The organism is Clostridia bacterium (assembly GCA_035628995.1).
Taxonomy (GTDB): Bacteria; Bacillota; Clostridia; order Lutisporales; family Lutisporaceae; genus BRH-c25.
In genome coordinates this window covers 1-46,270 of the sequence record DASPIR010000001.1, presented here as the reverse complement: position 1 = coordinate 46,270, position 46,270 = coordinate 1, and the positions used below count along the sequence as shown (strand labels likewise).

The following is a 46,270-nucleotide window of genomic DNA, read 5'->3' as shown; positions in this document are numbered from 1 at the left end:
CTTTTCTTCCGGTGCCTTGTCTATTTCATCATACTTTGTAGCTGTTGCACCGCCGAACTTTGAAAGTACTGTTGTTATTGCTGCTGTAAGTGTTGTCTTGCCGTGGTCAACGTGACCTATTGTCCCTATGTTTACATGGGGTTTGGTCCTTTCGTATTTTGCCTTTGCCATTTTACTTTTCCTCCTTTAAAAATCAGATAATCTAATATTTTAGGAAATTGCATGCTCCATTATGGACCCATGCAATCTCCTGATTTTTAATTATTTGTCGCCTAATAACTTCTCAGCTATGCCTTTGGGAACTTCTTCAAAATGATCCATCTCCATGGAGTATACTGCACGACCCTGTGTCGCTGAACGCAGGTCCGTCGAATATCCGAACATTTCAGAAAGCGGTACGAAGCTCCTTATAACCTGAGCTCCACTTCTTGCTTCCATGCCCTCAATTCTTCCTCTTCTGGAGTTAATGTCACCAAGAACATCTCCCATATACTCTTCAGGTACTGTTACTTCAACCTTCATTATTGGCTCGAGAAGTGCAGGATCTGCTTTCTTACAACCATCTTTAAAGGCCATTGAACCTGCGATCTTAAATGCCATTTCAGAGGAGTCAACCTCATGGTATGACCCATCAAAAAGTGTAACCTTTAAGTCGAGAACCGGGTATCCACCCAGTACACCATTCAGAGTTGCTTCTTCTACACCACGCTGTACAGCTGGTATATATTCTCTAGGTATTGCTCCACCTACAATTTTGTTTACAAATTCAAAACCTTCTCCAGGGGCTTTAGGTTCCAGTTCAAGCCAAACATGACCGTACTGTCCTTTACCGCCTGACTGTCTGACAAACTTACCTTCAATCTGCGTTTTCCTTCTAATGGTTTCTTTATAAGCAACCTGCGGCTTGCCGACATTTGCTTCAACCTTGTATTCACGCATCATTCTGTCAACGATTATCTCCAGATGCAGTTCTCCCATACCTGCGATAATTGTCTGACCTGTGTCAACATCAGTATATGTCCTGAAGGTAGGGTCTTCTTCAGCCAGCTTCTGAAGGGCAATGCCCATCTTATCCTGGCCTGCCTTTGTTTTAGGCTCTATAGCAACATTGATAACAGGCTCTGGGAACACCATTGATTCAAGGATTACAGCATTGTCCTCATCGCAGAGGGTGTCTCCTGTAGTTGTATCCTTGAGACCCACAGCGGCCGCGATATCGCCTGTGTAAACCTCTTTGATTTCTTCTCTGTGGTTAGCATGCATCTGTACTATTCTGCTTATTCTCTCCCTCTTGCCTTTTGTGGAGTTAAAAACATAAGAGCCAGCCTCAGCTACTCCGGAGTAAACTCTGAAGAAAGCCAGCTTACCCACATAGGGGTCAACCATAATCTTGAATGCAAGAGCTGAAAAAGGCTCTGAGTCATCTGAATGCCTTACTACCTTCTCTACTCCATCTAAGGAAGTACCGTCGATTGGAGGTATGTCGAGTGGAGATGGCATATAGTTGATAACTGCATCCAGCATAAGCTGTACACCCTTATTTTTGTATGAAGATCCACATATAACCGGATTCAGCTTAACTGCGATGGTACCTATTCTGAGAGCTGTCATTATTTCTTCTTCCGTCGGTTCTATGCCCTCCAAATACTTCATCATCAGTTCCTCATTGACTTCAGATACCTTTTCAATGAGGTTCTCTCTGAACTCTTTTGCTTTATCCATCATATCTGCGGGTATTTCTTCTATTACCATTTCTTTGCCGAGATCATCCTTATAGATGTGGGCTTTCATATCTATCAAGTCCACTATACCTATAAATCTTTCCTCACTGCCTATTGGGAGCTGAATCGGAACAGCATTAGCTCCGAGTCTGTCTTTCATCATTTGGACTACTCTATAAAAATCTGCTCCCATTATGTCCATTTTATTTACATACGCAAGTCGTGGAACGTTATATTTATCAGCCTGTCTCCAAACGGTTTCAGACTGAGGCTCAACTCCACCCTTGGCACAGAAAACCGCTACAGCACCATCTAATACACGCAGTGACCTTTCTACTTCAACAGTAAAGTCCACGTGCCCTGGCGTATCTATGATGTTTATTCTATGTCCCTTCCACTCGGCTGTTGTAGCTGCAGAAGTAATTGTTATTCCTCTTTCCTGCTCCTGCTCCATCCAGTCCATTGTGGCAGTTCCTTCATGAACTTCGCCTATTTTATATGTTTTCCCAGTATAATACAACACTCTTTCAGTAGTTGTTGTCTTTCCTGCGTCAATATGAGCCATTATTCCTATATTTCTTGTTTTTTCTAACGAAAATTGCCTAGGCACAGTTATCCTCCTTTCTGTTGTAAGTTTCACTGTTATAATTCCCTAAAAACTTATTATTTAGCATTATATAATCTATATTCATATTGTTCACTACAAACCTCGATCCGAAATTACCACCTGTAATGTGCAAATGCCTTGTTAGCTTCTGCCATCTTATGAGTGTCTTCTCTCTTCTTTACACTGTTTCCAGTATTATTCGCTGCATCTAAGAGCTCTCCGGCTAATCTTTCACCCATTGTCTTTTCTCCTCTTTTTCTGGAGAAATCGATCAACCATCTCATTCCTAATGCTTGCCTTCTTTCAGGCCTTACTTCTATAGGAACCTGATAAGTGGCTCCACCGATTCTTCTAGCCTTAACTTCCAGAACAGGCATGATGTTGGCCATTGCTGTTTCAAATAATTCGATGGGTTCCTTACCTGTCTTTTCCCTCATTATTTCGAAAGCACCATAAACTATTTTCTGTCCGGCGCTCTTCTTTCCATCATACATTATATTGTTGATAAGCTTAGTAACAATCTTATCATTGTACAATGGATCCGGTAATACGTCTCTTTTCGATATATGTCCTCTTCTTGGCACTATACTTCCCTCCTTAATATTAATTTTAATATCATCGGTACTCGGCAGCATCAAGTTAATCAACTGCCGTTGTGCGCAAATATATTTTAAACATAGGCAAAATTCAGCCTAATGTTAAATAACTCGCACAATATTATTTCTTTGGTCTCTTCGCGCCGTATTTTGATCTACTTTGCTTTCTGTTGGCAACGCCAGCGGCATCAAGAGTACCTCTTACAATGTGGTACCTTACGCCAGGAAGGTCCTTTACTCTGCCGCCTCTGATAAGAACAACTGAGTGTTCCTGCAGGTTGTGGCCGATTCCAGGGATGTAGCCTGTAACTTCAATACCATTTGTCAATCTAACTCTGGCAATTTTTCTTAATGCGGAGTTAGGCTTCTTTGGTGTTGTAGTCTTTACAACAGTACATACTCCCCTTTTCTGTGGGCTTTCCTTCAACGCTGGTGCAGTTGATTTGTACTCAACCTTCTCTCTGCCTTTCCTTACTAACTGGCTAATTGTAGGCATTAAATGCACCTCCTTGTTTTATTTATCATACACAGGCTTAACATTAGCTAAGCTCTGTAATACGCTCTGGATATACTTTTTGCGATAAAAAACGCCTTCATATGAAGGCGTTTTATTGATATGCATCTTAATCTTCGACAATTGCCGCCGTTGAAGCGCCAATATCTATACCACATGCATCTCCCAGTTCCTTCATATTGCTGACATATATGATTTGTAAATTTTTATCGCTACATGCATCAAGTACCGACTGTTTTATAAAATCGTCGGAATCCTTAGCTACATATACCTTTTTTGCAGTTCCATTTTTCACTGCCTTTACTGTCTGCTTTAACCCCACTATTCTTCTGTGTGAAGCTTTTAGTTCCTGCATTTAAATCACCTCTTGTGGATTTTTGCATGGCAACCATCGGTAATGTCGAGTCTGAAAAGAATTGTGGCACTCCTGGAAAATCTATTGTTAAGGAGTTATCAGTTAAAACGTGCATAAGAGAACCATTATAATGGTTCTCTATAACGCACTAAATAATTTTAGCATTTGTTATATTTTGTGTCAATAGTTTTTACTCTATTGTGTCAGCTGGCCTTATTGATATATCCATATATTTCTTCATGCCGGTACCTGCAGGAATAAGTTTTCCAATTATGACATTTTCCTTTAGTCCGACAAGTGGATCTATCTTGCCCTTTATTGCTGCCTCAGTAAGAACCCTTGTTGTTTCCTGGAAGGATGCAGCTGACAAGAAGGAATCTGTTGCCAAGGATGCTTTGGTTATACCAAGAAGCACTCTCTTTCCGGCAGCCATTTCTCCACCTTCAGCACTGACCCTTGCATTCTCATCTTCATATTTGAATATGTCGAAGAGTCCGCCCGGAAGCAGTTCTGTATCTCCAGACTCATCTATCTTGACCTTCCTGAGCATCTGTCTGACAATAACTTCTATATGCTTATCCGCGATATCAACACCCTGCAGCCTGTAAACTCTCTGCACTTCCATGAGCAGGTAAGTCTGTACTCCTGCCACACCTTTGATTTTCAATATATCATGCGGATTTACGGAACCTTCTGTTATCTCATCCCCTGCTTCTATTGCCTCGCCCTCAGTAACCCTGAGCCTTGAGCCGTAAGGGATAGTGTAAGTTCTGGTATCGCCATCCTCTGCAAGTATCACAACATCCTTCTTCTTTCTCTGGTCTATAATTTTAACAGTACCGGAGATTTCGGATATTATTGCAAGTCCTTTAGGCTTTCTAGCTTCGAAAAGTTCTTCAACTCTAGGAAGACCCTGAGTAATGTCATCACCGGCAACACCGCCCGTGTGGAAGGTTCTCATAGTAAGCTGCGTACCAGGCTCACCTATTGATTGAGCTGCAATTATACCAACTGCCTCTCCTATATGCACAGGTTCACCGGATGCAAGGTTTACTCCGTAGCATTTAGTACATACGCCTTGTTTTGCATGACAGGTCAGTATTGTTCTTATCGGAACTTTCTTGATGCCAAGCTTCACAATAGTACCAGCCATTTTTTCAGATATCAGTTCGCCCTTTTTCACAAGTATTTCACCTGTTTCCGGGTTTACTACGTCTCCGTTGGTATATCTTCCCATGAGTCTGTCTTTAAGCTTTTCGATTACTTCATTGCCGTCTTTGATCTCGCTCATGATCAAGCCTTCTTCTGTACCACAGTCCTCTTCCCTGATTATTACGTCCTGACTTACGTCAACAAGACGTCTTGTCAGATAACCTGAGTCAGCAGTACGCAGTGCTGTATCAGCAAGACCTTTTCTAGCACCGTGAGTGGAAGTAAAGAACTCCAAAACGTCAAGACCTTCACGGAAGTTAGCTTTTATAGGAATTTCTATTATTCTACCTGAGGTATCAGCCATAAGACCTCTCATACCACACAGCTGCTTAATCTGATTAACACTACCTCTGGCTCCTGAATTAGCCATCATATACACTGAATTGAGCCTATCCAGATTATCCATCAATGCTTTTGTAACATCATCTGTGGCTGTTTTCCAGGTATCTATTACCTGCTCATATCTTTCTTCATTGGATATTAAGCCTCTTCTATACATCTTTTCAATTTTGTCTACTCTCTCATCTGCCTTTGAAAGAATCTCTTTCTTTGCGCTCGGAATATCCATATCCGATATGCTTATTGTAACTGCGCCCTTTGTCGAGTAATGGAAGCCCAGTCTCTTTATTTCGTCCAGCATAATTGCAGTATTTGTATTTCCATGCATTCTGAAGCACTTATCGACTATTTTTCCTAACAGCGACTTGTCTACAGGCACTATATTTCCATCCCTGTCCTTAGGATCAAGCTCTAACAGGAACATATCATCTTCGGTATTTCTTTCAACAAAGCCAAGTGTCTGGGGAATTGACTCATTGAAAATAAATCTTCCGACAGTGTTTTCAACTATTTTGGTCTTTTCTTGACCGTTAATTACCTTTGTTATTCTTACCCTTACCTTTGCATGCAGAGATACTTCACCCAACTGATAGGCCATTATCATTTCATCCAAGTTTGTGAATACCTTGCCTTCACCCTTTTCACCGGGCACATGTATAGTAAGGTAATATATACCCATAACCATGTCCTGTGTTGGGCTTACAACCGGTCTTCCATCCTTTGGAGCCAAAATGTTATTGGCAGACAGCATCAGGAATCTAGCTTCCGATTGCGCTTCTACAGATAAAGGTACATGTACAGCCATCTGGTCACCATCGAAGTCAGCGTTGTATGCAGTACATACCAGTGGATGAATCTTCAGTGCTCTGCCCTGTACAAGTATCGGCTCGAAAGCCTGGATACCAAGTCTATGCAGTGTTGGAGCACGGTTTAACAGCACTGGATGCTCGCTGATAACTTCTTCAAGTATATCCCAGACCTCTGGTTTAACTCTTTCAACCATTCTCTTAGCGCTCTTTATATTATGTGCAAGTCCGTCATTTACAAGCTTTTTCATTACAAAAGGCTTAAAGAGCTCAAGGGCCATCTCATTTGGCAGACCGCATTGGAAAAGCTTCAGTTCCGGACCTACAACTATAACTGAACGTCCTGAATAGTCAACACGTTTTCCGAGTAGGTTCTGTCTGAATCTTCCCTGCTTTCCTTTAAGCATGTCACTCAAGGACTTTAATGGTCTGTTGCCAGGACCCGTTACCGGTCTTCCTCTTCTGCCGTTGTCTATAAGAGCATCTACTGCTTCCTGGAGCATTCTCTTTTCATTTCTAACGATGATGTCCGGTGCTCCCAGGTCAAGCAGTCTCTTAAGTCTGTTATTTCTGTTTATTACTCTTCTATAGAGGTCGTTAAGGTCAGAGGTGGCAAATCTTCCGCCATCCAACTGCACCATTGGCCTCAAATCCGGCGGTATTACCGGTATAGTCTCAAGAATCATCCATTCAGGCTTATTGCCGGAATTCTTAAAGGCCTCAACAACCTCCAGCCTTCTGACTGACCTAAGCCTTTTCTGTCCGGTACTGTCTTTAAGGTCTATCCTAAGTTCTTTTGCCAGCTTTTCCAGGTCAAGATCCTTAAGGAGTTCTTTAACTGCTTCAGCACCCATTCCTGCCCTGAACCTGCTGCCGAATTTTTCTATGCTCTCCCTATATTCCTTCTCACTTAAGAGCTGCTTCTTTGAAAGGGTCGTATCGCCATTATCGACTACTATGTAGGAGGCAAAGTACAGAACCTTTTCCAAGGCTCTTGGAGACATATCAAGTATAAGACCCATTCTGCTGGGTATTCCTTTGAAATACCAGATATGTGATACTGGAGCAGCAAGCTCGATATGGCCCATTCTCTCTCTTCTAACCTTTGCTTTGGTTATTTCAACACCGCAACGGTCGCAAACTATTCCCTTGTACCTGATCCTCTTGTATTTTCCGCAGTGGCATTCCCAGTCCTTTGTAGGACCAAAAATTTTCTCGCAAAAAAGACCTTCCTTTTCAGGTTTCAATGTTCTATAGTTTATTGTCTCCGGCTTCTTTACCTCTCCCCTTGACCATTCCCTTATTTTCTCCGGGGATGCCAAACCTATTTTGATTGCTTCAAAGTTATTTAATTCAAACAAGGAGGTATCTCTCCCTTCTAATAATTAGTACCGAATTTGGCTATGCCAATTTCTGGTTCGGGGTTCGTGGTTCGGGGTTCGTGGCTTTAGTTAGCTCTTCGGAGCATTTGCTAAATCCTCGCACCTCGCACCTCGCACCAATGCTTTATAGGAATACCCTTTAGTTTTAAAACTCTTCGTCATCCTCTTCAACTTCTTCCTCGTTCAAAAGGAGCTCATCGAAGTCCATCTCGACTTCGAATTCTTCTGTCACTTCAGCATCTCCTTCGTAATCTTCATAGAGATCTTCTGAAGCAATGGTTTCTCCTTTAAATGGGAGACTTGTGAAATCCATGTCTTCGCGTACTTCCATATCAGCTCCGAGGTCTTCAACTTCCTCGTCAACTGACTCCCTGATAGTTATCTCTTGATTCTCTTCAGTCAAAACCTTTACATCAAGAGCCAAGCTCTGAAGCTCCTTAATAAGAACCTTAAAGGACTCGGGGACTCCAGGTTCCGGAATATTTTCACCCTTAACAATGGATTCATATGTCTTTACTCTTCCTACTACGTCGTCAGACTTCACAGTAAGTATTTCCTGCAGGGTATGGGCTGCGCCGTAGGCTTCCAGCGCCCAAACTTCCATTTCCCCGAACCTCTGGCCTCCGAACTGGGCTTTACCGCCAAGTGGCTGCTGTGTTACGAGTGAGTAAGGACCTGTAGATCTTGCATGAATCTTATCATCTACTAGGTGCAATAGTTTGAGTATATACATGTAACCTACCGTAACGGAATTGTCAAAGTAATCTCCAGTACGTCCATCCCTAAGCTGCACTTTTCCTGTATGATTCAGTTCAATCCCATCGATAGGAGTTTCACCAAAGACCTTTAGTATCTTCTCGACTGCTTTCAGTTCTGAAAGCTCCGAGGATTTTATCAATTCTTTTATAGCGGTCAACTTGCTGTCAATATCAAATATTTCATTATTCAAGAGCTCGTGAACTATTTGAACGTTTTCTTTTATTTCGCCTTTGATATCCGGCACTTCTATAATAGGCTGCCCTTCTTCAACTTCAGCATCTCTCAGCCTGTTGTTTGCAAGTATCTTTTCTTTTATTATCCTAAGGTTTTTCTTTGTCTGTATAACCTTGTTGGCACATTCGATGGTTTCAAGTATAGTGTCTTCTCGTGCACCATCAAATACCGGAGTGGCAATTTTCCAACCCAATGCCTTTGCTGCAAGTGCCAGATGAACCTCAAGCACCTGCCCGATATTCATACGTGAAGGTACCCCAAGAGGGTTCAATACTATCTCAAGCGGTGTCCCATTAGGCATATATGGCATATCCTCTTCCGGAAGCACTCTTGAAATAACACCCTTGTTTCCATGGCGTCCTGCCATCTTGTCACCAACGGATATCTTTCTCTTCTGAGCTATATAGCATCTTACCAGCTGGTTAACTCCAGGAGGAAGCTCATCTCCGTTTTCTCTTGTAAACACTTTTACATCTACGATTATACCGGATTCACCATGAGGAACTCTGAGAGAAGTATCTCTTACTTCACGTGCTTTCTCTCCGAATATTGCCCTTAAGAGTCTTTCCTCTGCAGTAAGCTCAGTCTCTCCTTTTGGAGTTACTTTACCTACCATGATGTCACCAGATCTTACCTCGGCACCTATTCTGATTATGCCTCTTTCATCAAGATCCTTCAAAGCTTCTTCCCCAACATTGGGTATGTCCCTTGTTATCTCTTCGGGACCAAGCTTAGTGTCTCTCGCCTCTGATTCATACTCCTCTATGTGTATGGAGGTGAAAACATCCTCTTTAACAAGCTTTTCACTTATAAGTATAGCGTCCTCGTAATTATAACCTTCCCAAGTCATGAACCCGATAAGTATATTTCTGCCCAAGGCTATTTCTCCCATATCGGTAGAAGGTCCGTCGGCTATTATATCGCCTTTTTTGAGTATCTCACCTTTTTTTGCCACAGGTTTCTGATTTATGCAGGTTCCCTGGTTGGAACGCAAGAACTTTAAGAGCTTGTATCTCTCTCTTTCACCTGCTGTGGTTTTATACACTATTTCTTTGGCGCTTACACTTTCAACTACGCAATCGCCCTTGACAAGTCCTATAACTCCTGAGTCCCTTGCAGACTTATGCTCCATTCCGGTACCTATTATAGGCGAATCCGGCTTTATTATCGGAACAGCCTGACGTTGCATGTTAGAACCCATTAGAGCTCTATTCGCGTCATCGTTCTCAAGGAAGGGTATCATTGCCGTAGCAACTGATACTACCTGCTTTGGAGATACGTCCATAAATTCAACTTCTGTATTCGGCACTATTACTACTTCATGTCTTGCCCTTGCAGTAACCCTTCTGTCGATGAATTTTCCTTCTTCGTCAAGGGGTTCATTAGCCTGGGCTATTACAAACTCGTCCTCAATATCGGCAGTAATATAGACAATTTCTTCAGTTACATACTTTTCCCCATTATCGTCAGTTTTAACAAGTCTGTAAGGTGCTTCGATAAACCCGTATTCGTCCACTCTCGCATAGGTACTCAATGAGCCTATAAGACCTATGTTCGGTCCTTCAGGAGTTTCTATCGGGCACATTCTGCCGTAGTGGGAATGGTGAACGTCTCTTACTTCGAAGCCAGCTCTTTCTCTGGACAAACCTCCAGGTCCGAGAGCAGATAATCTTCTCTTATGAGTAAGCTCAGCAAGTGGATTTGTCTGATCCATGAACTGCGAGAGCTGGGAGCTTCCGAAGAATTCCTTGATCGCTGCCGCCACTGGCCTGATATTAACCAACTGCTGTGGTGTAACCACGTCAATATCCTGGATGGTCATTCTTTCCTTGACTACTCTCTCCATCCTTGACAAACCTATTCTGAACTGGTTCTGAAGGAGCTCTCCTACAGATCTCAGTCTTCTGTTGCCCAGATGGTCGATATCGTCTACGTTTCCGATTGTCTGAGCCAGGTTTATATTATAGTTAATTGAAGCAACTATATCGTCTATTAAGATGTGCTTAGGTATGAGATCCTTAATCCTGTTCTTGATTTCTTCCTTTATCTCATCCTCTGTACTGAACTTCTGCAATATTCCCTTAAGTACAGAAAGATTGACAAGTTCCTTTATATTCAAGTCAGATACGTCAAAGTTCAAATATTTGTTTATATCAACAATATTGCTTCCCAGTATTTTAACTGTTCTGCCCTCAATTGCCACATAAACTTCATTTATTCCGGCATTCTGAATTTTTTGAGCCTTATCTCTTGTGACCTTTTCTCCGGCTTCTGCAAGTATCTCCCCTGTTCTTGGGTCAACTACTTCCTTCTCCAATTTCTGTCCGGAAAGTCTCTGACTAAGGCATAGCTTCTTATTAAACTTATACCTGCCGAACTTTGCAAGATCATATCTCTTTGCATCAAAGAAAAGCACATCAATCAGCGACCTGGCGCTCTCAACTGTTGGAGGCTCTCCCGGTCTTAAACGCTTGTAAACCTCAATTAGACCTTCTTCATGAGACTTTGTTCCGTCCTTCTGAAGAGTGGCTTTTATACTTTCATCTTCCCCCATGATACTTTCAATCTGTTCATCTGTACCGAACCCTAAAGCCCTTAAAAGTACGGTTACCGGGATTTTTCGCGTTCTGTCAATTCTTACCCATAGGATGTCGTTAGAATCCGTCTCGTATTCCAGCCAAGCTCCTCTGTTAGGAATTACAGTGCTTGAATAAAGCGGTTTTCCAGATTTATCAATGGTCTCGACATAATAAACCCCTGGTGATCTTACCAGCTGACTTACTATAACTCTTTCTGCACCATTGATTATAAAAGTACCTGAGTCTGTCATCAAAGGAAAATCGCCCATGAATACTTCCTGCTCTTTAACCTCGTTAGTTTCCTTGTTGATAAGTCTGATTTTGACTTTTAAAGGAGCAGAATATGTAACATCTCTTTCCTTGCATTCTTCAACTGAATATTTTGGCTTTCCGTCCAACGAATAATCGACGAATTCCAGTATTAGATTGCCTGTGTAGTCCTGAATTGGTGAAACATCATTGAAAACCTCTCTAAGACCTTCCTCAAGGAACCAGTTATAGGAGTTTTTCTGCACTTCAATCAGGTTAGGCATATCCATTACTTCGTCAATTTTGGAGTAACTCATCCTTTGATTTCTTCCCGCAGAGATTGGATGTACCAGCATAAAGTCCTTCACCCCTTAAATTTAAATAAATTAAAATAGCCAAAAGCAAAAAAAATCTCAAAAAGTATCGCTTTTGGTTGGCCGAATAGTTAAAGCATACCTATTTTAATATTACCTTTTTTAATTATCCTTATACAAATACTAGAATAATATTATGAAATTACTTACTACAATGCAATATATAATGTTAACATACCAATATATTACTGTCAAGCATTTACTGCTAAAATTGGTATGCATTTTGCTTCTATTTCTATTTGTTGATTTGTCAACAAATATTTTCTTACTTGAAATAGGAATAAACAGCAAAAACCCTTCACTCGCCAACTAATTATCAAATGAAAGGTTTTTGCTGCTTATTTTACTCCGTATATATCCCTGTACTTTGATCCATGAATGGCCTTTTTACAGCTGCTGCAGTACCTATTTTCAATTATTTGCCCCAGCTTTTTCTCCATAAATTCAAAATACTCCCTTGGCGCAAAGTATTCTCCACACTTTTCACATCTTAACATTTCAAAGGTTTTACCCCATATCGTCCTGGTACCGTCCTTTTCTTCTATACCAACAGCTCCCGTCGGACATACGGCCGCGCAGGAGCCACATCCAACACAAGCAAGGGAAGGCTCATCATAAGGAGTGGAGATCTTTTTCCCCGTTCCTCGACATACCGTAGAAATGGCGTTTGCACCCAACTCTTCGCATGCCTTCACACAAAGGCCGCATAATATTCAGTCAGACCCTTTATCAGTCAATCCAAGCAGCCTAACCGGCTGCAGTCCATACTGTAGAGCCAAACTGTTCAGGTGTTCATTTTCTGGAGCGCGAGAAAGCAGAAGCTTCATTATGGTTTTTCTTATTCTGAAAATCCTGCTGCTGTCGGTTCTAATTTCTAATTCACGGGTTATCGGATATATGCATGAAGCTACTATCTTTGTTTTTTCCGCTTCCACAAGCTCCACTACGCATAGCCGGCAAGTACCGAGCCCATCCAAAGCATCGCTGTGGCATAAGGTAGGAATATCGATTCCATTTCGCTTTGCTACAGCTAATATGTATTCCCCGTATTCAGCTTCGCAGGTCCTGCCGTCAATCAGAACTTTCATTTCGCCACCCCCTTGGCTGAAAGTATTGCTTTGAAGCTGCACATATCAATGCAGCTGCCGCATTTTATGCATTTTGAACTATCTATTGTATGGAAGGTTTCCAGTTCACCTTGTATGGCACCGACCGGACAGGATTTTTTACAGATGCCGCAGCCTTTGCACTTATCCTCTGATATCTTAAACTCAGTCAATTCTTTGCATACCCCTGCACGACAGCTCTTGTTCACTATATGCTCCAAATATTCATCTGTAAAATACCTGATAGTGGTTATTACAGGATTCGGGGCAGTTTTGCCCAATCCGCACAGAGATGCCTCACTCATCATCTCTGCCAATTCCATGAGGAGATTGATGTCTCTCAGATTACCCTTCCCACTAGTAATGCCCTCAAGGATTTCAAGCATACGCCTTAAACCCTCTCTGCACGGAATACACTTCCCACAGGACTCTTCAGAAAGGAACCTGATATAATATTTGGCTATTTCCACCATACAGGTCCTGTCATCCATTACTATCATACCGCCAGAGCCCATCATAGACCCCACGTCTTCGAGAGAATGAAAATCCACTTCCAGGTCCAAGTGCCCTACGGGAATACATCCTCCAGACGGTCCTCCCGTCTGTACAGCCTTGAATCTCCTATTTCCTATTATTCCTCCACCGATATCGTAAATCAGCTCTCTTAGGGTTGTGCCCAGCGGGACTTCCACAAGCCCTGTATTCTTTACCTTTCCTACCAGTGAGAAGACCTTAGTGCCTTTCCCGCTCTCAGTACCTATGGATTTGAACCACTCCTGCCCTTTGTTGATAATCTCAGGGATATTAGCCCATGTTTCCACATTATTCAGCACCGAAGGCTTTCCCCATAATCCTTTTTCTGTTGAATGTATGTACTTAGCCCTTGGCTCTCCTACCCTTCCCTCAACAGAGGCCATAAGCGCAGTGGATTCACCACATACAAAAGCGCCGCCGCCCCTTACTATATTTATTCTGAAGCTCATTCCGCTCCCTAATATATCCTCTCCCAAGAAACCATGCCTTTCAGCCTCTTCAATTGCTTTGGACATGTTCCTGAGTGCAAGCTCATACTCATCTCTGATATAAATGAACCCCTCTGAAGCTCCAATAGCATATGCACAGATGATCATACCCTCGATTATACTGTTTGGGTCACCCTCCATTATGCTTCTATCCATAAAAGCCCCTGGGTCTCCTTCGTCACCGTTGCAGACTACATACCTGAGAATGCCCTCTGAGTTTTTGCATTCCTCCCACTTTCTGCCTGTTGGGAATCCGGCACCTCCCCTGCCTCTGAGCCCTGCTTTCTTGATGGTATCAATGATTTCCTCCGGCCACATTTGGAAAAGGGCTTTTTTTAGGGCTGTATACCCACCTCGCTCAATATAGTCTTCTATGTTTGCCGGATCAATTTCCCCTATATTTCTCAAAGCAATTTTATACTGTCCTTTATAAAAATCTGTTTCCTTATGGGATCTGAAGCTCTTGCCTGATACCTTATCATGATAGAGCAGCCTCTCGACTACCTCACAACCGAGTATTGATTTTTCAACTATCTCAGCTGCATCATCCGCACTGACCTTGTAATATGATATATCATCAGGCTGTATCTTAACTATCGGCCCTCTTTCGCATAATCCATTGCAGCCCGTAGACTTGACTATGGTCTTCACCTCGAACAAGCCGTTCAGCAGCTCAAGCTGCTTCTTAAATTCCTCTAATACTTTCATACTGCCACTGGCAATACAACCCGTGCCACAGCAAACCAATATCTTCTTTTTTTCAGCAGAAGAATTACTCATTGCTTGTACCTCCGCAGTTGTCAAAAATATCCCGCAGCTTTGCAGGAGTTACCTTACCATAATAGACTTCATTAATAACCATTACAGGAGCTATTGCACAGGAGCCAAGACAATTGACCGTTTCCAGAGTAAACTCCCCATCCTTAGTTGTCTCTCCAGGCTTTATCTTCAGAACCCTCTCAATTTCATCTATCAGCAGTGGTGAAGACCTTATATGGCAGGCTGTCCCATCGCATACCCTTATCAAATTTCTTCCTCTTGGTTTTAGACTCAACGCTTTATAGAAGGTAGCCATGCTATAAAGCTTGCAAAGCGGCACATTCAGCTGCTCTGATAATATCTCCATGGCTTCCCTCGATATGTAGCCGAAGCTCTTTTGTATATCCTGGAGCATGGCGAGAGTATTCTTCTTGTCCTTGCCATACTTTTTTACTATATCAATATAAGAATCATTCATTCCATCCTTCACCCCCATCAACCCAAAATATCTTCTAACCCCCTGCAATTTTAGGGAATATGCTGATTTCATCATTTTCCTCAAGGTGGGTGTCTATGCCGTTTAAATGCTCTATATGCCTTCCATTTACCATTATTATGATATCCTCGCTCAGCCTCTCTCCGGCAAAAAGCTTCTCCCTGAACCTCTTTCCATATCTGCTGCATAGCTTATCCAGAAGTTCTCTCAAAGTAGAGCAGCTTTCTATGCATATTTCCTTTGAACCGGTATAATCCCGGATAAATGCGAAATATTTTACTTTCATAAATATCTCCTATAAAGTTATAAGGAGGGCAGTCTTTCCGATTGCCCTCCTAGACTTATACTAGCCTAAAGGGAGAGTTCCTCAAGCTTCTCAGCTGTTGGCACACCGCTTTCATCCCAGCCTCTTACTTCATAATACTCATTAAGCATAGCATCAAGTTGTGCGACCATTCCTTTTCCAGGACCTTTAGGCAACGGCTCCTTTAGAAGCCTCTCTGGCAAGGTGTCATCTGCCTTGGTAAAACCAGCCTTCAAATTGAACTGCCTTTCAAGGTTCCATATCCTTTCCCCTGTCTTCAGAAATTCTTCATCGCTGCAGGTCATCCCTGTAGCACAACGAAGCATCTCCGCTATCTCCGGAAGCCCTAAGCCGAAGGTAGTGAACAAGCATACCCCGACAGAGTCAATTACTGCTGTGAGATCCTGGAAGGTCTTTAACCAGCTTGCCTTGTCTGTAGTTACCAGAGGGTCAAGCTTTACCGGTACACCTAATATTTCAGGAGATGTAAGATATCCCCTTACATGGCACGCGCCTCTATTGGAGGTAGCATATTCAAGTGCCATCCCTTGCACTCCCCTGCCGTCATATGCAGGCATTTCCTGTTTCTTTACCGACATTGAGAGTTCAGGATGTCCAAAGCTATCCGCCAGCCTATAGGAGCCTTGCGCCAGCTTATCTCCAAAGCCTTCCCTCAATCCAGTCATTCTGGTAAGCTCAACTATACCATCAGCATCACCAAAATTCAGGCTTCTTCCAAGTTCTTCTTTTGTGAGAATACCCTTCTCATACATTTCCATTGCACAGGCTATGGTTGAGCCCATTGTAATCGGGTCTTGCCCCAGCTCATTGCATATGTAGTTGGCCTTGCATATTGCAGCAAGATCCCTTACCCCGCAATCTGCTCCGTAGGACCAGGCACTTTCATACTCCGGACCTTCACCGGAACCCTTGTATTTGCCATCCGGCACCCTTGTTATTCTGCCGCAGCCAATGGAACATCCAAAGCAGCCTTTGTTCTTTACAAGATATTTGTCCTTTAGGGACTCCCCGCCAGTCTCATCAGCATGCTCGTAGTATCCTCCGTCTCTCCAGTTCCTTGTAGGGAGAGCACCCGACTGGTTCAGTATATTTACCAGCACCCCAGTTCCATAGGTTGGCAGACCTGCACCTGCAACAGGATGTGCCTTCAGCTTATTTCTTGCATCTATGCAGCTTTCAAGGAATTCTTCAGGCTTAGCCACTTCTATGGATTTTGCTCCTCTTACAACAACAGCCTTAAGCCTCTTGGACCCCATCACCGCTCCCAGTCCTGAGCGTCCGGCCGCCCTGTGCTTGTCATTCATTACAGTTGCAAAGAGTACCAAACGCTCTCCTGCGGGCCCTATGCACGCTACCCTCGCATCCTCTGCGGTCTCCTTAAGCAGCTCATCAGTGACATCAAATACTGTCTTTCCCCATAAATGCTCTGCAGACCTCAGTTGTACATCATCGTCGTTAATGTATAAATAAACCGGCTTATCCGATTTTCCCTCAAATATTATCCCGTCATATCCGGCATATTTAAGCTCAGGGCCAAAATGCCCTCCTGAATTGGAAGCACCGATAGTTCCGGTCAAAGGTGCTTTGGCAATAACTTCATACCTGCCTGCGCTGCTTGCAAAGGTCCCAGTTAATGGTCCCGCCATGAATATAAGTTTGTTTTCAGAACTGAAGGGTTCAACACTTGGATCGACCTCATCCGTTAATATCTTTGATCCAAGCCCTCTTCCTCCAAGGTAATTCTTTGCATCCTCAATATTCAGATCTTCTTTGCTTATTATTCCATCATTCAGATTAACTCTTAATAATTTCCCAGCCCAGCCAAACATCATTCATTCACCTCCCCAAAAAGCTCTTTGAATTTTCCTGCCAGCTTCTTCTTTTTACCGAGGTTTGTTGATGTCGCTTCCACATAATTGATAGCCCCCGATGGACAGAACTCGGCACATTTGGGCTCCCCGCCGCAAAGGTCACATTTAACAATCTGCTTCTGTTTGGCATTGTAGCTAATGTTTCCTACCGGACATGCACTGATGCACATTTTACAGCCTATGCACCTGCTGCTGTCTAATAATACATTCCCATCCATCGATTTGGAAATGGCTGATGTAGGACAAACCTTCATGCAGGAAGGCTCCTCGCATTGCATACACATTATTGGTACCGACAGTGCTGCTTCATCATAGGCAAATACAGAAACCGCAGCATTCCTGGGATTGAACTCCTTTTGCTTTCCAAAGGAGCAAATCAATTCACAGCTTCTGCAGCCTATGCATTTCTCGGGTGAGATCATAAGAATCTTACTCAATTTTCTTCTGGCCACGGTAATCTACCAGTGCCAGTTCCACCTCCTTTAATTGGTAATAAAAAAGCCCAGCTATACTGCGGCATGATTTTACCGCATGTACAGCTGAACTCCTTTGCTGAAAGGCAGGCATGGGAATTACTCCCCATACCCTAACGCCCGGGAAAGCCTTTTCAGGTTTTCAGGGGTCGGAGTCAGAATAAATGTACATGTCTTAATGTACTCACTAATATCTATTAAGGGGGGTACAAGATTATTCATATTTAAGAACAAAAAAATAACCATCCTGCATATCAGACTCAGGATGGTTATTTAATTTTAGCTGCACTTCTCCTTCTTTTGAAGTCCAAAGCAATCATAAATATTGCTAATATCAACAATACAAATACTGCATTTACTATTTTAATATCCACAAGAATTCCGTCTATTCCATTCTCCAAACGAGTCAGATATCTTCTATACAGCAATCCAACTGCATTTATATAGCTAGATGGTGAAAACAGGTTATCCGGTATCATGGATGGTAAAATATATAGATTGGATATCAGCTTATAAATTGCATACGCCATTGTCAGTACAATTATGCAAAGCCCTGCAGCAGCCGCCAGGTCACCTGCTTTATTCAGCAAATATGTACTCAGCTCATAAACCCTGAAATTCTCAAGATACCCCTTCTCCAGCTTTGTTAATCCGGCTTTGATTCTTCTTGCAAGAATAAACAAGTAATATGCCAGGATATATGAAGCTGCAAGAATTGCAATATTCTTATATGAGTTCAGCTCTTCCCTGTAGATAACTACATCAAGTATTTCAACTCCAAAAGCTTCAAGCTGGTTTTGAAGTTTTTCCAGCTGTAAATAGAAGTGCTTTTTATCGCTTATGCTGCATCTGATTATTCTCTTTTGCCACGAAAGGCTGCTAAGCTTATCAGAATACGGAATATATACTTCATTGCTTCCTTTAATGATACCTTTTACTTTATACTCTTCTCCATATACATTTATGAGTTGTCCTATTACACTGGAGCTCCTGAAATATTTTCCGGCAGCCATATCTCCTATTACCGCTTCCTTCATATTCATATCCGCTAAGAAGCTGCCTTTACACAATCTCAAATCTTTCGTAAGATAATCCAAGCCCGTAGTAATAATCAGCTTGTTGCCCTGGTGCCTCATAATATAATTCATACTGAAAAAAACATCTCTGTTGTTCTCTCTTATTTTCTCATAGTCCTTGCCGGGAATATTCTCACTGAAATGAAACTCAACAGTATCGGGATTATACTTGCCTATCATATATGAGTAGGACCCAAGGGCAAATACTATTATTGCTGCAATAGCTGCAAGCCTTCTCATTCCCATAGGAATACCTTCGTCCCGTCATTTAGCTTATAGGAAGGATTAGTGACCACCTTGGGATTCTCATAGCTTTCAAGGCCTGATACTATTACCTCCTCATCTCCAACTGCCAATATCTTTACTTCCGCCTGCTTCGCCCCATACTCCTTCCCCAGAATCCCTTCCTTTTCTTCAAGGAGATATACTGCTCCGCTCTTACCCTCACCAAATCCGTCAAAAGCAATCAATGAAGCTTTAGGTACAGTATAGAAGCCCCTATTGGTATACCTTTTTGATATTATTCCCTTCAGCTCTTGTCCGATCAAGAACTCACCGGTATCTCCGCCGACAAATTCCCCCTTTATAGCTATTCCTCCATCCTCAACAATCCTGCTCAGGCTTGTGATTCTAACCCTGCCTGGCGAACTGCCGCTGTCAGGCCTGATCTCTATTTCACCAACGCTTTTTATAAAATCATACTCAGTGCCAAGAGCTTCAGCTGAGAACAGCAGCTGTCTGCTGCCGCCCACCTCCGATATTTCAGCCAGCGTATCCTCCTTTGACAATATTACACCGGAAGTATTGGTATTTAACACAATACCTTTTACCCTTGAATAGCATATGCCCTCCTCATCCGGCTTTGAATAGAACTGCTGCTGCCTCTTCGCCTCCAAAAGCTCAGCCTGCAGCTCCTTTACCCTGACTTCCGCTTCTTTGACTGACATTATATTCTCTCTTTTCTTGCTCAAAAGCTCCAACCTGCTCTTTTCCAGGTTCATTTCCTGTTCGAATATATCCTCTCTTAAGTCTGAAAGCTCGGTTTCCGCTATGGCTCCCGCCTTATAAAGCTCTTCGTATTTCAAAAGCTCAGCCCTGCTCTTATTAAGCTTCCCCGTAAGTATCTCAATATCTGCTTCATCCACTTTAAATCCTTCATTTTGATACTCTTCCAATCTCAAAATTTCACTTTCCAGCCGCAGTTCAAGAGCTTCAACACTAGTATTATTAGCACCAATATATTCCCGATTTACTCTGAATAACTGATCCCCAATATTCACCATATCTCCGGACTTTGCATAATATTCATCCACCACAGCTTCTCCACCAAGCTTCACTTTTACTATACTCCCCGGCTCTATTGTACCTTCCAGAACAAGTGTCCTTTCCACCGGCATTTCAACGGCTGATGTTACCTGTACCTTCGGCAGGAACAGGTTTATTACGGACTTTGAGAAGAAGCCCATAACAAATACTAAAATTAAAAATCCCAACACTGTATTCTGAAATATCTTCAATGCTCTATTTATCATTGCTCAAGCCCCCCATTGCAAGGCCTTCTCTCAGGTACCTTTCCCCCTTCTGCATAATTATTAAAGCCGGTACCACGTAAAGGACCGCACCTGCATAGAATACTCCATAGTCTTCATAATAGATGTTTTCCAGGAATACCGACAGGGGCAGCTTTGCCTGCGTATCCAGAAAAATAACAGCCTGCTCAATCAGGTTCCAGTTGTCAATAAAGGTTAGTATGACAAGGGCATAGACTGCCGGTTTCACTATTGGAAGTATAATTCTGAAAAGTATCTTGAAATACCCTGCCCCATCCATCCTTGCGCTTTCTATTACCTCATTGGGTATACCCCTGATGAACTGCCTCAGCAGAAATACTCCGAAGGAAGAAAATATTCCCGGCAGCATGATTGCCCAGTGGGTATCCAGAAGCTTGATGCCAAGCAGCCCGTCCACCTTATCAAACAGCAGGTAGTTCGGCACCAGCGTAACCTGAAAGGGCAGCAGAACAGCAAGCACATATATGCCAAATAACAGCTCACTGCCCCGGAACTTCATTTTTGCAAAAGCAAAAGCAGCAAGCAGCCCTATTGCAAGCTGGCCTGCAATAACTATAACGGTAAGCTTGACTGATGTTGCAAAGAATTTGAAGTACTCCCCCTTATACAGAGAGATGGTATAATACTGCTGGAGATTGAACTCTTCGGGTATTAACTGTACGTATTGGGTTTTAACCTGGCTTTCAGCCATGAAGGAATTTGTAAAAGTATAAACTATAGGGAACACATATAAAAGAGCTGTGATAATCATGATAATAAGTACTATCCTTCGCATATCAGCTCTCACCCACCTTCCTTGAATAACTTCTGTCCATGCGGAATAAAAGAAATGCGCCTATAAATATTATTGCTGCAAACAGATATGCCGCCGATGTGAGTTTTTCATACTGCAAATCCTTAAACTTATTATTCATAAAGTGCTGCAGCATGTATATTTGTGGATTTGGATAGCTGCCCTGCAAAATATACACATCCTTGAATACCTTGAAGGAGTTGATGATTGTAACAATCCCTACCAGTGCTGTTACCGGCGTACACATCGGTATGATGATATGCCGCAGCCTTTGCAAATATCCGGCGCCATCTATCTTGGAAGCCTCAATTACTGTACCATCCAGCTGCATCAACCCTGCAAGATATATAATCAAGTTATAACCGGTATTCTTCCATATAAATATTAGAATCACGCCCAGCATTGCAAAATCTGAATTCATCAGGCTAAAAGCACCGCTTCCAATAAGCTTTCTGAAAAAGCCTACCACTGTAGCAGATGGTACTGCAATAGGCAGCACTATAAAGAGATATACCCATTTGGGCGGCTTAAACTCATATACTGCCAGCGCCAGAAAAAATGATAGTGTCATGATAAGCGGTATTGCAATTGACATGAATATTGCCGAATTTTTTAACGCTAATCTGAATGCACCGCTTAATAGAACACTTTCATAATTTTTTAACCCCACAAAGGTATTGTCAAAGCCGCTCAAGCTTACTGAGTACCTTATACCCCATATGAAGGGTATAAGGTATAGGATTGAAAAGCCTGTTAAGCTCGGTAAAACAAAAAGGTATGCCTTAAGCGCTCTTATCCTGTACATTATAGAAGCCCCCTAAATACTAAAGCTTTACATTTACTCGTTCAGCCAGATATTATATTTATCCTCCAAGCTCTTAAGCTCATTGGAAAGCTCTTGATCTGTATAATCCTTGTCCGCAAAAATGTATTTTGAAAGATCCTTCACAAGCTTCCATAACAATTCCGACTCTTCAACCTTGCTACTGTCTGTCCAAAGCTTGCATTTGCCGCTTTTTATCTGGTCAAGCACGTGCTCCTTCAAGACCACCGCCCTATCATCAAGCTTCGCCTGTGCTTCAATGCCTCTTATGGTGCCCTCAAGCTCCTTGTTTACCGGGTACAGACCATCATTATCTTCATATATCTGCATCTGTACCTCTTTGCTCAATAAGCCGTTAATGAACTCACAAGCCAGTTCATTATTTTTGCCTTTCCTGTTTACTAAAAAGCCATGATAAGCAAGCCACGAGTTTTCGTCACTAAAATGAGGCATAAAAACAGCCTCTCCGCTTTCTATCCTATAGCTGGTATGCTTAGGCTTTAAAGGAGTGATGGTAGCTTCATAAATTTTATTCCTAAGCCCTTGGCTGCTATAGGCTTTGGAATGTCTTTGCTCAGCATCTTCCTCATATTCATCGGATAAGTATTCATACAGCATATTGTAGTAATTCTCATATTTATAATTGCTTTTCAGCTTGTACTTGCCCGAGAATATCTCAGCTCTTATTTTTTTGATGCAGTCTTTCATTTCCAGTGTATTTATAGCTGCTCTTTTTTTCTCCCCATTGACAATATCCAGATTATGTAAATACTTGTTTATAATATCGTTATACTCGTAGTAGTCAAAAGCCACTTCTCTTTTATCCAGCCACTTTCCCTTAATATCGTAATAGCTTTCCTTATCCCATCCAGGCTCCGGTTCCCTTATACCCAGCTCCTCCAGAATCTTGCGGTTAAATACTATTGACTTATATGAAATTGCGATCGGGACACAATAAAGCTCATTGCCTGCTAATGAAGGATAAATGCTGTCAACATTTCTTATCTTATCTCTTACATCAATAACCGCCTTCTGTTTGATCAAAGCACTAAAGTCAAAACCTCCATTATAGTATATTAGCTCTGGCCCATCCTTCAGATGCAGCTTTGCAGCAAGCTCCTTGCGGAAGCTTTCAATATTCTCATCAGTAGGTATCGCACCACCGATTTTTATATAGTTCACCTTTACCCCGTACTGCTTTTCAAAGCTTTTCTTAAATTCTTTGAATGGCTCCAATTCAGTGAAGCCTGCATTCGCGACTTCAAAGATTATATTCAGCTCCAGCTTGGTATCCTCAGGCCTTATGACTTGCCCTGCAGCCTTGGCCTTTTCAGGAAAAGCACTGCAGGCCCACAAAGCAAAACCAGTTATAATTATTAACAACATAATCCATAGTTTCTTCAGCATTTCTGCACCCCCTTGCCACCCATCATACTCCTCATTCATTGAGCCAGATGTTGTATTTACCCTCCAGCTTCTGCAGTTCTTTAGCCAGCTCCTCCTCAGTATATGTCTTGTCTGCAAAAAAACATTTGGCGAGATCCTTCACAAGCTTCCAAAACAATTCCGACTCTTCAACTTTGCTGCTGTCTGTCCAAAGCTTACAACTGCCGCTTTTTATCTTGTCAAGCACATAATCTTTCAAAACAACCGCCCTATCATCAAGCTTCGCCTGTGCTTCAATGTCTCTTATAGCTCCCTCAAGTTCCTTGTTCACCGGATATGAATCATCCGTGTCTTCATATATCTGCATCTGAACCTCTTTGCTCAATAACCCGTTTATGAACTCACAGGCCAGTTCAGTATTCTTACCGTTTCTGTTAATTAAAAAGCCGGCGTATGCAAGTCCTGAAGTCTCATCGCTAAATTGGGGCAAAACCACTGCCCCTCCACGTGCTATTTTATAACTGGTATCCTTGGCCTTTAAGGGATTGGTGGTATACTCATATCTTCGATTCCTCAGGACTTGGCTATTATAGGCTTCAGAACGTCTCAGCTCAGAATCCTCCTTATACTCATCAGATAAGTATTCATACATCATATTATAATAGTTCTCAAATTTATAATTGCTTTTCAGATTATACTTGCCCGAGAATATTTCAGCTCTTATTTTTTTAATGCAGTCTTTCATTTGCGGTGTATTTATATTCGCCCTTTTTTCCCTCACATTGAAAATATCCAGATCGCGTAGATACTTGTTTATAATATCGTTATACTCGTAGTAGCTGAAGGTTGTTTCGGATTTATCCAGCCATTTCTCCTTTATATCGTAATAGCTTTCTTTATCCCAGCCAAGCTCCGGTTCCTTTATATCCAGTGCTTCCAAAGCCTTGTGGTTCAAAACGATAGCCCTGTATGAAATTGTGACCGGAACGCAGTAAAGCTCGTTACCCACCAATGCAGCATAAATACTGTCGATATTATCGATCTTGTTTCTTACATCAAGAACCGCCTTCTGTTTAACCAGTCCATCGAAGCTGTAGCCTTCGCTATAGAATATAAGCTCTGGTCCATCTTCTACCAGAAGTTTTACAGCAAGTTCCTTGCATAAATTATCAAAATATTCCTCGGTGGGTATCGCATCACCGATTGCAATGCAGTTTACCTTTACCCCGTACTGCTTTTGAAACCTTTTCTTATAATTCTCAAAAGGCTCCCATTTACTGAAACCTATATCCATAGCATCAAATATTATACTAATCTCCTGCGCAGCTTCCTCAGGCCTTATGACTTGCCCTACAGCCTTGGCCTTTTCAGGAAAAGCACTGCAGGCCCACAAAGCAAAACCAGTTATAATTATTAACAACATAATCCATAGTTTCTTCAGCATTTCTGCACCCCCTTGCCACCCTTCATACTCCTCATTCATTGAGCCAGATGTTGTACTTGCCCTCCAAGCTCTCAAGCTCCTTGGAAAGCTCCTCATCAGAATATTTCTTATCTGCAAATATATATTTGCTTATATCCTTCAGAACCAGCGAGAACATCTCACGTTCTTTTCCGTTTATATAGAAGTCCATACTGAACTCACCCGCTTTAACCTTATTCAAAGCATACTCCCTCAATTCTATAGCACCCTTGCCAAGCTGCTTTTTGTTTTCCATACCACTTATTTCACCTTCGACAGCCTTGCTCACCGGATAATAGCAGAATTCTCCTGTAGGCTTATCCAGCATTTGCATCTGTACTTCATCACTTAAAAGGCCGTTTATAAATTCATAAGCAAGCTCCAACTCTTTACCATACTTGTTTACAAGAAATCCCCATGTGCTTAAGTTGGGCTTGTAAGGGTTCCCGTCTTTAAACCTGGGCAGTACAGCAAGATTATCCCATTTAAGCATATAATCGTTATTCTCCGACACAAGTATATTGCAGAAATACTCCTTCTCCATATTTCTCAGACTACTGTTCAAGTATTCATCAGACAGCAGCAATGCGGTTCCATCCTGGTATTCCTTAGACTGCTCATCAAATAACAGGTTATAGTAATTTTCATATGAATAATCCCTTTTTAATAAATATTTACCTGAATATATCTCATCCCTTATGCTTTTTATAAATCCTTTCATTTCCTGCGTATTTATGTTTGCTTTTTTGTTATCCCTGTCAAAAATATTCAAGCTGCTTATATACTTGTCAATGGTATCGTAAAATTCAATTCTGGTAAAAGGCCTTCCTGCTTCAGCCAGCCATCTTTCCCTGATTGTATAGTAGTCCTGATTTGTCCAATCCAACTCCGGCTCCCCTATGTTCAATTCACCCAGGACTTTCTTGTTAAGGGCGGTACCCATATATGCCATACCAACAGGTACATAGTATGTTTCATTACCTAATAAAGCATCATATACCTTCTCAAGGTTTGGTATCTTACCTTTTACATTAACCACTGCTCTTTGTTCAATTAATGCACTTAAGTTATTTGGACCATAGAGAACAAGCTCCGGCGCATTCTCCATATGCAGCCTCGCAGTGAGCTTTCCATAATAATCAACTATACCGCTCTCTCCCGATACATATCCGATTACATGGTAATTTACCTTCACTCCATATTCTTTTTCAAACCTTTTTCTGTAGGCTGTAAAAAAGTCGCTGTCCCTCATAGGGTCGTTGCCTGCTATAAAGATAGTAAGGCGAGGCTTATCTTTACCGGGTTGAGGAATTACCACTTCCCCTGATGTGCTCTTTTTAACAGCAGTATCGCTGCATGCCGATATCTGCATTGATATTATTGCTATTAACAAAACAAAGCTTAGTTTTCTTCCCATTCTCCAACCTCCTTCAAGCAATGGTTAAGAGTCTCATTCATTAAGCCAAAGATTGTACTTGTTTTCCAGCTTCTTGAGCTCTACGCCCAATTCTTCATTGGAATATTGCTTATCTGCGAAAATATACCTGCAGAGGTCCTTTAAAAGCATATCAACGAGTTTCAATTCCCTTTCGTCTATATTGCTCCATATTTTACATTTACCATCCCTGATTTGCTCCAGTACATACTTTTTTAGCTCAACTGCCCTTTTCCCAGGGTTTTTTTGCGCCTCAAGCTCTTCTATAATCTTTTCAATTTTCATATTAACCGGATAAAATTTATATAAGTCAGTTTTATAAAGCTCCAGTTGAGTTTCGTTATTCAGAAGACCATTTATGTATTCGCAGGCGAGTTCTATATTCTTGCTTCTCTTATTCACCATGAAACCGTATGTATCAAGATATTGAGTATAATCGTTGTACTGAGGCACAGCAACAACATCATTGCCTTGCATTTCAGAGCTGCTCATATCTGCCCTAAGAAGGCTCATTAACCCGGTCTTTATATGGTTATTCTTGTTTTGCTGGTACAACTCAAGGTCCCAAATCATTTCCTCCGATAAGTTTTCATAAAGCTTGCTATAGTAGTCATTGAAGGTGTAGCCCTTCTCCAGCTTGTATTTCCCGTAGAAAATCTCATTCCTGATATCTGAGACCCACTTTTTTACCTCCGGTGTATTAATATTTACGCGCTTATTCAGGCTGTCGAATATATTCAGATCTTTTTCAAAGCCAAATATAATATCACCAAATTCAGCCAGAGTAAAGTATATATTGCTCTTATTCTCAGTAAGCCACCTATCTCTAATCTCAAGATAATCCTTTCTGGTCCAGTTCAAATCCGGCTCTCCAAACCCCAAGCTCTTCAGAGTGCTTCTTTTCATTCCATACGAATAATAATTCATGGCTATCGGAACATAGTATACTTCATCTCCTAAAAGGCCGTCATATACCTTATCAAGGTTGGGGATCCGGTCTCCAACCTCAGCTACTGCCTTTTGACTTATCAGCCCATTCATATGTATGCCGTCAGTAAATATCAAATCCGGAGCAGCTTCTGCAACAAGCTTGACAGCAAACTTTGCCTCAATTTTTTCCATATCCCTTAAGTCAATGTTATCCCCTACCATGAGACTCTCCGGGGCAAACTCCACATCAACCCCGTAGCTTCTCTCAAATGTGGTATTGTAGCTTTCGATATACATATTCTCTGTAAGAGAATGAGCATTTTCTTTATGGTAGAGAATAGTCAACTTTTGTTTTTCATTGGCAGACGCAGGAGTGACTATATCCTGTGAAGCACTGCCTGTTTTATAACCGCTCGCACATGAGACAAGTTGAAATGCCATGACCAGTATAAATACGGTAGCAAGTATTCTTTTCACCATATTGGCCTCCCCTCCTCTTCAAAGCATATTATATCTTACAGGTGTAAATATCTTCTAAAAAAGTGTAAAAAAAGATTAAAGATTAATTTAGCGGCATTAAAATGCCGCTAATCACTAAACTCAATTAGAAACTCAGTGCCTGCCTTCGCTTCGCTCTTGACACTTATGCTCCAGCCATGGAGCTCAATGATTTTCCTGACTATATACAAACCGATGCCGCTGCCGCCGGTATCACGTCTTCTGGACTTGTCAGCCCTGTAGAATACATCGAATACATAAGGCAAATCCTTCTCATCTATCCCTATGCCATTGTCACTTACTTTCAAGTATGCTTTTTCTGCCTTACCGCAGTTTACTATTATATTTCCATTGTACTTTCCGTATTTAATGGCGTTATCTATGATATTTATTAAAACCTCCCTAAACATGCCTCTATCCGCGAAAATAGTTACTTCCTCAGCACAGATAACTTCCAGGTTAATATCCTTTTGCTTTAATAGAGGAGTAAAAAGCTTTGTTATGGATTCTACTTCAGCACAGATACTTACCGGTTCCCTCTTAAGCTCCAGTTCTTCCAATCTTGTCACAGTAAGAAGTGACTTGACCAGGAGAGAAAGCCTGTCCATTTCTCCATTGATATCTCCCAGATACTCTTTGTAAACTGATATTTCATTATTTCCATCTATCAATGATTCAATCAACGCTTTAATGGAAGTAAGGGGTGTTTTCAGTTCGTGGGATACATCACTGATGAATCTTCTTCTGTTTGTATCAATCTTGTACAATTCCTCACTCATTTTATTGAAGGTTTCAGCCAATTTGCCTATTTCATCCGCCCGCTGTATGTCTACCTTCGTATCAAGCTTCCCATTCAGTATGTCTTCCGAAGCCTTTGTCAGCTTTTCAACCGGTCCTGATATCCTTTTTCCGAAAACGTAGGACAGAACAATTGCCAATATAGCTGCCAGAATTGATATAATCGCAGCTTGATTCCTCAGCTCCCTTATATCCTCAAACAACCAGTCAACATAGGTTGAAATCAACACAAGGCTTCTGCTGCCCCTGTTTTGTACAATAGGAACTACAGCAGTCATAATATGTCGGTTGTCCTCAATATAATACCCTATGGCCTTTTGCTCTTTTGCCAGAACCTTTATTATTTCAGTGTTTGAAACATACTTGCCGATGTAGTATGTATAATTATCTGCCAGTACCTTGCCTTCACCGGTCAATACGAGCACCCTTCCTTCAATTCCCCTGCTGTTCTCCCTTATGATGCCGTTCAGGGTCATGGTGTCCTCCAGCTCATCCTTTGCGATATTAGCTATTATTTTTGCATACTGCACATACTTGTCTTCGTTCTTAGCTATCTGGTTCTCTTGATATGTATATACAAGAATCACATTGAGCAGAGCAATTGTTACAATGATTATCAATCCATATGTAAAAGCCATTATCAGACTTATTTTCCTGAACATCATAAGCTTTCCCTTCTGAAGTAATACCCTGCCCCCCATTTGGTTCTTATATACCGGGGATTTGAAGGATCATCCTCAATTTTCTCCCGCAAATTGCTTATATGCACATCTACAGTTCTTGTATCACATATGAATTCATTCCATACGATTTCAAACAATTTCTCCCTTGTAAATATCCTTCCCGGACTTCTGATTAGTGCACAAAGCAAATCAAACTCCTTAGCTGTAAGCGGAACTTCTATATCTCTTTTATATAATGACCTGCATGAAATATTCAGTTTGAGGTCATTTGCCTCAACTCTTTCATCATTATTTCTCTTGGTGCCATAGCGCCTGTAAACTGCATTAATCCTTGCAATTAACTCCCTTGTATTAAAGGGCTTGGTCACATAATCATCTGCTCCGAACTCCAGCCCTAATATCTTGTCAATGTAGTCATCCTTTGCAGTGAGCATTATTATGGGTATATCCATAGTCTGACGAATTCTCTTGCATAGAGTCATTCCATCAATTTCCGGCAGCATCAAATCCAGCACTATGAGTTCGACATTCTCACTGTTTATGACCTCTAATGCTTGTCTCCCGTCATAAGCTGCATATACTTTGAAACCGTTTTGCTCCAGGCTGTGCTTCAAGCCTTTTACTATCATTTTTTCATCATCTACTATAAGAATATTCAATTTTGGGCTCCCCCCTCACATTAGCAAATGTATAACTATATATTCCACAAAATGGAACAATTTCCTTTTTAGGACACATCTATTTAATCAATTACTATTGTATACTCTAAATGTAAAGAATCTGTAAAAAGTTATTAAAATAGTAAAAGGATGTGGATCTAATAATCCACACCCTTTATTACTTAACTATTTTCAGCTTTACCTCATGCTGCTCAACTACTGATTTGAGGTTTTCAACATCTCTGCGCAGCTCATAAATAGCCTCTGTATTCTGTTTATATCCATCAATAAGTGCATCAAATTTACTTTCTGCCTTATTCTCGAATTTGAATAATGCAGCTTCAATCCTTCTAATGTCATCACTTGTTGCTATTTCTTTCAGGTCTTCCTTAGTTACCATGCCTTTCAGGTCTTCCTTCGTTGCTATTCCTTCAATGTCCATCTTGGTTGCCATTCCTAAAAGGTCTTCCTTCGTTGTTATATTGACTTTCATATCTTTAATTTCGTTAAGCATTTGAGATAGTAATTCGAATACCTTTTCCTCCATACTCCTCACCCCTATCAATATTATATCGGAATACACTTTAGATTAGACATATTCATAATCAATATAATATTTATATATATAATTATTATATTGATAGTAACAAAAGTTGCTAAAACTAATGGAGTCAGATAGTTTGGATAATGGAAATAACCTCACAAATGTAACGATGAAAGATAGTTCGCAATTATTATCTTTCATCGTGCATTAGGTTTTATGCTTTTATTTCGTAATAACTGTAATAATCAGCAAAAAATTGAATGCCTTAGTTCGAAAGAAGGAAAAATCGAATTAAAAGATAAAGCTCAAGCTATAATTCATAATGAACGCAAACATCGTCTCGGCTATCAGTAAATTACTCTGGACCTGCGTAATCTAGGCATGTGCATCAATCATAAGACAGTGCAACGTCTCACGAGAGGACTTGGTCTGTTTTGCCACGTGAGAACGAAAAATATAAATCCCTAACCTTCCTGCCTCAACACTTATGCTTATACTTTGTAAGCGTTTCAATGTCAGATATAAGGCCCTTCAGATCCTTCTGCTTTTTCTCAACCATTTTCTGCCGATAATCATAAAACAAAGCAATGGTCAGAATGACTGACTGTACTGCAATAAAAATAAGTCCCTCTTTAATGCTGCTGAATCTAAAAAAACTGTGCATGCCCTATACCTCCTTGCCCCACAAGTTGAATGCAATTAGAAGCTTTTATCATATATTTCCCCCCCCTTATCTTCTTTAGGAGGGGAAATTGAAAAAGTGCATATACAGGTTTTATCCCACACATGCACTTTATGCTATCATACAGAATCCCCCCGAATCCATTCACATTACAATGCAAACACATTGTAACACCAATGCAACGGAGTCCTTCTTGAAATTACTGTAAAAATGGACTATAATAACATAAGGTTGCTGTGGCAGCGAAAGCTGCGTTTGTGGGTGGTGATTCACCTGCATGAGCCTGTAAGTGCGCCAACGCTTACAGGTCATGGCGACCTTTTTCAATTCCCCTACAATAATTATAGCCTTATATTTTCCAATGCGCAACATTTTTGTATTTTTTTGCTTGTTAAATTGTGTATCTGCATTTGTTGTGTGTATCCCATCAGTTTGACAGGTTATATAGATGCAAATGGAGCCATACACTTGATTCCTCATGGACAAACTTGTCCAATTATATGGATACTGCGAAGTTGAATATATTAACTTACAAATAGCATCGGGGGAACAACCACTTATGATACAAATTCTTCTTACTACTCAAACCCCACCACCTCATTAATCACTCTTTTATCGGAGTTGCTAGACTGTTAAGCAGCCACTCCAACTCGTTTCGTGCGTTCAATATTAATTCAGTAAAGCCCATAAGTTTCAGGTTAGGCTGTGTTTGCTGTACAGAAATTTTTGGATTGACCTTTTTACCGATTACCAGTATATCAATTGCTTTGTTTGGAAAATACAAAAGCAAATCATCACGATATTCCGTTGCTTGAGCTTCGTGTTCTCTTTCTAACTGCAAAGACGGTTTTTTGAATTCAATTAATAGCATTTTGTCACCAATACCACTGTTTAAAAGCAAGTCTGGTCTTTTGTTTGCTCGGCCACCTTTAAATTTTTCACCTAAATATTTTTCTACAATGTGGTTAGTTGTCTGGTTTGACGACATCAGCGAATATGCTACACCAAATACCCACATATTCTTTTCCAAAGCAGTATGTAGGTCTTTTTCAAGTGTATTCTCATTATCGACTAAAGATTGTAACTTTTCAAGAAAATTCAATCTTGCTGTTGCCTGATTAGCTATTAAACTGATATCGAGTATTCCAAACTCTCTTAAAGCACTTGCGAAAATCTCAATGCTTCCATCACTTGCTTGCGCTATTCTCTCGATTATGTCGTAGTAGTCATCATTTTCTAAGGCCGATATCGTCACAGCAATTATATTTTTAATTTGTTGTTCATTGTGTCGTCCGTCAGACAAGCCCGTCAGCACTTTATCTATTAACCTAAGTGCTTTTTCTCTTTTATACTCAGGTAATTTTTCAAGCTGTTTCTTGATTTCTATCTCAAGCTGTTTCTTTGTAAATTGAATATATGCCTTAAAACTATCTTCTAATGCAAACAGAAGCTTCTCTCTTACAAATTCCTCGACTGTTAGATAATCCACAGTACTTTCCAGAATACCCCAACTATTAGTCGTGTGTTTCTCTAAAAAGTCAGCGTTTACCTCACCGTATACTTTCTTCAGCAATTTACTGTGGATATAGTTGACATCTTCAATGCCCCAATAGTTGGGCTTACCAATAATTTTACCTTTAACTCTTAATACGATGCCTGATTTTTTGTTTTTTATCTCTTTTCCTGCTATATTAAAGTTCAAGTCAATACCATAATTGGCTTCAGAAAATCTATAGTTTTTTCCACCGATATCTTCAACTTTTATCGAGTTGTTATTTATAAATATATTAAAGTTATCCTCTCGTCCATATTCCATAATAAGCAATTGCCTAAGTTTATCATAGTTTGGATCAATTGATAAAATATCAATATCGTTTAATATAATTTCTGTTCCATTATCGGCATTTTTATTTGCTGAAGTTATTAGGTTAATATCTTGTGATGTTAAATTATCGTGATGCGCAAGAAAATCACCTTTAACAATATCAAATTGTGTTGTTTTACCATTTCGAGTTGTAACAACTCTCATTCGATCAGCCAACAAAAGTCCTGCAAACTTGCCAATCCCTTTACGTCCTTTTACTAGTCTATCTTTTAATTCGGTTTTTTCACCCTTTGAAGATACACGGTCTCGCGCTATTCGTAGATATTCATTTTCAATGCTTTCTTCTGACATACCTATGCCATCATCTTTAATAGAAACAAAACGTTCAGCATCAGCAATTGATCGAGGAAGTGTGATATGAACATTTTCAGCATCAGCATCCCATGCATTATCTACTAACTCTTTTAAAGCATGCTCGACTGATGAATAGTTTTCTCCCAATAGTTGAGTTAATCTACCCTCAACAATGAAATTAGCTGTTTTACTCATGTACTTTGCACCTCCAAAATTTTTGTTTTTCTATTTCAGCTTCTTTATCTCAATGTTCAATTTAATTTTCCGATTATACTGCGTTTCTATTTTAAGGTCAGCACAGATAAATATTGCATTTGTAGTTTTATGCATCAACTTCTTATTATTAGCCTTCGGCGAAGTTCAGTACTCTTTCCTAGTATAAACATTATAAACATTAAGCGAAGCTCGATAATTGGCTTCTGGTATTCCGTGATGGATCCCAGAGGCCCTTTTCCTGTTTGTTGGAGCGGCCGACGGACGAGAGAACCTGCGCCCCAGCGCCACCTCCCGCCAGTTTGCACCATGCTCTAAAACGAAAGGCAGCTTTAGTTTCAGGGTTCTATTTCGTGGCGGTGAGCTCGTCTATATTTAGTTCTATGTACTCCAGAAAAGCATTCGCCTGATTCATAATGCCGATAAACGCATCGGCATATGAGACCTCTCCGATACTGAACACCTTGGCGATCCTATCATAACTCCGACCCTTTTTGTGCGCCGCGCTGGTCGAACGGAGTTCCTGAACATTTCTGAGAAACTTCACTATATCGGCATAGTCGCTCAGACCCTGTACTTCAAACAACTTTTCCAGCTTTGAGATGCTTCCGACGATCTTTTCTTCTGAAGGCGGGAGTTTCGATTCGATCTGCTTTTCATTTAATGAGTCGAGCATCACTTTGACAAGAGCGAGGACCTGCTGATCGAACTCCGACTGTGAGTTCAAGAGCGGGATCCTGAGTCCGGAAAGTGTGTATTTGTCATCGTCATGCAGCGGAAGGAACAGCGGCCATCCAGCCTTCGCCCCAAAAGCTTTATTTATCTCCTCGTACTTATGCTGAAATATGAATATCGGAGAGTCAGATGAGGTAGGTATGCTGAGAAAGTCTCTCCTGTATTTTGATTTGCTCAGTTTTCCGTCGATTGCGATGTTGTAGGTCTTCCAATGTTTTTGTTCATTACTATCAGGGAGATCTCGCCCCAGATCACCGAGATAAGCTGAAACATAATCGGGACTTTCGTTATCGATATATAGCAACCACCGGGTGCCACACCTTATGATGCCGGCCTCGACAGTATACCTATCTGGGTTGCTGTAATATTTCTGCAGTACTTCGCGCCGGAAGAATATAGGCGTCAGATAGTGCGGTGCATCCGGATTCTTACCGTAATAGTTCGCCAGTTTGGACGGTTCGGAAGTGAATACTATTTCATCGCCATCCTCATCGATACCGATGATATAATCCTCATAATCGCGGTTATCTTCATCATACGGCCAGTAGCCGCAATCTGCGATTGCACAGCCTCGTATAGCAGTTTTGGCATATATCATAGAGAAGGTCTGCTGCTTGGTGCCGCGGGCCACACCTATGTAAAAGCTGTAGATTTTATCCTCAGTCTTTTCTGTATAACCACCCGTCTTAATATCCGGGTCGACTACGCCCAGAGGATACTGGCTGTCAATATGAATGAGCATAATCATCTCTTTGACAGCAAGATACCGCTTGAGATATTTCCTATGTACCGTGACGAAATCCCCCTCGATCTTCACGACTGTGGTATCGTCCGCAAGATCGACATACTCGTTTTTCGTCCTATCAAAATATAGGTTGTTCAAGAGCCGGAATTCTTCCACTATCTCAATCTCGTCCCGCTTTCCTAAACCGTCAAAGCTCCGTTCTATCACAAACGGCTCCATGTCGTATTCATTATTGAAGCGGGTATAGATGGTGTCAGCGTCAGATCCGAATCCATAACGAGTGAAACCGGGAGATGTCCCGCTCCAATGGTTTGTATCATCTATCTCCATTTCTTCAGCGGCTCTCCCCGCCGGAAACAATCTGCACTGAAAATATGCGTCCGTTCCGTAAGCGCGTGTCCTGCCATGAATAGGGATCATCACGCTTCCTGTATTAGGGTATTGCTTTATGTACTCAAGCATCCGTCTTTGATATATTGGCTCGTCCATAAGTAACCCCCGCCTTCAAGTTATTATAATTGTTGCGAGTCCTAAATACTCACAGCAGTTTACCGATCTCGTCTGCTTTGACATAGTCAAGGATCAGCGGCGCCTTGTCAAAAGAACTGTTGTATCTGTACTTGTCCATGGCAGAGAGCTTGACCATTTTCTGAATTCTTTCGTCGATGCCAACAGGCGATACATCGCCAACAAGTCCCGCGAGACGTTTCAGCTGATGTGCCGACTTCAGCCTTATCGCGAATCGTGAAAACATGGGATTCTCCAGGCCGTAGACGTAAAGCATCGGGAACCAGTACCAAGTATCCTCAGGCTCTTCAAGAACGCTGAGATTGTATATGAGAAGGTCGGCGAAAGTGACCTGATCGAGCGAGTATCCAGCCATTACATGCTCTGACCAGTGCTGAGCGAGCCCCGAGTAATAGTTCTTGTTGTCGACCTTCTTCTTAGCGTTTTCTATCAGATTGGTATGGCCGCCGGCATATACGATGTCAGTCAACTTGGCGGCTTTATTTTCTCTGTACTTACCGCCGAGAAAGTACGTGCGAGTAATCAGGTCGCGGATTTTTGAATACTCTTCCGCGCCCCAGAGCAGGGCGATGGTATATATGAACATCTCGTGCAGCAGCGCCCTTCTTGCCTGCGACGGATAGTCGTCCGAGCCTCTTTGGTCATCCTGCGTTTGTCTGTATTCTTCGAAAAAATCTGCCGCCACATCGGTGAAATAGTCCTTATGCGTTATATTCTCAAGCGCCTTGATGAAAGCATCCCGGTAAGGTCTGAGTGTACCAAGAAAGTCGAGATATGCTTGCGGTTCGGCTCGAAATTTAGCTTCCTCTTCACTTGTGGGCTCAATCGCAAAAACGCACTCTTTTACCAGATTGAGAGCTTTCCTTATCTCGCTCCTTAATAGAACGTCGTCGCTTGCATTTTGAATCGTAAACAGCGGGCCGGATATTACCGCAGGGACGATTTCCGGCTGAGATACCCAGTCGGGCTTTGTGCCCTTAGTTTGCGGCATAGGATAAGTCTTCTCGCCGTAGAGGTGTTTGACCAGTCGCATAAACTCGGCGTTGGCGTTGTCCTTCGTCAGATCGAAATGTAGCCTGGATTTCAAATACGCCGGTTTATATATCTTTTCATCAGGACCACGCTCAAAGATAACCGGTATGAATTTGCTCTGCACTGTATTGGAATAGACCTCTTGCGAAATGATCTGCGTCTCAGTTCCCACGCCGCCCTGCCTGTTGTCAGCCTTCTCGGCGTAGGTTTTATCAAGGAGCATAATGACGTAGTTCACACTCGGGTCTTTTACGCAGCGTTCCATGAAATCGTATGTATCGTTACCAGCCTCCATCGACCATTTGTCGATGAGCACCTCAATACCGCACTCAGAATACAGGCGTGTACAGAGGTCGAGCACCTTCTGCTGATATTCATCCGTGCCCCATGCATAAGAAATGAAGACCTTTGGGTCCGTAATAGACTGCATGCTTCTCTATCCCCCTTCGGTAAATTATGAACTTCGTCTAATTGCTATAACTACAAAAATTCCATACATCCAATTATTAGCCTTATCAGAAGCTCAACCTTTTCTATTCAGAATCGACTATTTTGGTAAATAGCCCATCTTAAAGGGGCAGGGGGACAGGTTTGTCCCCTTGTCCCTGTGCATGATTATCTTTACACCTCATCAATATATTATTTCAACTGCTTTTTTATATGACATCCCATAATCTTCTATAAAGACTTCTATTTTCTCACCAGTACTTTTTTTAATTATTGTTGTTCCACCCAACTCATTAAAGTTTCCTACCAATTCATCATCTTCCTCTAAGTCGACTGTATCCAAAATTTCTAACCAACCGCAATCATAACTTTCACTTTCAAATACAATCAACCCACGTTTATAATTAACTTTTCTCACAATCGCTTTCATAAATTGCTTCCTTTCCTTTAATATTTGATTTCCGTATAAATTACTAATGTTATTTATAACACCACACAGAAATACTACTTCCTTAAGAACTTCACATTATTCCGCTTGTCTGTTTATGTCTATATTATGCATAAGTGGCAACACTCTTGGAAAAGGAGTGAATAAAATGCAATCAAATAAATCTTGTCAAATAGTTGAACATTAATTGGCTTACCTTGTTACAATTAAAGGTCGTAGCAAGAACACCATATTGGAATACCGCTTAGATCTTTTACAATTTTTCCGTTACATTTCAATTATCCGAAATCAAGAGTATTCAGATTTTCAATTTGTGAATATTGAATTTATTCGGTCTATCAGCCTTGGCGAAATGTATGGGTTTCTTGCATATTGCCAAGATTCTCTACATTCTTCTCCTGGCACGAGAACAAGAAAAATTGTTTCTATTCGACAATTTTGGAAGTATCTAAAAACCAAGGCACATCTGATTGATAATAACATTGCCGAAGAATTAGAAACTCCTAAACAACCAAAGCGTATTGTCAGATGCCTTACTCTTGAAGAGTCAGTTCGTCTACTTATTGAAGCCAGTTCAAGTTCTGTACGTGATAATTGTATTATAACAATTTTTCTAAACTGTGCTTTACGTTTGTCAGAATTAGAATCATTAAATGTAGACCAAGTTAACTCCGATGTATTATCAGTCATTGGAAAGGGTAATAAGGAACGCAAGATTTTTATGACACCAGCTGTCAAACAAGCATTAGCAAAATGGCAATCTATACGAAATTCCATGACTGTATATACGAATGCTTTATTTATATCACGCAACGGTGGACGCTTGACAACAAGAGCCATACAAAACGTAGTTAAAAAACATATCGTTGCTGCAGGAATAACCCCAGAAGGTTTGTCCACACATAAACTTAGGCATACTGCAGCTACGCTAATGTACAAATATGGTCGTGTAGATATTCGTTCCTTGCAACAACTTCTCGGACATGAGAGTATTGCGACAACTGAGATTTACACACACGTTGATGAAGGTCAGTTACAGGCAGCTGTCAACGCCAATCCTTTAGCCATGATGTTTAATTGAATATGATGGTTTTCTAGACATAGCGGGAAATTTATTACTACATCTATGCCAAAATTAAATTAATCAAACCTGTTATCTTTTCACCCGTAAATACTGCAAAATTATCAATATTGTCCATTATTGTTTTTACAATAGTATAATCCCCTGCTTTACATGATAATACTGTTGCTTTCTTTTTTTCTGTTATAGGTCTATGCTGATCGTCTAAAATTGGTTTTCCGTCTGCATCCCTTTTTATAATATCTACTAATTCATCTTTCTTTAATATAAATCCATTTGATATTTCACTCGGAGCTATCCCATGTGTAAAGTTATTTCTGTAATCACTTGCTTGGATATAAAGAGGTGCCTTGAAAACATTATCCTCTAAGAATTCGGCAACATCAGGCTTATTTTTCTTAAGCCACTTTAGTAAATTGAATTTAAAACCTGTATTATGTTCAATATGTAATCCATAAAATATGTCTAATAATTCAGTAATACAATCCCATACCGAAAAGAATTTTAAATACATACTTTCAGCAAAATGATTAAACCAGTACCTCCTCATCCAATGCTCCTCTTTAAACTCTGGCATATACTGGATAGATTCACCATTATCGCCAGGTGATTTATACCATGGATCATCGGGTATACCTTTATTATAATAATGTCGGCATAATGCATATGTAATTATCATAGATCCTACCTTATTATTTTGAGCTTTTATGGACTGCTCTAATAATGGATATAAGAAAATCCTTTCTTTGTAACTATCAAATTTATTTAGATCAATTTTAATTTTGTCAAACAATGTAGTTCCTAAGTACCGATTCCATTCTTCATCTGTTAATATTTCAAATGAACCCTCAATTTTTACTTCAAAATTTGCCACTCTAACACTCCATCCTTTTTATTCTGACAATTACCCCATTTTACACCACCGCTCCAACTTCCCATTATTGCTATAACTAGAAAATTCCTAGCCTTCCAATTATTAGCCTAATAGGTATATGGACACTGTAAAATGCCGCTTTATTACTAGTTTCTACAAACACATTATTATATTAAATTCAACTAAACATCTCTAATGTCCGCTCAATATGTTCAGCAAATGATAATCCATCCGAATTAATCTTATCTAGGCCATATTTTTCAATCAAAGATTTATCCTTTTTTTGAGCCCCTCCGATTTGACTTTTCTTTAGCATCTCGTTTATATTCGGTGATATAAAATACTTCATTTCGATAACATCCCAATTTTGGGGAGCATTGTCATATGCTATAAATTCCTGCTTTAAGATTGTATTATATATAATTGGATATTTATACTTTAAAGCCATAAAATATAAATAAACTTCCAATATCTCTAGTACTCTATCTGGCTGCGTCGCTATTTTCTCATCGATAAAGTGCTTATAGAATAAACAAAATACAATGAAATTATTAGTAATTTTATCTATATCTCTCAGTGACAACCTCAATTTAACATAGACGTTAGTAACTATATCAAAAAAGACTTCTTGATAACCCATTTTTTCAACAAAATCTTTTAGTATAGTCTTAATGTATTGTTTTATATCACCAGAAGGAATATTTATATTTACATCAAAAAATCTTCTCAGGTAACCTGCTGAATCCATACCATCTCCATACATAGTTGCAATTGAATGCGATAACTGACTCAAGTCAACTGCAAAAATGAAAACTATGTTTTGAATATTAAAGTAGTGCTTAACGATTTCTAATGTCTCAACTGCAAATATAGGACGGCATCTGTCTAGCTCATCAACGAAAACGATTAGTTTTCCACTTTCAGGTATTAAGTCAATAAGTGCATTTCTAAACTTTTCTTTCTCTTCAATATACTTACTATATTGCTTGAAAAAATTCTCTATTTCTGTTTCAGTTGCGCCATCAATTCCTTCACCAATTAAGTTTGCTGTTTCTTCACCAATAGCTTTTTTTATACCATCTTTCAGCAAGGCCACAGCACATGATTTAAGGAAGTCTTTAGATCTCTGCTTTACATTATCTATCAATGAAATATTTTCTTTATATACATCCATTTGCTGTAACTTATAAACTAGCGGAATAAACGCATTGTCACTATCATCATTTTCCCATGCATTATAATATGTCACAGCATATTTTTTATCGGAATTCTCCTCAGAAATTAACCAATTCTTCCACATATTAAGAAGATAGCTTTTTCCTGAACCCCATGGTGCATCTATTGATATAACAAGAGAATCGTTTTCATGTTTTAGTTGATTCCATTCATTTATCACTTGCATAAGATTTTTTACAAATGTTTTTCTTTTTAATAAGTCATCTACATCAAAATTCAATTTATTATATTCCATTCTAATACCTCCAAATACCTATCCAATATTTCAGTTTGAGCTTCCCATTATAGACATTAGCTGTACACTTAATTGACATTAGAAATAAAACTTCAAGTGAATCTATCCTAACAAGAATTACTCATGTGTACCATTTAATATATTCATGTTACCCACAATACTCCAATAATAACTTTTTATATAATAGTTCCCTAAATAATAACATAACCCTTTAAATTCATTCAATTATTACATCAATATCCTAAAGAAAAAGCTTAAACTTAGGTTTCTACCTAAATATAAGCTCCTATTCTTTAATCTATTTACTTCCTTATTAGTTAGTTTAAGGTTTATTGCATTGGTATAATATGCTTTTCTAAACATCAGCACCACTGAACGCCGTGGTTACAAACGATACATTAATTGTCAGTTCTCAAATAGTTTGCAAAAAGTCTCCAAAATCTCAAAAAGTATGAAAATTACAATCCAATATTAAGATTCGCTCAAGTTAACATTATATTTCTTATTGATTACTGCTTTTTCCCGAATTGTCTATGCATTCATGACATATGAATTTAGTTTTGTAGGCCTCCACCTTTTCTGTGCCACCGCAGAGTACACACTTGGGTACATACTTTTTTAATATAATAAGTGCGCCTTCCTGATACAACTCCATGTAATCATTAATATTAATATTTTGCGTGCTACGTAACTGCGAAGGAATTGATATTCTACCTACTGAGTCAACTTTTCTGACAATACTAAACGCTCTCATTTTTTCGCCTCCACAATATTCTACTTTAGCTGTGGCTCACTAATTATTATCCTACCATGAGATTCATAATGTCCTTTATTTTGTTAAATTATAGCACAAACTAGTAATTTTTGTATAATTATCTTATATTTGGCATATTTTATTATACGAATAAAAAGGCAATAAAAAAAAGCCGCATTAAATGCGGCTTTTTTCCATTCATAAATATGAATTACTTTATTTCGATCTTTGCGCCAGTTTCTTTGAACTTTGCAGCTATATCATCAGCTTCCTGCTTAGTTACGCCTTCTTTTACTGCCTTTGGAGCATTGTCAACAAGGTCTTTAGCTTCTTTGAGTCCGAGACCTGTAAGTTCTCTAACAACCTTGATAACCTTTATCTTTTCTGCTCCTGCTTCCATAAGCATTACATTGAATTCAGTCTGCTCTTCTACTGGAGCTGCTGCTGCTGCTGGACCTGCTGCTGCTGTTGGAGCCGCTGCTGTTACACCGAATTCCTCTTCGATTGCCTTTACCAATTCAGCCAGTTCGAGAACTGTCATAGTTTTTATTTCTTCAATAAATTTTACTGTTTTTTCACTTGCCATTTTTAAAATACCTCCCAATTATTAATTAAGCTTGCGCTTCTTTATTTTCTTTAACTGTATTAAGTACATAAGCAAGGTTTCTAACTGAACCTTGTAATGCCCCAAGTAACATAGCAATAAGAACGTCTCTTGATGGCAGGTCTCCTAATGCTTTTACATCCTTAGCATCCATTAACTTACCTTCAACGTAACCAGCTTTTATTGATATCGTTGTCTTAGGCTTATCCTTCATGAACTGATTGAGCGTTTTAGCAGGTGCAACTGCATCTTTAGCTCCAAAAGCAACTGCAACTGTTCCTTGAAGGTGTTCATGAAGTGCTTCCATGCCCACTTCTGATGCTGCTCTTTTGAAAAGAGAGTTTTTGTACACCTTATACTCAACGCCAGCTTCTCTGAACCTTTTTCTTAACTCAGTTACATCTAGAACGTTTATGCCCTTATAATCCACCAGTACAACTGAACTTGATTTGCTGAGCTTTTCCTTAACTTCGGTTACCACTGCTTCTTTTGGTCCAAGGTTTTTATTTGCCATTTTTACACCTCCTCATGGTGAAGCTTTGTAAATCTTTTATACGGTCAAGGTCTTTCAAAATTTAAAAGACCTCTCCGTAGACATAGAGAGGTCATATTATCATATATGATAAACCTCGGTAGGAAATTTTATCGGCTGAAAGCCAACCTACTGTCTACGGTAAGTATTCGTTTTTATACAATGGTCATTCTATCATTAATAGAATGTATTGTCAATGCACTAATCTACAACACGTGCTGGGTTAACCTTTATAGCCGGTCCCATAGTGCTTGTAACAACAACACTCTTAAGGTAAGTACCCTTTGCAGCTGCTGGCTTAGCCTTTACAACCGCTTCCATGAGTGTCCTGAAGTTATCTCCAAGCTTATCAGCACCGAAGGAAACCTTGCCGAAACCAACGTGAACTATAGATGTTTTGTCAACTCTGTACTCAACCTTACCGGCTTTGATTTCATTGATAGCTCTTGCAATATCAAATGTAACTGTTCCGGATTTTGGGTTAGGCATCAAGCCTTTAGGTCCAAGTACTTTACCGAGTCTTCCAACTACACCCATCATATCTGGAGTAGCAACTACCACGTCGTAGTCAAACCAGTTTTCACTCTGGATTTTTGTAACCAATTCTTCTGCGCCTACATAATCTGCGCCTGCTGCTTCTGCTTCCTTAACTTTGTCGCCTTTTGCGAATACCAAAACCCTCAGGGTCTTGCCTGTACCGTGTGGAAGCACTACAACGCCTCTAACCTGCTGGTCTGCATGTCTTGGGTCAACACCAAGCTTTACATGAATTTCAACAGACTCATCAAATTTAGCCTTTGCTGTCTGTAAAATAAGCTCCATAGCTTCCTTTGGATCATAAAATTTGTTGCTATCAATAAGCTTTACACTTTCTTGATATTTCTTTCCTCTAAACATTTAAAATTCCTCCTTGTGGTATTAGCGGATTATATCCTCCCACTTAATAATTAGTCTTCTACTACTATTCCCATGCTTCTTGCTGTACCAGCAACCATGCTCATTGCAGTCTCAACGCTTCCTGCATTTAAGTCTGGCATTTTAAGCGTTGCGATTTCTCTAATCTGAGCTTTAGTAATCTTTCCTACCTTAGTCTTGTTTGGCACACCGGATCCGCTTTCGATACCTACTGCTTTCTTTATAAGCACCGATGCTGGCGGCGTTTTAAGTATGAACGTAAATGATCTGTCCTGATAAACAGTTATTACAACAGGAATGATAAGTCCTGCCTGTTTAGCTGTTCTTTCATTAAATTCCTTGCAAAATCCCATGATGTTGACACCATGCTGACCTAAAGCTGGTCCTATTGGTGGCGCTGGAGTAGCTTTACCCGCTGGAACCTGCAACTTAACCATTGCTGTAACTTTTTTTGCCATTATTACACCTCCCCTCAGCAGATAGTGATTTGTATTTATTTAAGGTATTTATAACCTTTCAATCTGTGTGAACTCCAACTCTACAGGAGTTTCTCTTCCGAACATGGAAATCATAACCTTGACCTTGTGCTTTTCATTGTTGATTTCCTGTATTATACCAACAAAATTCTCAAATGGACCTGAAATAACTCTTACATGGTCCTTAACATTTGCATCGAGCTTGATAGGAGTCTTTTCAACACCTAAGGCCTTTACTTCTGCTTCCGTCAGAGGCACAGGTTTAGAACCAGGTCCTACAAATCCGGTAACTCCCCTTGTATTTCGAACAACGTACCATGATTCATCCGTCATAAGCATCTTGATTAGTACATATCCAGGAAATACTTTCTTCTGGGTGATTTTTTTCTTACCGTTTTTGATTTCTACCAGTTCTTCAATCGGCACTTTTACTTCGAAGATAACATCTTGCATATTTCTATTTTCTACTATCTTCACAATATTTGCCATTACCTTGTTTTCATAGCCCGAATAAGTATGGACTACATACCATCTGCCACTATCTTCCATAGATGCACAACCTTAAAGGGTAGCTTAAGGTTTTCCTCCTTAACCATTTTAATGATTTAATCGAAGCTCTCCTATTTGGCTAAAAATATATTAAGTATTTCGCCAAATGCAAGGTCTACCACCCAAAGCACTGCTCCAACCAATATTATTGAAGTTACTACAACTTCAGTATGCTGTATAAGCTCTTTTCTATTAGGCCAGCTTACCTTCTTGACTTCCGCTCTTGTTTCTCTGAAAGATTTTGCTACATCAAACTTCCTTGCTGTACCAGCCACATCATTCACTCCCTTTACTGGCTATTTTGTTTCTTTATGTGGGGTATGCTTCCTGCAGAACCTGCAGTACTTGTTCATTTCCATTCTGTCTGGATTATTCTTCTTGTTCTTCATGTTATCATAGTTTCTTTGTTTGCATTCGCTGCAAGCAAGTGTTATTTTAACTCTCATATCTACACCTCCCAACGGCTTGGCACTGCTTTAAAAAATTAAATGCCGCAAAAATACACAAAAATTGCATTTTGAGACTACTCAATAGAATCTATCATAATTTAACTGCAATGTCAATAATATTTTGTACAGTCCTCATACTCCAAGAACAGGTTGTATGAACTATTATCCTTTGCATTGTAGTCGTCACTTTTATTTAATTATTACCTATTTGAGGAATATTAATCGCCGGAAAGTTTTAGCAAAGATTTAATTTAAATTCGACGATTTATATTAAGGTAGCAAAAGTGCGAAAAAGCTGGTTTTATTCACAGCTTGTATTGCTTAGTACTTTTTGAAGGACCAGTATCATATTAATATGGTACTAGTCCTTCCATATTTACATTGTCACTTTGAAGCTATGCTCTGAAGTATTGGTTCGGGGTACGTGGTTCGCGGTTCGGGGATTTCAGCAAAACCTTCGAAGCCCTGCCCAAGTCCTCGCACCTCGCAACCTCGCACCTATCTTACTCTAATATTGAAGCAACAGCACCTGATCCAACTGTTCTTCCGCCTTCACGAATAGCGAATCTCAAACCTTCTTGGATTGCTATTGGTGTGATAAGCTTTATTGTCATTTCTATATGGTCACCAGGCATACACATTTCTACTCCTGCTGGAAGATCTATTACTCCTGTTACGTCTGTTGTCCTGAAATAGAACTGTGGTCTGTATCCGTTGAAGAATGGTGTGTGTCTTCCGCCTTCTTCTTTTGTCAGTACGTATACTTGCGCTTTGTAATGTGTATGTGGCTTTATTGATCCCGGTTTTGCAAGTACCTGGCCTCTTTCTATATCTGCTCTCTGTACGCCTCTTAACAATACTCCTACGTTGTCTCCTGCTTGCGCCTGGTCAAGAAGCTTCCTGAACATTTCTACTCCTGTTACTACTGTTGATCTTGGAGCTTCTGCAAGTCCTACTATCTCTACTGTGTCTGATACCTTTACTACTCCTCTTTCAACTCTTCCTGTTGCAACTGTTCCTCTTCCTGTTATTGAGAATACATCCTCTACAGGCATAAGGAATGGCTTATCTGTCTGTCTTTCTGGTGTTGGGATAAAGCTGTCTACTGCATCCATAAGC

At 40.3% G+C, this 46,270-nt stretch carries 42 protein-coding genes, 1 riboswitch and 1 other annotated feature; of the genes, 1 reads left to right on the top strand and 41 read right to left on the bottom strand.

The features are described 5' to 3' along the window. The 30 genes from VEB00_00210 to VEB00_00065 form a co-directional block, all read right to left on the bottom strand. Window positions 1–171: GTP-binding protein (locus tag VEB00_00210; GenBank protein HYF81439.1), on the bottom strand; the 171-nt coding region annotated here is incomplete at its 3' end. A 90-nt stretch (window positions 172–261) separates the two neighbouring features. Next, window positions 262–2,331 carry an elongation factor G gene (fusA, locus tag VEB00_00205; GenBank protein ID HYF81438.1) on the bottom strand — a complete coding sequence of 690 codons (2,070 nt, stop codon included), beginning with the start codon at window positions 2,329–2,331 and terminating at the stop codon, window positions 262–264. Between the two features lie 110 nt (window positions 2,332–2,441). Beyond that, entirely contained in the window at window positions 2,442–2,912 is a 471-nt protein-coding gene (rpsG, locus tag VEB00_00200) for a 30S ribosomal protein S7 (protein ID HYF81437.1), read from the bottom strand. Window positions 2,913–3,045: 133 nt separating this feature from the next. Further along, window positions 3,046–3,420 carry a 30S ribosomal protein S12 gene (gene rpsL, locus VEB00_00195; protein HYF81436.1) on the bottom strand — a complete coding sequence of 125 codons (375 nt, stop codon included), beginning with the start codon at window positions 3,418–3,420 and terminating at the stop codon, window positions 3,046–3,048. Between the two features lie 127 nt (window positions 3,421–3,547). Next, the gene (locus tag VEB00_00190) at window positions 3,548–3,793 is read right to left on the bottom strand and encodes a ribosomal L7Ae/L30e/S12e/Gadd45 family protein (GenBank protein HYF81435.1); all 246 of its coding nucleotides are present in this window, start codon (window positions 3,791–3,793) and stop codon (window positions 3,548–3,550) included. A 190-nt stretch (window positions 3,794–3,983) separates the two neighbouring features. After that, window positions 3,984–7,511 carry a DNA-directed RNA polymerase subunit beta' gene (gene rpoC, locus VEB00_00185; GenBank protein ID HYF81434.1) on the bottom strand — a complete coding sequence of 1,176 codons (3,528 nt, stop codon included), beginning with the start codon at window positions 7,509–7,511 and terminating at the stop codon, window positions 3,984–3,986. Between the two features lie 166 nt (window positions 7,512–7,677). Continuing rightward, window positions 7,678–11,709 (bottom strand): DNA-directed RNA polymerase subunit beta, encoded by a 4,032-nt coding sequence (gene rpoB / locus VEB00_00180; protein HYF81433.1) that lies wholly within the window; start codon window positions 11,707–11,709, stop codon window positions 7,678–7,680. A gap of 356 nt (window positions 11,710–12,065) precedes the next feature. Next, a complete protein-coding gene (locus tag VEB00_00175; protein HYF81432.1) occupies window positions 12,066–12,440 on the bottom strand; it encodes a 4Fe-4S dicluster domain-containing protein in 375 nt (124 codons plus the stop codon). After that, window positions 12,441–12,815 (bottom strand): 2Fe-2S iron-sulfur cluster-binding protein, encoded by a 375-nt coding sequence (locus VEB00_00170; protein HYF81431.1) that lies wholly within the window; start codon window positions 12,813–12,815, stop codon window positions 12,441–12,443. It lies immediately after the preceding gene. After that, complete coding sequence (locus tag VEB00_00165) at window positions 12,812–14,635, bottom strand: NADH-ubiquinone oxidoreductase-F iron-sulfur binding region domain-containing protein (protein ID HYF81430.1); 1,824 nt, start codon at window positions 14,633–14,635, stop codon at window positions 12,812–12,814. Before VEB00_00165 ends, VEB00_00170 begins: the two co-directional genes overlap by 4 nt. Next, entirely contained in the window at window positions 14,628–15,092 is a 465-nt protein-coding gene (gene nuoE / locus VEB00_00160; GenBank protein ID HYF81429.1) for an NADH-quinone oxidoreductase subunit NuoE, read from the bottom strand. Before nuoE ends, VEB00_00165 begins: the two co-directional genes overlap by 8 nt. Before the next feature lie 34 nt (window positions 15,093–15,126). Next, complete coding sequence (locus VEB00_00155) at window positions 15,127–15,396, bottom strand: ubiquitin-like small modifier protein 1 (GenBank protein HYF81428.1); 270 nt, start codon at window positions 15,394–15,396, stop codon at window positions 15,127–15,129. Between the two features lie 65 nt (window positions 15,397–15,461). Beyond that, complete coding sequence (locus VEB00_00150; GenBank protein ID HYF81427.1) at window positions 15,462–17,264, bottom strand: aldehyde ferredoxin oxidoreductase family protein; 1,803 nt, start codon at window positions 17,262–17,264, stop codon at window positions 15,462–15,464. Further along, window positions 17,264–17,758, bottom strand: a complete 495-nt coding sequence (locus VEB00_00145) for a 4Fe-4S dicluster domain-containing protein (GenBank protein ID HYF81426.1) — start codon at window positions 17,756–17,758, stop codon at window positions 17,264–17,266. The genes VEB00_00150 and VEB00_00145 overlap by 1 nt, the downstream gene beginning before the upstream one ends. 76 nt (window positions 17,759–17,834) lie before the next feature. Beyond that, a riboswitch (molybdenum cofactor riboswitch) is annotated at window positions 17,835–17,946 on the bottom strand. Between the two features lie 102 nt (window positions 17,947–18,048). Next, window positions 18,049–19,101, bottom strand: coding sequence for an ABC transporter permease (locus tag VEB00_00140; protein ID HYF81425.1), 1,053 nt, complete (start codon window positions 19,099–19,101; stop codon window positions 18,049–18,051). Next, complete coding sequence (locus VEB00_00135; protein ID HYF81424.1) at window positions 19,092–20,387, bottom strand: efflux RND transporter periplasmic adaptor subunit; 1,296 nt, start codon at window positions 20,385–20,387, stop codon at window positions 19,092–19,094. Before VEB00_00135 ends, VEB00_00140 begins: the two co-directional genes overlap by 10 nt. Further along, on the bottom strand, window positions 20,377–21,201 hold the full coding sequence (locus VEB00_00130; GenBank protein HYF81423.1) for a carbohydrate ABC transporter permease: 825 nt from the start codon (window positions 21,199–21,201) through the stop codon (window positions 20,377–20,379). Before VEB00_00130 ends, VEB00_00135 begins: the two co-directional genes overlap by 11 nt. 1 nt (window position 21,202) lies before the next feature. Beyond that, window positions 21,203–22,024, bottom strand: coding sequence for a sugar ABC transporter permease (locus VEB00_00125; protein ID HYF81422.1), 822 nt, complete (start codon window positions 22,022–22,024; stop codon window positions 21,203–21,205). 33 nt (window positions 22,025–22,057) lie between these two features. Beyond that, entirely contained in the window at window positions 22,058–23,449 is a 1,392-nt protein-coding gene (locus tag VEB00_00120) for an extracellular solute-binding protein (protein HYF81421.1), read from the bottom strand. 31 nt (window positions 23,450–23,480) lie between these two features. Further along, on the bottom strand, window positions 23,481–24,872 hold the full coding sequence (locus tag VEB00_00115; GenBank protein HYF81420.1) for an extracellular solute-binding protein: 1,392 nt from the start codon (window positions 24,870–24,872) through the stop codon (window positions 23,481–23,483). 31 nt (window positions 24,873–24,903) lie between these two features. Beyond that, on the bottom strand, window positions 24,904–26,307 hold the full coding sequence (locus VEB00_00110) for an ABC transporter substrate-binding protein (GenBank protein ID HYF81419.1): 1,404 nt from the start codon (window positions 26,305–26,307) through the stop codon (window positions 24,904–24,906). Between the two features lie 33 nt (window positions 26,308–26,340). After that, on the bottom strand, window positions 26,341–27,735 hold the full coding sequence (locus VEB00_00105) for a hypothetical protein (GenBank protein ID HYF81418.1): 1,395 nt from the start codon (window positions 27,733–27,735) through the stop codon (window positions 26,341–26,343). Between the two features lie 107 nt (window positions 27,736–27,842). Further along, entirely contained in the window at window positions 27,843–29,216 is a 1,374-nt protein-coding gene (locus VEB00_00100) for a HAMP domain-containing sensor histidine kinase (GenBank protein ID HYF81417.1), read from the bottom strand. Further along, on the bottom strand, window positions 29,213–29,893 hold the full coding sequence (locus VEB00_00095) for a response regulator transcription factor (GenBank protein ID HYF81416.1): 681 nt from the start codon (window positions 29,891–29,893) through the stop codon (window positions 29,213–29,215). Before VEB00_00095 ends, VEB00_00100 begins: the two co-directional genes overlap by 4 nt. Window positions 29,894–30,071: 178 nt before the next feature. Next, window positions 30,072–30,440: a hypothetical protein gene (locus VEB00_00090; protein HYF81415.1), complete on the bottom strand. Its 369-nt coding sequence runs from the start codon at window positions 30,438–30,440 to the stop codon at window positions 30,072–30,074. 475 nt (window positions 30,441–30,915) lie between these two features. Next, window positions 30,916–31,101 carry a hypothetical protein gene (locus tag VEB00_00085; protein HYF81414.1) on the bottom strand — a complete coding sequence of 62 codons (186 nt, stop codon included), beginning with the start codon at window positions 31,099–31,101 and terminating at the stop codon, window positions 30,916–30,918. Window positions 31,102–31,723: 622 nt separating this feature from the next. After that, window positions 31,724–33,493 carry an ATP-binding protein gene (locus VEB00_00080; protein HYF81413.1) on the bottom strand — a complete coding sequence of 590 codons (1,770 nt, stop codon included), beginning with the start codon at window positions 33,491–33,493 and terminating at the stop codon, window positions 31,724–31,726. A 364-nt stretch (window positions 33,494–33,857) separates the two neighbouring features. After that, entirely contained in the window at window positions 33,858–35,480 is a 1,623-nt protein-coding gene (locus VEB00_00075) for a hypothetical protein (GenBank protein HYF81412.1), read from the bottom strand. A 49-nt stretch (window positions 35,481–35,529) separates the two neighbouring features. Continuing rightward, the gene (locus tag VEB00_00070) at window positions 35,530–36,981 is read right to left on the bottom strand and encodes a toll/interleukin-1 receptor domain-containing protein (GenBank protein ID HYF81411.1); all 1,452 of its coding nucleotides are present in this window, start codon (window positions 36,979–36,981) and stop codon (window positions 35,530–35,532) included. A gap of 201 nt (window positions 36,982–37,182) precedes the next feature. Next, complete coding sequence (locus tag VEB00_00065; GenBank protein ID HYF81410.1) at window positions 37,183–37,428, bottom strand: hypothetical protein; 246 nt, start codon at window positions 37,426–37,428, stop codon at window positions 37,183–37,185. Between the two features lie 205 nt (window positions 37,429–37,633). On the opposite strand from VEB00_00065, the gene VEB00_00060 reads away from it, so the two are divergent. Continuing rightward, window positions 37,634–38,527 carry a tyrosine recombinase XerC gene (locus VEB00_00060; GenBank protein HYF81409.1) on the top strand — a complete coding sequence of 298 codons (894 nt, stop codon included), beginning with the start codon at window positions 37,634–37,636 and terminating at the stop codon, window positions 38,525–38,527. A 43-nt stretch (window positions 38,528–38,570) separates the two neighbouring features. Here VEB00_00060 and VEB00_00055 read toward each other — a convergent pair whose 3' ends face one another. The 11 genes from VEB00_00055 to VEB00_00005 form a co-directional block, all read right to left on the bottom strand. Continuing rightward, entirely contained in the window at window positions 38,571–39,401 is an 831-nt protein-coding gene (locus VEB00_00055; protein HYF81408.1) for a Cthe_2314 family HEPN domain-containing protein, read from the bottom strand. A gap of 178 nt (window positions 39,402–39,579) precedes the next feature. Beyond that, entirely contained in the window at window positions 39,580–40,872 is a 1,293-nt protein-coding gene (locus VEB00_00050) for a P-loop NTPase fold protein (GenBank protein HYF81407.1), read from the bottom strand. 502 nt (window positions 40,873–41,374) lie between these two features. Continuing rightward, window positions 41,375–41,626, bottom strand: a complete 252-nt coding sequence (locus VEB00_00045; GenBank protein ID HYF81406.1) for an AbrB/MazE/SpoVT family DNA-binding domain-containing protein — start codon at window positions 41,624–41,626, stop codon at window positions 41,375–41,377. Between the two features lie 211 nt (window positions 41,627–41,837). Further along, the gene (gene rplL / locus VEB00_00040) at window positions 41,838–42,212 is read right to left on the bottom strand and encodes a 50S ribosomal protein L7/L12 (GenBank protein ID HYF81405.1); all 375 of its coding nucleotides are present in this window, start codon (window positions 42,210–42,212) and stop codon (window positions 41,838–41,840) included. Window positions 42,213–42,237: 25 nt separating this feature from the next. Then, window positions 42,238–42,744, bottom strand: a complete 507-nt coding sequence (rplJ, locus tag VEB00_00035; GenBank protein HYF81404.1) for a 50S ribosomal protein L10 — start codon at window positions 42,742–42,744, stop codon at window positions 42,238–42,240. A 53-nt stretch (window positions 42,745–42,797) separates the two neighbouring features. Next, window positions 42,798–42,922, bottom strand: a sequence feature (ribosomal protein L10 leader region). Between the two features lie 41 nt (window positions 42,923–42,963). Next, the gene (gene rplA / locus VEB00_00030) at window positions 42,964–43,659 is read right to left on the bottom strand and encodes a 50S ribosomal protein L1 (protein HYF81403.1); all 696 of its coding nucleotides are present in this window, start codon (window positions 43,657–43,659) and stop codon (window positions 42,964–42,966) included. 50 nt (window positions 43,660–43,709) lie between these two features. Then, on the bottom strand, window positions 43,710–44,135 hold the full coding sequence (rplK, locus tag VEB00_00025) for a 50S ribosomal protein L11 (protein HYF81402.1): 426 nt from the start codon (window positions 44,133–44,135) through the stop codon (window positions 43,710–43,712). Window positions 44,136–44,183: 48 nt separating this feature from the next. Further along, window positions 44,184–44,702, bottom strand: a complete 519-nt coding sequence (gene nusG, locus VEB00_00020; protein ID HYF81401.1) for a transcription termination/antitermination protein NusG — start codon at window positions 44,700–44,702, stop codon at window positions 44,184–44,186. Window positions 44,703–44,773: 71 nt separating this feature from the next. Then, entirely contained in the window at window positions 44,774–44,977 is a 204-nt protein-coding gene (gene secE / locus VEB00_00015) for a preprotein translocase subunit SecE (GenBank protein HYF81400.1), read from the bottom strand. A 21-nt stretch (window positions 44,978–44,998) separates the two neighbouring features. Further along, a complete protein-coding gene (gene rpmG, locus VEB00_00010) occupies window positions 44,999–45,148 on the bottom strand; it encodes a 50S ribosomal protein L33 (GenBank protein ID HYF81399.1) in 150 nt (49 codons plus the stop codon). A 506-nt stretch (window positions 45,149–45,654) separates the two neighbouring features. Continuing rightward, window positions 45,655–46,270: EF-Tu/IF-2/RF-3 family GTPase (locus VEB00_00005; protein ID HYF81398.1), on the bottom strand; the 616-nt coding region annotated here is incomplete at its 5' end.

Excerpts from the sequence above, each read along its gene's own strand:
- rpsL (HYF81436.1), bottom strand. The coding sequence starts at position 3,420 with ATGCCTACAATTAGCCAGTTAGTAAGGAAAGGCAGAGAGAAGGTTGAG.
- VEB00_00190 (HYF81435.1), bottom strand. The coding sequence starts at position 3,793 with ATGCAGGAACTAAAAGCTTCACACAGAAGAATAGTGGGGTTAAAGCAG.
- rpoB (HYF81433.1), bottom strand. The coding sequence starts at position 11,709 with ATGCTGGTACATCCAATCTCTGCGGGAAGAAATCAAAGGATGAGTTAC.
- VEB00_00170 (HYF81431.1), bottom strand. The coding sequence starts at position 12,815 with ATGAAAGTTCTGATTGACGGCAGGACCTGCGAAGCTGAATACGGGGAA.
- VEB00_00165 (HYF81430.1), bottom strand. The coding sequence starts at position 14,635 with ATGAGTAATTCTTCTGCTGAAAAAAAGAAGATATTGGTTTGCTGTGGC.
- nuoE (HYF81429.1), bottom strand. The coding sequence starts at position 15,092 with ATGAATGATTCTTATATTGATATAGTAAAAAAGTATGGCAAGGACAAG.
- VEB00_00155 (HYF81428.1), bottom strand. The coding sequence starts at position 15,396 with ATGAAAGTAAAATATTTCGCATTTATCCGGGATTATACCGGTTCAAAG.
- VEB00_00150 (HYF81427.1), bottom strand. The coding sequence starts at position 17,264 with ATGTTTGGCTGGGCTGGGAAATTATTAAGAGTTAATCTGAATGATGGA.
- VEB00_00140 (HYF81425.1), bottom strand. The coding sequence starts at position 19,101 with ATGGGAATGAGAAGGCTTGCAGCTATTGCAGCAATAATAGTATTTGCC.
- VEB00_00135 (HYF81424.1), bottom strand. The coding sequence starts at position 20,387 with ATGATAAATAGAGCATTGAAGATATTTCAGAATACAGTGTTGGGATTT.
- VEB00_00130 (HYF81423.1), bottom strand. The coding sequence starts at position 21,201 with ATGCGAAGGATAGTACTTATTATCATGATTATCACAGCTCTTTTATAT.
- VEB00_00125 (HYF81422.1), bottom strand. The coding sequence starts at position 22,024 with ATGTACAGGATAAGAGCGCTTAAGGCATACCTTTTTGTTTTACCGAGC.
- VEB00_00120 (HYF81421.1), bottom strand. The coding sequence starts at position 23,449 with ATGCTGAAGAAACTATGGATTATGTTGTTAATAATTATAACTGGTTTT.
- VEB00_00115 (HYF81420.1), bottom strand. The coding sequence starts at position 24,872 with ATGCTGAAGAAACTATGGATTATGTTGTTAATAATTATAACTGGTTTT.
- VEB00_00110 (HYF81419.1), bottom strand. The coding sequence starts at position 26,307 with ATGGGAAGAAAACTAAGCTTTGTTTTGTTAATAGCAATAATATCAATG.
- VEB00_00105 (HYF81418.1), bottom strand. The coding sequence starts at position 27,735 with ATGGTGAAAAGAATACTTGCTACCGTATTTATACTGGTCATGGCATTT.
- VEB00_00100 (HYF81417.1), bottom strand. The coding sequence starts at position 29,216 with ATGATGTTCAGGAAAATAAGTCTGATAATGGCTTTTACATATGGATTG.
- VEB00_00090 (HYF81415.1), bottom strand. The coding sequence starts at position 30,440 with ATGGAGGAAAAGGTATTCGAATTACTATCTCAAATGCTTAACGAAATT.
- VEB00_00085 (HYF81414.1), bottom strand. The coding sequence starts at position 31,101 with ATGCACAGTTTTTTTAGATTCAGCAGCATTAAAGAGGGACTTATTTTT.
- VEB00_00080 (HYF81413.1), bottom strand. The coding sequence starts at position 33,493 with ATGAGTAAAACAGCTAATTTCATTGTTGAGGGTAGATTAACTCAACTA.
- VEB00_00075 (HYF81412.1), bottom strand. The coding sequence starts at position 35,480 with ATGGACGAGCCAATATATCAAAGACGGATGCTTGAGTACATAAAGCAA.
- VEB00_00070 (HYF81411.1), bottom strand. The coding sequence starts at position 36,981 with ATGCAGTCTATTACGGACCCAAAGGTCTTCATTTCTTATGCATGGGGC.
- VEB00_00065 (HYF81410.1), bottom strand. The coding sequence starts at position 37,428 with ATGAAAGCGATTGTGAGAAAAGTTAATTATAAACGTGGGTTGATTGTA.
- VEB00_00050 (HYF81407.1), bottom strand. The coding sequence starts at position 40,872 with ATGGAATATAATAAATTGAATTTTGATGTAGATGACTTATTAAAAAGA.
- VEB00_00045 (HYF81406.1), bottom strand. The coding sequence starts at position 41,626 with ATGAGAGCGTTTAGTATTGTCAGAAAAGTTGACTCAGTAGGTAGAATA.
- rplL (HYF81405.1), bottom strand. The coding sequence starts at position 42,212 with ATGGCAAGTGAAAAAACAGTAAAATTTATTGAAGAAATAAAAACTATG.
- rplJ (HYF81404.1), bottom strand. The coding sequence starts at position 42,744 with ATGGCAAATAAAAACCTTGGACCAAAAGAAGCAGTGGTAACCGAAGTT.
- rplA (HYF81403.1), bottom strand. The coding sequence starts at position 43,659 with ATGTTTAGAGGAAAGAAATATCAAGAAAGTGTAAAGCTTATTGATAGC.
- rplK (HYF81402.1), bottom strand. The coding sequence starts at position 44,135 with ATGGCAAAAAAAGTTACAGCAATGGTTAAGTTGCAGGTTCCAGCGGGT.
- nusG (HYF81401.1), bottom strand. The coding sequence starts at position 44,702 with ATGGAAGATAGTGGCAGATGGTATGTAGTCCATACTTATTCGGGCTAT.
- rpmG (HYF81399.1), bottom strand. The coding sequence starts at position 45,148 with ATGAGAGTTAAAATAACACTTGCTTGCAGCGAATGCAAACAAAGAAAC.